49 protein-coding genes and 1 pseudogene are annotated in these 48178 nt (G+C 66.4%); 22 read left to right on the top strand and 28 right to left on the bottom strand.

What is annotated here, in order from left to right; genetic code table 11:
* From LQR33_RS14015 to LQR33_RS14005, 3 genes are all read left to right on the top strand, one after another.
* Window positions 1–362, top strand: a 362-nt coding sequence (locus tag LQR33_RS14015; RefSeq protein WP_231469431.1) for a hypothetical protein, incomplete at its 5' end; no start/stop codon positions are given.
* A 31-nt stretch (window positions 363–393) separates the two neighbouring features.
* Entirely contained in the window at window positions 394–1125 is a 732-nt protein-coding gene (gene ompR, locus LQR33_RS14010; protein ID WP_021474929.1) for an osmolarity response regulator transcription factor OmpR, read from the top strand.
* Window positions 1126–1128: 3 nt separating this feature from the next.
* Window positions 1129–2475 (top strand): ATP-binding protein, encoded by a 1347-nt coding sequence (locus tag LQR33_RS14005; protein ID WP_166438722.1) that lies wholly within the window; start codon window positions 1129–1131, stop codon window positions 2473–2475.
* Here LQR33_RS14005 and LQR33_RS14000 read toward each other — a convergent pair.
* Window positions 2435–2851, bottom strand: coding sequence for a hypothetical protein (locus LQR33_RS14000; RefSeq protein WP_221667345.1), 417 nt, complete (start codon window positions 2849–2851; stop codon window positions 2435–2437). The genes LQR33_RS14005 and LQR33_RS14000 overlap by 41 nt on opposite strands.
* A 98-nt stretch (window positions 2852–2949) precedes the next feature.
* Between LQR33_RS14000 and LQR33_RS13995 the strand changes: the two genes are divergently transcribed.
* Window positions 2950–3813: a LysR family transcriptional regulator gene (locus LQR33_RS13995; protein ID WP_231469429.1), complete on the top strand. Its 864-nt coding sequence runs from the start codon at window positions 2950–2952 to the stop codon at window positions 3811–3813.
* On the opposite strand, the gene LQR33_RS13990 is transcribed toward LQR33_RS13995, so the two are convergent.
* The 4 genes from LQR33_RS13990 to LQR33_RS13975 all read right to left on the bottom strand — a co-directional run bounded on the left by LQR33_RS13990 (window position 3810) and on the right by LQR33_RS13975 (window position 6717).
* A complete protein-coding gene (locus LQR33_RS13990) occupies window positions 3810–4673 on the bottom strand; it encodes a DMT family transporter (RefSeq protein WP_231469426.1) in 864 nt (287 codons plus the stop codon). The genes LQR33_RS13995 and LQR33_RS13990 overlap by 4 nt on opposite strands.
* Complete coding sequence (locus tag LQR33_RS13985; protein ID WP_231469423.1) at window positions 4670–5545, bottom strand: methylated-DNA--[protein]-cysteine S-methyltransferase; 876 nt, start codon at window positions 5543–5545, stop codon at window positions 4670–4672. Before LQR33_RS13985 ends, LQR33_RS13990 begins: the two co-directional genes overlap by 4 nt.
* Before the next feature lies 1 nt (window position 5546).
* Complete coding sequence (locus LQR33_RS13980; protein ID WP_231469421.1) at window positions 5547–6026, bottom strand: DUF1203 domain-containing protein; 480 nt, start codon at window positions 6024–6026, stop codon at window positions 5547–5549.
* 88 nt (window positions 6027–6114) lie between these two features.
* Window positions 6115–6717 (bottom strand): CBS domain-containing protein, encoded by a 603-nt coding sequence (locus tag LQR33_RS13975; protein ID WP_021474936.1) that lies wholly within the window; start codon window positions 6715–6717, stop codon window positions 6115–6117.
* A 139-nt stretch (window positions 6718–6856) separates the two neighbouring features.
* Between LQR33_RS13975 and LQR33_RS13970 the strand changes: the two genes are divergently transcribed.
* On the top strand, window positions 6857–7588 hold the full coding sequence (locus LQR33_RS13970) for a chorismate--pyruvate lyase family protein (protein ID WP_231469418.1): 732 nt from the start codon (window positions 6857–6859) through the stop codon (window positions 7586–7588).
* The gene (locus tag LQR33_RS13965; protein WP_269212186.1) at window positions 7585–8355 is read left to right on the top strand and encodes a transporter substrate-binding domain-containing protein; all 771 of its coding nucleotides are present in this window, start codon (window positions 7585–7587) and stop codon (window positions 8353–8355) included. The genes LQR33_RS13970 and LQR33_RS13965 overlap by 4 nt, the downstream gene beginning before the upstream one ends.
* 81 nt (window positions 8356–8436) lie before the next feature.
* On the opposite strand, the gene waaA is transcribed toward LQR33_RS13965, so the two are convergent.
* Both waaA and waaC read right to left on the bottom strand, forming a co-directional pair.
* The gene (waaA, locus tag LQR33_RS13960; RefSeq protein ID WP_231469416.1) at window positions 8437–9699 is read right to left on the bottom strand and encodes a lipid IV(A) 3-deoxy-D-manno-octulosonic acid transferase; all 1263 of its coding nucleotides are present in this window, start codon (window positions 9697–9699) and stop codon (window positions 8437–8439) included.
* Window positions 9696–10655, bottom strand: a complete 960-nt coding sequence (waaC, locus tag LQR33_RS13955; RefSeq protein ID WP_231469433.1) for a lipopolysaccharide heptosyltransferase I — start codon at window positions 10653–10655, stop codon at window positions 9696–9698. The genes waaA and waaC overlap by 4 nt, the downstream gene beginning before the upstream one ends.
* Before the next feature lie 508 nt (window positions 10656–11163).
* Between waaC and LQR33_RS13950 the strand changes: the two genes are divergently transcribed.
* The 3 genes from LQR33_RS13950 (at window position 11164) to LQR33_RS13940 (ending at window position 13513) form a co-directional block, all read left to right on the top strand.
* Window positions 11164–11922, top strand: coding sequence for a glycosyltransferase family 2 protein (locus tag LQR33_RS13950; RefSeq protein ID WP_231469414.1), 759 nt, complete (start codon window positions 11164–11166; stop codon window positions 11920–11922).
* Window positions 11923–12032: 110 nt separating this feature from the next.
* Window positions 12033–12479: a GNAT family N-acetyltransferase gene (locus LQR33_RS13945; protein WP_231469412.1), complete on the top strand. Its 447-nt coding sequence runs from the start codon at window positions 12033–12035 to the stop codon at window positions 12477–12479.
* 38 nt (window positions 12480–12517) lie between these two features.
* The gene (locus tag LQR33_RS13940; protein WP_231469410.1) at window positions 12518–13513 is read left to right on the top strand and encodes a S66 family peptidase; all 996 of its coding nucleotides are present in this window, start codon (window positions 12518–12520) and stop codon (window positions 13511–13513) included.
* Between the two features lie 6 nt (window positions 13514–13519).
* Here LQR33_RS13940 and aac(6') read toward each other — a convergent pair whose 3' ends face one another.
* From aac(6') to LQR33_RS13915, 5 genes are all read right to left on the bottom strand, one after another.
* Window positions 13520–13960 carry an aminoglycoside 6'-N-acetyltransferase gene (gene aac(6') / locus LQR33_RS13935; RefSeq protein ID WP_221667336.1) on the bottom strand — a complete coding sequence of 147 codons (441 nt, stop codon included), beginning with the start codon at window positions 13958–13960 and terminating at the stop codon, window positions 13520–13522.
* Window positions 13957–15267 (bottom strand): hemolysin family protein, encoded by a 1311-nt coding sequence (locus tag LQR33_RS13930; protein ID WP_221667335.1) that lies wholly within the window; start codon window positions 15265–15267, stop codon window positions 13957–13959. Before LQR33_RS13930 ends, aac(6') begins: the two co-directional genes overlap by 4 nt.
* A gap of 78 nt (window positions 15268–15345) precedes the next feature.
* The gene (locus LQR33_RS13925) at window positions 15346–16068 is read right to left on the bottom strand and encodes a uracil-DNA glycosylase (RefSeq protein WP_231469408.1); all 723 of its coding nucleotides are present in this window, start codon (window positions 16066–16068) and stop codon (window positions 15346–15348) included.
* Between the two features lie 145 nt (window positions 16069–16213).
* A complete protein-coding gene (locus LQR33_RS13920; protein WP_166438707.1) occupies window positions 16214–16540 on the bottom strand; it encodes a rhodanese-like domain-containing protein in 327 nt (108 codons plus the stop codon).
* Between the two features lie 2 nt (window positions 16541–16542).
* On the bottom strand, window positions 16543–17202 hold the full coding sequence (locus LQR33_RS13915) for a protein-L-isoaspartate O-methyltransferase family protein (protein ID WP_104945754.1): 660 nt from the start codon (window positions 17200–17202) through the stop codon (window positions 16543–16545).
* Window positions 17203–17624: 422 nt separating this feature from the next.
* On the opposite strand from LQR33_RS13915, the pseudogene thiC reads away from it, so the two are divergent.
* From thiC to LQR33_RS13900, 3 genes and pseudogenes are all read left to right on the top strand, one after another.
* Window positions 17625–19442 (top strand): annotated as a pseudogene (thiC, locus tag LQR33_RS13910) (phosphomethylpyrimidine synthase ThiC); the annotation flags it as partial.
* A gap of 99 nt (window positions 19443–19541) precedes the next feature.
* Entirely contained in the window at window positions 19542–20270 is a 729-nt protein-coding gene (locus LQR33_RS13905) for a sporulation protein (RefSeq protein WP_231469406.1), read from the top strand.
* Window positions 20271–20373: 103 nt separating this feature from the next.
* Window positions 20374–20613, top strand: a complete 240-nt coding sequence (locus tag LQR33_RS13900) for a DUF2789 domain-containing protein (RefSeq protein WP_166438704.1) — start codon at window positions 20374–20376, stop codon at window positions 20611–20613.
* 76 nt (window positions 20614–20689) lie between these two features.
* Here the strand turns inward: LQR33_RS13900 and LQR33_RS13895 are convergent, their stop codons facing one another.
* The 3 genes from LQR33_RS13895 to LQR33_RS13885 are packed head-to-tail and all read right to left on the bottom strand — an operon-like array spanning window position 20690 to window position 22794.
* Window positions 20690–21025, bottom strand: coding sequence for a gamma-glutamylcyclotransferase family protein (locus LQR33_RS13895; protein WP_231469404.1), 336 nt, complete (start codon window positions 21023–21025; stop codon window positions 20690–20692).
* A gap of 16 nt (window positions 21026–21041) precedes the next feature.
* On the bottom strand, window positions 21042–21728 hold the full coding sequence (locus LQR33_RS13890) for a M24 family metallopeptidase (RefSeq protein WP_166438702.1): 687 nt from the start codon (window positions 21726–21728) through the stop codon (window positions 21042–21044).
* A 19-nt stretch (window positions 21729–21747) separates the two neighbouring features.
* Window positions 21748–22794: an FAD-binding oxidoreductase gene (locus tag LQR33_RS13885; protein WP_231469402.1), complete on the bottom strand. Its 1047-nt coding sequence runs from the start codon at window positions 22792–22794 to the stop codon at window positions 21748–21750.
* A 113-nt stretch (window positions 22795–22907) separates the two neighbouring features.
* Between LQR33_RS13885 and pdxR the strand changes: the two genes are divergently transcribed.
* Complete coding sequence (gene pdxR / locus LQR33_RS13880) at window positions 22908–24383, top strand: MocR-like pyridoxine biosynthesis transcription factor PdxR (protein ID WP_231176575.1); 1476 nt, start codon at window positions 22908–22910, stop codon at window positions 24381–24383.
* Window positions 24384–24434: 51 nt separating this feature from the next.
* Window positions 24435–25574, top strand: coding sequence for a GGDEF domain-containing protein (locus LQR33_RS13875; RefSeq protein WP_221667331.1), 1140 nt, complete (start codon window positions 24435–24437; stop codon window positions 25572–25574).
* Here LQR33_RS13875 and LQR33_RS13870 read toward each other — a convergent pair.
* The 3 genes from LQR33_RS13870 to LQR33_RS13860 all read right to left on the bottom strand — a co-directional run bounded on the left by LQR33_RS13870 (window position 25571) and on the right by LQR33_RS13860 (window position 27724).
* A complete protein-coding gene (locus tag LQR33_RS13870) occupies window positions 25571–26695 on the bottom strand; it encodes a GGDEF domain-containing protein (protein WP_221665499.1) in 1125 nt (374 codons plus the stop codon). The genes LQR33_RS13875 and LQR33_RS13870 overlap by 4 nt on opposite strands.
* A gap of 67 nt (window positions 26696–26762) precedes the next feature.
* Complete coding sequence (locus LQR33_RS13865; protein WP_231469399.1) at window positions 26763–27332, bottom strand: PTS sugar transporter subunit IIA; 570 nt, start codon at window positions 27330–27332, stop codon at window positions 26763–26765.
* Between the two features lie 98 nt (window positions 27333–27430).
* Window positions 27431–27724 carry a hypothetical protein gene (locus LQR33_RS13860; RefSeq protein WP_166438696.1) on the bottom strand — a complete coding sequence of 98 codons (294 nt, stop codon included), beginning with the start codon at window positions 27722–27724 and terminating at the stop codon, window positions 27431–27433.
* 151 nt (window positions 27725–27875) lie between these two features.
* Here LQR33_RS13860 and LQR33_RS13855 point away from each other — a divergent pair, with 151 nt between their 5' ends.
* Window positions 27876–28235, top strand: coding sequence for an EthD family reductase (locus LQR33_RS13855; protein WP_166438695.1), 360 nt, complete (start codon window positions 27876–27878; stop codon window positions 28233–28235).
* 56 nt (window positions 28236–28291) lie between these two features.
* On the opposite strand, the gene LQR33_RS13850 is transcribed toward LQR33_RS13855, so the two are convergent.
* Complete coding sequence (locus LQR33_RS13850) at window positions 28292–29500, bottom strand: winged helix-turn-helix domain-containing protein (RefSeq protein WP_231469396.1); 1209 nt, start codon at window positions 29498–29500, stop codon at window positions 28292–28294.
* A gap of 130 nt (window positions 29501–29630) precedes the next feature.
* On the opposite strand from LQR33_RS13850, the gene LQR33_RS13845 reads away from it, so the two are divergent.
* Both LQR33_RS13845 and LQR33_RS13840 read left to right on the top strand, forming a co-directional pair.
* Window positions 29631–30002, top strand: a complete 372-nt coding sequence (locus LQR33_RS13845; protein ID WP_166438693.1) for a VOC family protein — start codon at window positions 29631–29633, stop codon at window positions 30000–30002.
* A 188-nt stretch (window positions 30003–30190) separates the two neighbouring features.
* Window positions 30191–30598: an ester cyclase gene (locus LQR33_RS13840; protein ID WP_166438692.1), complete on the top strand. Its 408-nt coding sequence runs from the start codon at window positions 30191–30193 to the stop codon at window positions 30596–30598.
* Between the two features lie 10 nt (window positions 30599–30608).
* Here LQR33_RS13840 and LQR33_RS13835 read toward each other — a convergent pair whose 3' ends face one another.
* The 3 genes from LQR33_RS13835 to LQR33_RS13825 all read right to left on the bottom strand — a co-directional run bounded on the left by LQR33_RS13835 (window position 30609) and on the right by LQR33_RS13825 (window position 33574).
* The gene (locus tag LQR33_RS13835) at window positions 30609–31376 is read right to left on the bottom strand and encodes a substrate-binding periplasmic protein (protein WP_231469393.1); all 768 of its coding nucleotides are present in this window, start codon (window positions 31374–31376) and stop codon (window positions 30609–30611) included.
* 109 nt (window positions 31377–31485) lie between these two features.
* A complete protein-coding gene (gene pyk, locus LQR33_RS13830; RefSeq protein ID WP_021474961.1) occupies window positions 31486–32892 on the bottom strand; it encodes a pyruvate kinase in 1407 nt (468 codons plus the stop codon).
* 325 nt (window positions 32893–33217) lie between these two features.
* On the bottom strand, window positions 33218–33574 hold the full coding sequence (locus LQR33_RS13825; RefSeq protein WP_221665502.1) for a hypothetical protein: 357 nt from the start codon (window positions 33572–33574) through the stop codon (window positions 33218–33220).
* 63 nt (window positions 33575–33637) lie between these two features.
* On the opposite strand from LQR33_RS13825, the gene glpK reads away from it, so the two are divergent.
* The 5 genes from glpK to LQR33_RS13800 all read left to right on the top strand — a co-directional run bounded on the left by glpK (window position 33638) and on the right by LQR33_RS13800 (window position 39979).
* Complete coding sequence (gene glpK / locus LQR33_RS13820) at window positions 33638–35140, top strand: glycerol kinase GlpK (RefSeq protein ID WP_231176586.1); 1503 nt, start codon at window positions 33638–33640, stop codon at window positions 35138–35140.
* Between the two features lie 108 nt (window positions 35141–35248).
* Window positions 35249–35956, top strand: a complete 708-nt coding sequence (locus LQR33_RS13815; RefSeq protein WP_231469390.1) for an MIP/aquaporin family protein — start codon at window positions 35249–35251, stop codon at window positions 35954–35956.
* A gap of 194 nt (window positions 35957–36150) precedes the next feature.
* Complete coding sequence (gene glpT, locus LQR33_RS13810; protein WP_221665504.1) at window positions 36151–37494, top strand: glycerol-3-phosphate transporter; 1344 nt, start codon at window positions 36151–36153, stop codon at window positions 37492–37494.
* A 170-nt stretch (window positions 37495–37664) separates the two neighbouring features.
* Window positions 37665–39176 (top strand): glycerol-3-phosphate dehydrogenase, encoded by a 1512-nt coding sequence (glpD, locus tag LQR33_RS13805; RefSeq protein WP_166438687.1) that lies wholly within the window; start codon window positions 37665–37667, stop codon window positions 39174–39176.
* A gap of 146 nt (window positions 39177–39322) precedes the next feature.
* A complete protein-coding gene (locus tag LQR33_RS13800) occupies window positions 39323–39979 on the top strand; it encodes a B3/B4 domain-containing protein (protein WP_166438686.1) in 657 nt (218 codons plus the stop codon).
* 3 nt (window positions 39980–39982) lie between these two features.
* Here the strand turns inward: LQR33_RS13800 and LQR33_RS13795 are convergent, their stop codons facing one another.
* The 6 genes from LQR33_RS13795 to LQR33_RS13770 form a co-directional block, all read right to left on the bottom strand.
* Window positions 39983–41605 (bottom strand): methyl-accepting chemotaxis protein, encoded by a 1623-nt coding sequence (locus LQR33_RS13795; protein WP_231469388.1) that lies wholly within the window; start codon window positions 41603–41605, stop codon window positions 39983–39985.
* A 130-nt stretch (window positions 41606–41735) separates the two neighbouring features.
* Window positions 41736–42905, bottom strand: a complete 1170-nt coding sequence (locus tag LQR33_RS13790) for a sugar efflux transporter (RefSeq protein ID WP_021477236.1) — start codon at window positions 42903–42905, stop codon at window positions 41736–41738.
* Between the two features lie 13 nt (window positions 42906–42918).
* Window positions 42919–44826: a Gfo/Idh/MocA family protein gene (locus LQR33_RS13785; RefSeq protein ID WP_231176594.1), complete on the bottom strand. Its 1908-nt coding sequence runs from the start codon at window positions 44824–44826 to the stop codon at window positions 42919–42921.
* Window positions 44820–45746, bottom strand: a complete 927-nt coding sequence (locus LQR33_RS13780; RefSeq protein WP_231176597.1) for a glycosyltransferase — start codon at window positions 45744–45746, stop codon at window positions 44820–44822. The genes LQR33_RS13785 and LQR33_RS13780 overlap by 7 nt, the downstream gene beginning before the upstream one ends.
* A 79-nt stretch (window positions 45747–45825) precedes the next feature.
* On the bottom strand, window positions 45826–46950 hold the full coding sequence (locus LQR33_RS13775; protein ID WP_231469385.1) for an ABC transporter ATP-binding protein: 1125 nt from the start codon (window positions 46948–46950) through the stop codon (window positions 45826–45828).
* A gap of 1 nt (window position 46951) precedes the next feature.
* Window positions 46952–48178, bottom strand: a 1227-nt coding sequence (locus LQR33_RS13770) for a glycoside hydrolase family 3 N-terminal domain-containing protein (protein ID WP_231469382.1), incomplete at its 5' end; no start/stop codon positions are given.

Genomic DNA, 48178 nt, shown 5'->3' with positions numbered 1-48178 from the left:
GCCAGCAGGCCGCCCAGCGCCAGCATGATCAGATATCGCTTCATGTCGATATTCTATCCTGTCTGTTGACCGCGCTGCCATCGCCGCTCAAAGCGGCGAAACGCAAGCCCGGCAAGGCATCGGATGGGGATCAGCGTCGCAGCGATCCGTTTTCCGGAAGGGGCGGATTCGGCCAGCGTCATGAAAATACTGCATATTTCCCGCTTGAAACGGCTTCCGCGCCGGCCATTTGTTCCAGCTTAAGCGCAAGCATTTGCGCGGACGTCAATGGGGACGTCACAATTGTTAACGACTGTATCGCGACGTGGCGGCTTAACATCTGTAAAAAACAAGGCGTCCCAGCCTGCGCCATGCCGCGCTAAGCTGGCAGCCGGAACACTGAAGGAACAGCATATGGAACATAATAAAATCCTGGTCGTCGACGACGACGCCAAGCTGCGCGAACTGCTGACCCGCTACCTGACCCAGCAGGGCTATATCGTGGAAACGCTGCCCGATCCCAAGGATCTGGATCGCAAGCTGGCGCGCAACCGCCCCGACCTGATCGTGCTGGACGTGATGATGCCGGGCGAGGACGGGCTGGCGGTGGTGCGCCGGCTGCGCGCCCAGGGCGAATCGCTGCCGGTGATCATGCTGACCGCCCGCGGCGAGGACATCGACCGCATCCTGGGCCTGGAAATGGGCGCCGACGACTACCTGCCCAAACCCTTCAATCCGCGCGAGTTGACCGCCCGCATCCAGTCGGTGCTGCGCCGCCATCACACCACGCCGGCTCTGGCGGCGCTGCACGACGCCGACGACGTGGTGGAATTCGGCGAGTTCGTGCTCAACCTCGGCCAGCGCGAGCTGCGCCGCGGCGGCCAGCCGGTGTCGCTGACCAGCGCCGAATTCGCGGTGCTGTCGGTGCTGGTCAGCCATCCGCGCCGCCCGCTGACCCGCGAACAGCTGATGGAGCTGGCGCTGGGCAAGGGCAACGGCGAATCGCTGGACCGCAGCATCGACGTGCACATCTCCCGCCTGCGCAAGGCGCTGGAAAACGGCGAGACCGACAGCCAGCTGCGCTACATCCAGACGGTGTGGGGCTATGGCTACGTGTTCGTGCCGGACGGATCGCCCAGGGAGTAGGTCTTGTTACGCAAGCTGTTAGGCTCGTTGTTCTTCCGGCTGGCACTGCTGGTGGTCACCGTGGTGATCACCACCCAGCTGTTCACCATCTGGCTGGCCAACAATGAGCGTCACAAGCTGCTGGAGCGGCAGCTGTACATCCAGGTGCTGGACACGCTGTCCTTTCTCGAAGACTCGATGACCGGCATGGTGGAGGAAGAGCGGCAGGCTTTCCTCGACAACTACAACCGCCCCGGGCTGCCCAGCCTGCTGCCGTTCAACGCCGACCGCGGCCAGCAGTTCAGCGAGGATCTGCCCAAGATCGGCGCGATGCTGGCGCAGCGGCTATCGCATGACCTGAACGAGCCGGTGCAGGCCCATTACGCGCGCCGAGCCGACCACAGCGAACTGTGGGTGCACGTGCACGTGCTGGACCAGCCGTATTGGCTGGTGATCCCCTTCGGCCGCTACCGCGACCGGATGGTCAGCCCGATGCTGCAGGCCTCATTGCTGGCGGCGCTGTTCGCCACGCTGCTGGCGTCCTTGCTGGCTTGGCGCATCACGCGGCCGATCAGCCAGGTGGTGCAGGCCAGCCGCCAGCTGGCCAGCGGCTCGATGCCGCAGGCGATTCCGGAAACCGGCCCGCGCGAGATGCAGCTCTTGGCGCACAACTTCAACGGCATGGCCCAGGCGCTGGACAACGCCGCGCGCGAGCGCCGGCTGATGCTGGCCGGCCTGTCGCACGACCTGCGCACGCCGCTGACCCGGCTGAAGCTGACGCTGGAAATGCAGGAAGCCAGCACCGACCAGCACGACATGCTGTCCGACATCGACGAGCTGTCGCGCATCGTCCGCCAGTTCATCGATTTCGCCCGCGCCGAGGAAACCAGCCGGCTGGAGCCCGTGGCGCTGGCCGATCTGGCCGCCAGCGTGGTGGCGCGCTTCCGCCGCGAGAACATGGACGCGCGGCTGGACATCCGCGACGAGATCGAACTGAAGGCCGACGCGCTGGCGTTGGAGCGGCTGTTGAGCAATCTGCTGGAGAACGCCCGCCGCTACGGCCGCCCGCCGGTGGTCATCCGGCTGGAGAAAGCCGCCGGCGACGCCATGCTCAGCGTGATCGACCACGGCGACGGCATTCCCGCCGCGCTGCGCGAAACCGCGCTGGCGCCGTTCGAGCGGCTGGCCGAGCACCGCGGCACCGACGGCGGCAGCGGCCTCGGCCTCGCCATCGTCTCGCGGGTGGCCAAGCAGCACGGCGGCGCGCTGGAGCTGACCGACGAGGACGGCGCCTTCAAGGTGGCCATCCGCCTGCCGCTGGGCGAGACGCTCAGCGAAAGCGCAGCATCATCCACAAGCCAGCCAGGCTGAGGCCCAGCCCGGCCAGCCTGCCCGGCGACAGGTTCTCGCGGAACAGCCAGTAGCCTATCGGCAGCAGCAAGGCGGTGCTCAGCACATTGGAGCTGAGCGCCGCGTAGCCCAGGTTCCAGCCGGCGCGGTAGGCCAGCAGGAAACCCATCTCGATGCCCAGTATCCCCAGCGCCACGCCCAGGCTGCTCCAGTTCAGCGCCGACATCCCGCGCTGCCCCGCCGGCAGCCACCACATGCCCGCCAGGCACAGCGACATCGCCAGGCCGTAGCTGACCGCCAGCGAAAAGAACGGGTTCACGGCCTGCGGCAGCTGCTTGATCGACAGGTGGTAAACGACTGAGCCCGCCACGGCCAGCAATAGTGCGACGAAAAACATTTCCTTCTCCCGGCAACGGATATCGACTGTCCGATGCTAAACAAGCGCTGGCGTTATCGGTAGACTGCAAAAATCGCCAATCGCTATAAGCAAACCATATGACTGCCGACATCGACACCGCGCTGCTGCGCGCGCTGGCCGCGGTGGCCCGCCATGGCAGCATCAACCGCGCCGCCGCGGAACTGGGCCGCAGCCAGCCCGCGCTGAGCCTGCAATTGCGCAAGCTGGAGTCCCATTGCGGACAAACGCTGCTGCGGCGCTCCACCCGCGGCGTGGCGCTGACGCCGGCCGGACAGACGCTGCTGCCCTACGCCGAGCGCATCGTCAGCCTGGCCGAGCAGATGGTGCCGGCCGCGCCGGCCGCCGCGCCGCGGCTTTGCCGGGTCGGCCTGATAGAAGACGTGGTCAGCCAGCATCTGCCGCGGGTGCTGGCCGACTTCGCCGCCACCCATCCCGGGCTGAAGCTGGAAGCGAAAGTCGCGCCGGGACGCGAGCTGAGCGCCGCCTATCGCCGGGAAGAGCTGGATCTTCTGATCGCCAATCCGCGCCTGTGCGGACTAGCGCAGGCGCCGGCCTGGGCGATGGAGTGCGCGCTGCCGTGGCTGGCGGCCGGCGGCGTCTGCCCCGAGGAGGACGAGCTGCCGCTGGTGCTGTTCGCCGCGCCGTGCAGCTGGCGCGACGCGATGCTGCAGGCGCTGCAATTGGCCGGCCGCCGCCACCGGGTCGTGTTCGAGAGCTCCAGCCTGCTGGCGGTGCAAGCGGCGCTGGAAGCGGGACTGGGCGTCGGCGCGCTGCTGCCGGATGTCGCCAGCGGCAAGCTGCGTCCCTTGCCGCCGGACAGCCTGCCCGCCTTGCCGCCGGTGCCGCTGGCCTTGTACCGGCGCGCTGATCGCGCCGGCGATCCGGACCTGGAAACGCTGAGCCGGCTGTTTTTCCGCGAACTGAGCCGGCTGTCCGCCTAGCGCCGCGCGTTCAGCGCCAATACCCCGGCCAGGATCAAAGCCGCGCCCAGCAGCATCGCGGCGCCGATGGTTTCGCCGAGGAACAGCGCCCCCCACAGCACGCCGAACGCCGGCACCAAGTAAGTGACGCCGCTGGCGCGGGTTGCGCCCAGCCGGTTGATCAGCCGATAAAAAATCAGATACGCCAGCGCGGTGCAAAACACCGCCAACAGCGCCAGGGCGATCCAGGCTTGCGGCGGCGGCGGGCTCGCCGGCCAATCGCGCCACGCCAGCGGCAGCATCAGCAGCGCGCCGCTGGCCAGGCCGCCGCAGGCGGTCACCAGGGGCGGCATGCCGGGCAGCCAGCGCCTGGCCATATGCCCGGCCCAGCCGTAGCTGGCGGTAGCGCCCAGCATCGCCAATACCGGCGCCAGCGAGCGGACCTCGAAACGCGCGCCGTGGCCGGCCAGCAAGGCCAACACCCCGGCCAAGCCCAAAGCCAGGCCCGCCGCCCGCCGCGAAGACAGCCGCTCGCCGGCCAGCGGCCACGCCCACAGCGCGGTCATCAGCGGCGTGGTGGCGTTCAACACCGAGGCCATGCCCGCCGACAACGACAGCTGGGCCCAGGCGATCAGGCTGAACGGAAACGCTGTGAAAAACACGCCGACCACGGCGATGGGCAGCCAGTTGCCGCGCCACAGCGGCCATTGCCCGCGCCACAACAGCAGCGGCAGCAACAGGCAGGCGGCTAGGCCGACCCGCAGCGCGATCAATGGCAGCGGGCCGAAAGCCGGCGCGGCGACGCGCATGAACAGGAAAGAGCCGCCCCACAGCGCCGCCAACAGCGCGAGCAAGGCGAACTCCCGCTTTTGCCCGCTCAAGCCGTCGCCTCTTCGCGGCTGAGCCGCGCGCTCTCCCAGCCTATCAGGTCCAACTTGCGTTCCTCGCCCCAGCGGTAGCCGCCCAGCGCGCCCTCGGCGCGGATCACCCGGTGGCAGGGAATCAGCCAGGCCACCGGATTGGCGCCCACCGCGTTGCCCACCGCGCGCGCCGCGCCCGGCCGCCCCATTTTTTCCGCCAATTGGCCGTAACTGAGCAAGCCGCCGTAGGGAACGGCCAGCAACGCCCGCCATACCTGGATCTGGAAATTGCTGCCCTGCACCCGCAACGCCAGCGGCGAGCCATCCGCCTCGGACAAGGGATCGAACAAGCGGCCGCACAACGCGCGCGCATGGCCAGGGAGATGGCGCAGCGCGGCGCGGGGCCATTGCGCGCGCAGCCAGGCCTCCGCCTCGTCGTCATCCGCCAGAAACTGCAGCGCGCACACGCCGCGCGCAGTCTGCGCCAACAGGACCGGACCGAAGCGACTGGGCTCGACGCTCCAGACGATGTCCAGGCCGGCTCCGCCTTGCTGGTATTCGCCGGGCGTCATCGCCTCCAGCGTGACGAACAGATCGTGCAGCCGGCTGCTGCCGGACAGTCCCAACTCATGGGACAGCGGCAGCAGCGGCGCGCCGGCCGCCAGCCGCGCCTTGGCCGCCTCGCAAGTCAGTTGCTGGATGAAGCGCTTGGGGCTGACGCCGGCCCAGCGGCTGAACAGCCGCTGCAGCCGCGATTCCGACAAACAGAGCGCGGCGGCCACATCGGCCAGCTGCGGCTGCTCGCCGGCATGGGCGACCAGGTAGCGGATGGCGTCGCGGACGCGGGCGTAATCGCGGCCGGCTTCCTCATCGGCGTGCAAAAGGGCGTCCATTTCACTCGCTCCGGTTCAGCCGCAGCGCGTAGCAGCCATGTGCGGGAAAGCGCAGCATCGCGAACGCGATCTCTGGCCGCGCCTCCCAGCGCGCCAGCGTCGCCTCAGCCTCGCGCGTCGGCAGCAAGGCGGCTTCCAGCAGGGTTTGTTCGCCGTCGTAGGCCCGCAACGCCACGCTTTCGCCGAGATAAGCGCCTTCGCCGGCGCGGCTCAGCAGCGATGACAACCCCGGCAAGGGCTCCTGCTGCGGCTCCGCGGCCAGGAAAACCGGACCGTATTCGCGGTAGGGCCCAATCTGGCGGAAGGGGCTGTAGCCCGCCAGAATCAGCGTTTCGCCCGCACGAGCGCGGCGCAGCGCGTCGCGGAACGGTTCGCCGCCGGCGGCCGGCCGCCGCCGCACCGGCTGGCCGAGGGCGTCGACGCCTTCGCGCCGCGCCCGTTCGACGAAAACCGGGTCCAGGGTTTCCAGTTGCCAGGCCATGCCGCTCTCCTTCGTATCATTGCGATGTCCGAAGTCTATGGCGGCGCGCGCCCGGCGGCGACCCGATTCTTGCCGTCCGCGCAAAGCGTCAGCCGGCGTGCAGCAGCGAGTACTGGATTTCCGACAGCGCCTGCGGCACGCGGATGAAGGACAGCGGCTGTCCCAGCAAACGCGCCATGTGCGAGGTGGAGAACAAGCCACACAGCTCGTGGTGGCCGTTGGACGGATTCACTTCCACCACCAGCGCGTGCTGGCGGCCCAAATGCTGCATGGTGGCGACCAGCTGGCCGACATTAGCTATGGCCACGTCGGCCAGGCTCAACGCGTCCAGCCGCCCGCGCGGCGTCATCACGTCGGATACCTGGATATCGGCGTAGTGCTTGCCGTGTTCCTTCATGCATTGAATGGGCCGCTCGCCCAGCAGGTCGACGGCGGTGACCAGGCCTAGCAGGCTGCCGTCGTCGTCATGGACGAATAGCAGGCGGATGCCGTGGCTGACCATGCGCTGATGGGCTTCGCGCAGATCGGCGTCGGCGCGTATGCCTATCGGATTGACCAGCTTCAGGTCGGTCATCACGCTCAACGCCGGACTATCCACGCCTATCGGCGGATGGGGCCGCTGGTCCAGTCTCACCAGGTCGGTGGTGCGCGGCAGAGTCAGAGTGGGCAAGGGAGAAAAATCTTTAGCCATGACGGCTCCTCGCAGGGCGACTCGAAAAGGCGAAAACGGGCCGGCCCGCCCAGTGCGGTCGACCCTGTTTTCAACTTAGCGGAACTTTGCGTTTACTATTGGCCTCATTAGTATGTTTGTTCTACTTTTGTAAAAATCTATGAAGCATAACGCCACCCACCAAACCCATGCCGTAAGATTTCGCCAACGGACGCTGGCCTGGATGCTGCCCGCCGCGCTGCTGATGGCCGGCCAGGCCCGCGCCGAAGCCTGGTCCTATCCCGGCTGGCAAGACGGCGCCGAGACCCGCGTCAAGGCGCAGGCGCTGCTGCAGACGCTGAACGCCACCCTGCTGAGCAATCCCAGCGCCACCCGCACGCTGCAGCAATGGTGCGGCGAGCACAAACTGGCCGCCGAGGCCCGCATCCGCGCGCTGCGCGACACCGCCACCCGCAAGCCGGCCGACGCCGAGATCCGCCGCCAGTTGAAGGTGGGCGCCGACGAAGCCATCGGCTACCGCCGGGTGCAGCTGGCCTGCGGCGACCGCGTGCTGTCCGAAGCCGACAACTGGTACGTGCCGGCGCGGCTCACCGCCGAGATGAACCGCCTGCTGGACACCACCGACACGCCGTTCGGGGCCGCGGTCAAGGCGCTGGACTTCACCCGCCGCACCGAAAGCGCGAAGCTGTTGTGGTCGCCGCTGCCGCAAGGCTGGGAAACCCGCCCGCTGCCGGCCGCCGACGCCAAGCGCGGCCTGGACATCCCGGAACAAGTGCTGCAGCACCGCGCCGTGCTGTACAAGGACGGCAATACCCCGTTCAGCCTGGTGGTGGAAACCTATCGCCGCGACCTGTTCGCCTTCCCCCTGAACCCGCGCGAAGGCAGCCGATGAAAGCCCCAACCATCGCTGCCGCCTGCCTGGCGGCGCTGCTGCTGAGCCCGGCCGCCCAGGCCGACCGGCTGGATGACATCCTCGCTCGCGGCGAGCTGCGCGTAGGCACCACCGGCGACTATCTGCCGTTCACTCGGCTGGACTCCGCCAGCGGCCAATACCGCGGCCTGGACATAGACATGGCCGCGGATTTGGCGCGTTCGCTGGGCGTGAAGCTGCAACTGGTGGCCACCAGTTGGCCGACGCTGATGCGCGACCAGCGCGACGGCAAGTTCGACATCGCGATGAGCGGCATCTCCATCAGCCTGGAGCGGCAGAAACAGGCGCTGTATTCCGCCGCCTACCTGAACGACGGCAAGACGCCGATCGCCCGCTGCGACAATGCGGCCCGCTTCCAGACCCTGGAACAGCTGAACCGCAAGCAAACGCGGCTGGTGGTCAATCCGGGCGGCACCAACGAGCGCTTCGCCCGCCAACGCCTGCCGGATGCCGATTTGACGGTTTTCCCCGACAATAACCGCATTTTCCAGCAGATCATCGACGGCAAGGCCGATGCGATGGTCACCGACGCGGTGGAAACCCGTTACCAGCAGAAGCTGCATCCGGAATTGTGCGCCATCCATCCGGACAAGCCGTTCGATTTCTCGCAGAAAGCCTACCTGCTGCCCAACGACTGGCGCTGGAAAGCCTGGGTCGATCAATGGCTGAGCCAGCGGATGCAGGACGGCGGCTTCGCCAGGCTGTCCGCCACATGGCTGGGACAATGACGCCAGCCATGAAAAAAACCGCCCGGCAGGGCGGTTTTTCATTTTTAGGCCGCGCGGCCCGGAAAAGGCTTTGAACGGCCGTCAGGAAGACAGCGCCTGGCGGATCAGCGCCAACATCCGTTCGCTGGCGCCGCGGTGGGCGTCGCGAAAGCGCGCCGCGCCCTGGCGCATCGCCTCGCCGGCGGCCGGATCGTCCATCAGCGACAAGGCCGTCGACACCAGCTCGGCCGCGTCGCCCACCTGGCGGCCCGCGCCGGCGGCCAGCGAATCTGCGGCGGCCTGCTGGAAATTGAACACCGACGGGCCGAACAGCGCCGGTACGCCCATCTGGGCCGGCTCGATCAGATTGTGGCAGCCGTAAGGCAGCAGGCTGCCGCCGATGAAGGCGACGTCGCACGCTCCCAGGTAGCCGAACATCTCGCCCATGCTGTCGCCCAACCATACCCGGGCATCGGCGGCGATGGCGGCGCCGTCGCTGCGGCGCTGTGGCTTCAGGCCGCGCTCGGCGGCCAATCTTTCCACCTCGTCCCATCGTTCCGGATGGCGGGGAACCATCACCAACAGCGCGTCGCCGACCGCGTCGCCGGCGGCCATCCAGGCGTCCAGGATCAGCGCTTCCTCGCCGTCGCGGGTGCTCGCGCACAGCAGCGTCGGCCGCCCGCCGACCCGCGCGCGGAAGTCGGCGGCCAGATGACGTTGCGCTTCCGGCACCTCGATATCATATTTGCTGCTGCCGCAGACTGAAACATTCCGCGCGCCCAACTTCGTCAAACGCTCGCCATCTTCCACCGTCTGCGCGGCAACAGCGGTCAATTTCGCCAAAGCCGGCGAAATCAGGCCGGCGATCTTGCGATAGCCGTTCAGCGATTTTTCCGACAATCTGGCATTGGCCAGCAGCAAAGGCACCCGCTGCGCCGCCGCCGCGTGGATCAGATTGGGCCAGATCTCGGTTTCCATCAGCACGCCGCAACGCGGCCGGTAGGCGCGCAGAAAATCGGCGGCGGCCTGTGGATAATCGTAGGGCAGGTAGCGGATCTCGGCGTCCGGGTACAACTGCTCGGCGGTGGCGCGGCCGGTCGGCGTCATCTGGGTCAGCAACAGCGGCGCGTCCGGCCATTCGCGGCGTAGCGCGGCCACCAGCGGCTGCGCTGCACGCGTCTCGCCTACCGACACCGCGTGGATCCAGATCGCGCCCATCGCCTTGGGCGACAGCGCCTGGCCGAAACGCTCGTCCCAGTGCTCCAGGTAAGCCGGCGCCTTGCGCGCCCGCTTCCTCAGATAGCGCCGCACCAGCGGCGTCAGCGCGCGCCACAGGCCGTTGTACAGCGCCAGCTGCCAGCTCATGTCCAATCCCGCCGCGATTGCAGCGCCGCCAGCACCTCATCCACAGTGGGACACTGGCCGATATTGCCCAGATTGGTCGCCCACGGCGTTTCCACCACCCCGGTCTGCTGCGGATCGGTATCGGTGTAGATGGCGGCCACCGGCACGTTCAGCGCGTTGGCCAGGTGCACCAGGCCGGTGTCCACGCCTATCACCGCGCTGGCGTGGCCCAGCAGCCCGGCGGCTTCGCCCAGGCTCATCTTGGGTGCCACCACCGCGGCCGGCAGCTGCGCGGCCAGGCGTTCGGCGCGCGCCTTTTCCTTGTCGCTGCCCCAGGGCAGCACCGTCACCATGTCGTGATGGGCCGACAGCGCGGTTCCCAACGCCACCCAACGCGCTTCCGGCCATTCCTTGGAGGCGCGGCTGGTCGCGTGCAGCAGCACCGCGTAGCGGCCGCTGAGCATCCAGCTGGGCCGCTCGCCGGGCCGGACGCCGAACAACGGCTGGCCTTCCGGCGCGTAGCCGAAGCTAAGGCCGAATAGCAGCCGGTTGCGCGCGATCGCCGCCAGCTTGCGCGAAACCTTGTGCTTCTTGTCGTAGAACAGGCTGGCCAAGGCCTCGCGCGCGCTGCTCCAGTCCAGCCCGGCCAACGGCGCGCGCGCCCAGCGGGCGGGAATCGCGCTCTTGAGCAAGCCCTGGCTGTCCAGCACCAGGTCGAAGCGCGCGTCGCGCAGCTTTTGCTTCAAAGCCTTCAGTTCGCGCCAGGCGGCAGGCTGCCACAAGCGCCGGCGCCAACTGCGCCAGCTCAGCGTCAGCACCTCGTCCACCTGCGGGTGCAAGCGGGCGATGTCGGCGAAGCTTTCCTCGGTCAGCCAGCTCAAGCGGATATTCGGGTAATGCGTTTTCAGCTCGGTGATGGCCGGCCAAGTGTGGATAAGGTCGCCCATCGACGAGGTGCGCACAATCAGCACATTCATCATGGCGCGCATTGTACCCGAGCGGGGCTGTGGTTAACCACGTAAAATCCCTCGTGACGGGATGTGGATAAGAGGCTGTGAATAAGTCCGGCCGGATTTATCCACAATCTGCCCTGCCATTGCCCTATACAATAATCCCATGCCTATCAACAGGGCAAACCTATGAAGCAAAGGCATTTTTAGCAATTGTCCACAGCAAAGTGCCACCTTCAGCAGTTTCATCATTTTATAGTTGCGTTAATGAAAAACCGCTGAGGTAGGCCAACTTGAATGCAAAAAAAGTCGTGCACAAGCCAGTCTGCAAAACTGGATCAACAACTGTGGACAACCATGAGTCTGCAGAAACCGCTAAAGTTATCCACAACTGCTCACCCGATTGCGAGCACGGCTGACAACAGCTTTTGGATAGAATCAATGTATTGAAAATAAACGGATAAATGTACTTATCCACAAGAAGAAGCAACCTTCTACCAGTTTCATCACTTTATAAATGGGAATACATGAAAAGATGCGAGTAGCTGTCAGCGCGGTGCTAATCACCAAGAATGCAGGCAAACAATTGGAACAATGTCTGCAGAAATTGAGCTTTGTGGACGAGATCGTGGTTGTGGATTCCGGCAGCAGCGATAGCACATTGGCAATAGCCTCCGCCTATCAGGCTAAAGTTATCCACCAGGAATGGCTGGGATTCGGTCCGCAGAAGCAATTCGCGGTCAGCCAAGCCAGCCACAACTGGGTGCTGTGCCTGGATGCGGACGAATACCTGTCCGAAGAATTGTCCTTGTCTATCAATAAGATGCTGGAAAATCCACAGGCCGCCGCCTATCGTTTCCCGCGCTGCAACCGTTTCATGGGACGTTTCCTGAAACACGGCGAGGGTTATCCGGACTGGTCGCTGCGCTTGTTCGATCGCCGCCGCGCGCGCTGGTCCGATGACGCGGTGCACGAGTACGTGATCTGCGACGGTCCTGTGGAAAAGCTGGATGGCGACTTGATGCACGAGTCCGGCGAGGACATCGCGCTCTATTTATCCAAGCAGAACAGCTATACCTCGCTGCAGGCGGAACAGCTGTACAAGCGCGGCAAGAAGGTGGGCGCCGGCAAGCTGCTGTTCAGCCCGTTGCTGCGCTTCTTCAAGTTCTATTTTGTCCGCCGCGGCTTCCTGGATGGTTTGCCGGGCCTGGTGCACATTTCGATCGGCTGCTTCAACAGCTATATCAAGTACGCGAAGCTGATCGAACTCCGCCGGCTGAACAAGAACGGCTGACAAGCTTCTGAACGACGGGCGGCTGGCGCGGGCTGGTTCGCCGCGCGAAATGACATTTGGTTTGCCTGCCGGATTCCCTTAGGATGGGGTTTTGCTTCGGAACCGACCACATGAACCCCATTCTCATCCGCACCATGACGGAAGCCGATATCGGCGCGGTGGCGCGCCTGTGCGGCGACCTCGACTATCCGACCACGCCCGAGCAGCTGGCGTCCCGCTACGCCACGGCGCGGGACGCCATCAACAACGAGATTTGGGTAGCGGAACGGGAGGGCGAGGTGGTCGGCTGGATCCACGGCCATGGCGGCCATCTGCTGCAAGCGGACAGCTATGTCGAAATCGGCGGCATCGTCGTCGATCCTGGCTGCCGCGGCCTGGGCATAGGCCGGCTGCTGCTGGAAGCTTGTGAAAGGTGGGCGCATGAACGCGGCTATCCGCGCATCCGGCTGCGCTCCGGCATCCACCGCACCTGGGCCCACGCCTTCTACCACCGCATCGGCTACCAGCAGAAAAGCACCGGTATCACCTTCGCGCTCGATCTGCCGCGGCGGGATTGAGCGCGGCAGACCCATCCGCACGCTTCGAGACCACATCCATGCCTATCCGCTTTCCCGCGCCGCTCCAGCCCGGCGACGCTATCGCCGTCACCGCTTTTTCCTCCGGGGTCCATCCGCAGCTGCACGGCCGGCTGGACGACGCGCTGAACGAGCTGCGCGCGCGCGGCTACCGTGTGGAGGAGGGCGAATGCTTGCGCGACGAGAAACACGACGCCAGCGCGCCCGCCGCGGCGCGGTTGGCCGAATTGCGGCGTTTCCTGTTCGACCCCGGCATCCGCGCCATCCTGCCGCCCTGGGGCGGCGAGCGGGCGATCGAGCTGCTGCCGGGCCTGGATTTCGCCGCGCTGGCCGAGCTGCCGCCGAAGTGGGTGGCCGGCTTCTCCGACGTGTCCACGCTGATGGCGCCGCTGACGCTGCGCGCCGGCTGGGCGACGCTGCACGGCCCCAACTTGATGGATCTGCCCTTGAAGGATCGGGCATTCGGCAACGAGGCGCTGCTGGCGGCGCTGGAAACCGGCCTGCCGCCGGCGCAGGCGCAGCATGGCCGCTACTGGCGCTGGGACGAGCCGGGCCGGCAGTTCGCCAACCGGGTGCGGCTGCTGGGCGGCGGGAGCGGGAAAATGGAGGGCAGATTGATCGGCGGCTGCCTGGACGTGCTGGCGCCGCTGCAGGGCACGCCGTATTTCGATTTGGACGCGTTCAAGGCGGAGCCGGCCATCTTGTATCTGGAAAACTGCGAACTCGGGCCCTGTGGCGTTTTAAGGGCCCTGGCGGGCCTGCGGCTGTCCGGCGCGCTGGATGGCCTCGCCGGGCTGGTATTGGGCCGCAGCAGCGGCCCTGACGCGGCCGACGGCGATGCTTTGAGCTATGAGGGGGCGTTGCGCGCAGCGTTGGACGGTTTGCCGTATCCGGTGGCGGTGGATGCCGACATCGGCCACGTGCCGCCGCAATGGAGCCTGCTCAACGGCGCCTGGGCGACGCTGGAGGTGTTCGGGGAGGGGGAGGCCAGGCTGGAGCAGCGCGCGGCGCGCTGAGGACGTTTACAGCGCCATCCGGTAGAACACCACGCGCTCGGTTTCCTCGAAGCCCAGGCCCAGGTGCGCTTGCTGCGAGACCAGATTGTCGAGGCCGGTGTCGGAGGCCAGCTCGGCGCAGCCGCGGCGGATGGCCCAATCCTTGGCCGCAGCCAGCAGCAGGGCCGCCATGCCGGCGCGCCTATGCTCCGGCGCCACGTACAGGCCTTCGACGAAGGCCACCGGCGAGCTGGAGGCGCCGTTGACGTAATCGACGCGCAGCGCGAGCTCGATCAGGCCGACGGCGTCTCCGTGGCCGTCGAGCGCGATAAAGGCGGCGCAGCGGCGGACATCGGCGCTCTGGGCGTCGATTTCCTCCTGGTGTCTATCTAGCGGGCAGTGCGGCCACAGCGCGGCGCGCAGGGCCTGCCAGGCGTTGGGACGGGAGGCGGCGGGGACGACGTTCATATCGACTCGAACTCCGGCTGCGGCAGGTGATGGCGCTGCACCAGGATCTTATCCACCCGGGTGCGGTCCATGTCCACCACCTCGAAGCTGAAGCCGTTCCATTCGAAGCGGTCGGTGACGCTGGGCACGCGGCCCAGCTGGTGCAGGATCACCCCGGCCAGGGTGTGGATGTTGCCGCCGGCCTCGCCGGGCAATTGAGCCTCCAGCTCGAAGAACTCGCGGAAATGCTCCAGCGACACCATGCCGTCCACCAGCCAGCTGCCATCCTCTCTCTGCACGATCTCGTCGCTTTCGCCGCCAATGGCTGGAAGGTCGCCGACGATGGCTTCCATCACGTTGTTGATCGACACCAAGCCCTCCAGCTCGCCGTATTCGTCCACCACTAGCGCGCTGTGGCTGCGAGCCTGCTTGAACTGCTCCAGCAATTGCATCAGCGAGCAGGTGGACGGCACGTACAACGGCGGCGACAGCTCGGCGGCGAAGTCCAGCGGCTCGCCGCGCAGCAGGCGGTCCAGCAGGGTCTTGGCGTTGAGCACGCCTATCACCTGGTCGGTGTCGCCGCGGCAGACCGGAAAATGGCTGAATGGATAGGCCAGCAACAGCTCGCGATTGCGTTCCGGTCCGTCTTCCAGGTCCAGGATCACCACGTCCTTGCGCGGCGTCATCACCGCCGACGCCTTGCGGTTGTCCAGGCGGAAGATGTTTTCCACCAGTTCCTGCTCGGCGCGGTCGAACACGCCTTCGTCGGCGCCCTGTTCCATCAGCGTGCGGATCTCGTCTTCGGTGATCGACGGCTCGTCGCTCTTCTTGGCTCCCAAGAGGCGCAGCAGGCCGTCGGTGACGCGGCTGAACACCTGCACCAGCGGCGCGCTCGCGCGCGACAGCAGCAGCATCGGCCGCGCCAGCGCCATCGCCACCCGTTCCGGGTTCAACAGCGCCAGCCGCTTGGGCACCAGCTCGCCCAGGATCAGCGACAGCGTGGTGATGAACAGCACCATCAGCGCCACCGACAGCGGTTTGCTGTACGGCGCCAGCAGCGGCACGTCCAGCAGCGCGCTGCGGAGATGCTCGGACAGCGCCGCTTCGCCGTAGACGCCGGACAGGATGCTGATCGAGGTGATGCCGATCTGGATGGTGGATAGGAAGCGGGTGGGTTCGGAAGCCAGCGCCAGCGCGGCGCGGGCACCCTTATGGCCGTCTTCGGCCTTTTGCTGCAGCCGGACTTTGCGCGAGGAGACGATGGCGATTTCGGCCATCGCGAACACGGCGTTCAACAGGATCAGGCCCAGCAGCAGCAGGATTTCCACGATGAGAGCAGGGGAGTGGAGGAGCTACTAGCTTAGGGCAAGCGGCCCGCCGCGCAAAGCGGCGCGGCGGAGCCGTTGTCAGAACAGGGCGTTCTGCGCGGGAGCCGCTTCCCATCGCACCGGCTGGCGGCCGCAGGCGATCAGCCAAGCGTTGACCTGAGAAAAGTGGCGGCAGCCGTGGAAGCCGCGGCTGGCGGACAAAGGCGACGGGTGGGCGGCGGTCAGCACCAGGTGGCGGCCGGCGTCGATGCGCTCGGCCTTGGTCTGCGCCCAATTGCCCCACAGCAGGAACACGCAGCCGGGGTTGTCGCGGTTGACGGCGTCGATCAGCGCGTCGCTGACCGTCTGCCAGCCGAACTTGCCGTGGCTGCCGGCCTTGTCCCGTTCGACGGTGAGAACGCTGTTGAGCAGCAGCACGCCCTGTTGCGCCCAGTGGCTGAGATCGCCGCAGGCGGGCATGCCGTGGCCGAGGTCGGCCGCCAGCTCCTTGTAGATGTTGCGCAAGCTGGGCGGCACGCGCATGCCGGCCGGCACCGAGAACGACAGGCCCATCGCCTCGCCGTCGCCGTGGTAGGGGTCCTGGCCCAGGATCACCACCTTGACGTCGGCCGGCGCGGCGAAGGTCAGCGCGTTGAATACCTGGGGCGGGGGCGGAAACAGCGTCTTGCCGTCGCCTTGCTGCAGGACTAGCTGGCGGTCGATTTCGGCCAGACGGGCGGCGATGGCGGGCTGGCCCAGCACCTTTTCCCAGGCGGGGTGGACGCGGGCGAGGGCGGGAGCGAGGTAGGTCAGAGAAGACATATCGGGTTCTTTGCTATGGATCGCCAGGCGGTTAACGTGGCTTGGAAAGATGGCTGCGCGATTCGTTCCAAAACAAAACACCGCCCGGGGGCGGTGTTTGCAGGGCGCGTCGCGTCAGAGGGGCGACGAACCGTCCAGTCCAGCATCAATACCGGGCGACGGCCGGGTCCACCTGGGTCGACCAGGCGTCGATGCCGCCCTGCAGATTGATCACGTTCTCGAAGCCGGCGTTCAGCAGGAACAGCGCCACCTGGGCGCTGCGCATGCCGTGGTGGCAGATGGCGACGATGGGCGCATCGTCCGGCAGCTCGCTCATCCGGATCGGGATCAGATTCATCGGGATGTGCACGCTGCCTTCGATGCGCGCCAGCTGGTATTCCCAGCCTTCGCGCACGTCCAGCAGCACCGGGCGCGCGGCCTGCGGGTCGGCTAGCTGCGCCGCCAGCGCCGGAGCGGTGATTTCGCGCAGCATGATCAGAAGCTGAAACGGGCGGGTTCAACCGCCTCGAATTTCTTCAGCCGCTCGACACAGGTCTCGAACAGCGCGGTTTCGCGGAAGCTGGTGTCGGTTTCGCGCTCGATCAGCTTGCAAGCCATCACCGGCAGATCGCCGGCCACCAGGATCAGGCGGCCGCCGACGGCCAGCTGGTCCTTCAGTTCTTGCGGCACCACCGGCAGCGAGCCGCCGACGACGATCACGTCGTAAGGCGCTTGCTCGGCCAGGCCCAGCACGCCGTCGCCCTCGACCAGGGTGGCGTTGGCGATGCCGGCTTTCTTCAGGTTGGCGGCCGCGCGTTCCTTCTGCGCCGGATCGATTTCCACGCTCACCACCTGCTTGCCCATCTTGGCCAGCAGCGCGGTCAGGTAGCCGCTGCCGGTGCCGATTTCCAGGATCTTGTCGCTAGGCTGGATGGCGGCGTCCTGCACTAGGCGCGCTTCCATCTTGGGCTGCAGCATCTTGCTGCCGTTGGGCAGCGGCAGTTCGGTGTCGACAAAGGCCAGCTGGCGCTGATTGTCGGCGACGAAGTCCTCGCGTTTCACGTGAAACAGCAGATCCAGCACATTGGTATCCAGAACATCCCATGGGCGAATCTGCTGTTCGACCATGTTGAAACGGGTTTTTTCGAAATCCATCAACTTAAACTCCGGAGGGCTGGGAGTCCGCTCCGCCCATGGAGGACAGCGTCGGCGGCAAGGACTCGAGTCATGACGATAACTTGCGATTATCCCATATTTGCCTTACCTTCACACGGCATCGCTAGGGGTCCTGCGCCTGGCGTTCGGCGCAGATGGCTAGCAAAGTGTAGGCCATGGCGCCGGATGATGGAGCGCGGGTGAGAAATACCCTTGGAACCTGACCCGGATAATACCGGCGTAGGGAAGCGTCACCTGCCATATAGGCCCATTCGGGCCCGCAGCCGGCCATGCCGGACCGCTCCTTGCGCCGCTTCATCGCTTTTGGAGAAGCCCGCCCGATGAACGCGCCCGTGAACAAGCAGATGGTGGTGGACGCCGCCGCCATCCAGCCTTTGCCCAACTCCCGCAAGATCCACGTCGAGGGCAGCCGCCCGGATATTCAAGTGCCGATGCGCGAGATCCGCCAGGCCGACACGCCGACCCAGTTCGGTGGCGAAAAGAATCCGCCCATCTTCGTCTACGACACCAGCGGTCCGTACAGCGATCCGGCCGCGCAGATCGACATCCAGAGCGGCCTCGCGCCCTTGCGCGCCGCCTGGATCGCCGAGCGCGGCGATTGCGAGCAGCTTGCCGGCCTGTCCAGCGAATACGGCCGCGCCCGAGAGGCCGATCCCAAGCTCGCCGAGCTGCGCTTCAACCTGCAGCGCAAGCCACGCCGCGCCAAGGCCGGCCGCAACGTCAGCCAGATGCACTACGCGCGCCGGGGCATCGTCACGCCGGAGATGGAGTTCGTCGCCATCCGCGAGAACCTGAACCGCCGCGCCTATGTGGAATCGCTGAAGGCCGCCGGCAACCAGCGCCTGCAGGACCTGATGACGCGCCAGCACAAGGGCCACAGCTTCGGCGCCAATCTGCCGGAGGAGATCACCCCGGAATTCGTGCGCCAGGAAGTGGCCGCAGGCCGCGCCATCATCCCGGCCAACATCAACCACCCGGAATCCGAGCCCATGATCATCGGCCGCAACTTCCTGGTGAAGATCAACGGCAATATCGGCAATAGCGCTGTAACGTCGTCGATTAGCGAGGAAGTGGACAAGATGACTTGGGGCACGCGCTGGGGCGCGGACACCATCATGGACCTGTCCACCGGCAAGAACATCCACGAAACGCGCGAGTGGATTTTGCGCAACAGTCCGGTGCCGATCGGCACCGTGCCCATCTACCAGGCGCTGGAAAAGGTGAATGGCAAGGCCGAGGACCTGAGCTGGGAAATCTTCAAGGACACGCTGATCGAGCAGGCCGAGCAGGGCGTCGACTACTTCACCATCCACGCCGGCGTGCGCCTGGCCTACGTGCCGATGACCGCCGGACGGATGACCGGCATCGTGTCGCGCGGCGGCTCCATCATGGCCAAGTGGTGTCTGGCGCATCACCGCGAGAATTTCCTCTACACCCACTTTGAAGATATCTGCGAAATCATGAAGGCCTACGACGTGGCCTTCAGCCTGGGCGACGGCCTGCGTCCGGGCAGCGCCTGGGACGCCAACGACGAAGCGCAGCTGTCGGAGCTGAAAACGCTGGGCGAGCTGACCGAGATCGCCTGGAGGCACGAGGTGCAGGTGATGATAGAAGGCCCGGGACACGTGCCGATGCAGCTGATCAAGGAGAATATGGACAAGGAGCTGGAATGGTGCCGCGAAGCGCCGTTCTACACGCTGGGGCCGCTGACCACCGACATCGCGCCCGGCTACGACCACATCACCTCGGCCATCGGCGCCGCGCAGATCGGCTGGTACGGCACCGCGATGCTGTGCTACGTGACGCAGAAGGAACATCTGGGCCTGCCGAACAAGAACGACGTCAAGGAAGGCATCATCACCTACAAGCTGGCGGCGCACGCGGCGGATCTGGCCAAGGGCCATCCCGGCGCGCAGATCCGCGACAACGCGCTGTCCAAGGCGCGCTTCGAATTCCGCTGGGAAGACCAGTTCAATTTGGGGTTGGACCCCGACAAGGCGCGCGATTTTCACGACGAGACGCTGCCGAAAGACAGCGCCAAGGTCGCGCACTTCTGCTCGATGTGCGGTCCGCACTTCTGCAGCATGAAGATCACCCAGGACGTGCGCGAATACGCGGCTAGCCAGGGCATAGGCGAGCAGGACGCGCTGCAGCAGGGCATGCGGGAAAAGTCGATCGAATTCGTCAAAGGCGGCGGCAAGCTATATGACAAAGTCTGATTGATGGGTGTGTTTTGGTATTTTTTGCGATTTTAAAGGCATAAAATGTCTGCGGGCCGGCTAATTAGCCGGCCCGTTTTTCATTTGGATCGCCCATACATGCTGAAATCGTTTTTTTCCGTCGCGGAGACCGGCGGCGCTACCGTGGCCACCCGTCTGTCGAATCCGCGCCTGAAATCCGGCGAAACGCTGCGCGGAGAGGTGAGGGTCTGCGGTGGAGCGGTCGACCAGCGCATCGCCAAAATAGAACTGCTGCTGCTGGCTGAAGCCGCAGGCGAGCGGGGCGGGGAAACCCTGCTGCTGGCCAGCCTGCCGGTCAGCGGCCCGTGCCGGATTCCGGCCGGCTGCGAATGGCGCTTGCCGTTTCTGCTGCCGTTGCCGGAGGCGACGCCGGTCAATTGCCACCCGGCCCTGGGAGGCGAGCCGCTGGTGTGGGTCCATACCGATCTGGCCTTGGACCAGGCGCGGGACGCCGGCGACAGCGACCGGCTGCAGGTGCTGCCGCCGCCGCGCATGGACGCCTTGTTGCAGGCGTTTTCCCGGCTGGGCTGGGAGTTGGCGGGCGCTGGGGTGGAAGCCGGCATCGCCTATGTCGGCGGCGTCGCCGGCTCGCTGGGCTGCTATCAGGAATTGGAGCTGAGGCCGCGCGATGCCGGCTGGAACTGGCGCGAGATCCGGCTGACCCTGGTTCCCGACAGCCATGGAGTTGTCCATGTATGGATAGAAATCGCCGGCGATGGCCGCGACTATTGCCTGAGCCTGAGAATGGAGCCGGGTTGGGAGGCGGTGGACTGGACGGCGGAGATTCGCGCCAGGCTGGGCTTGTAAGCGCGGAAAACCGGCCGATGGGGCTGATTAGGCGTTCGCCGTGGGACAGAGGCGGCGGAGGCGGTCTAGCATGAGGAGGTGGAGCCACCTTAGGGAGTCGATGATGGACACCAGCAATCATTTGTTGCCCGGACTGTTTCGCCAGCTGGGCTTGCCGGACGAGCCCGCCGACATCCGGGCCTTCATCTCCAGCCACCCGCTGCCGCCGCGCGTCGCCTTGGCCGAGGCGCCGTTCTGGACGCCGGCCCAGGCCGCTTTCTTGCGCCAGGCTTTGGAGTGCGACGCCGAGTGGAGCGAGGCGGCAGATGAGCTGTCGGTATTGCTGCAGCAGGGCGAAGCCTAGGGCTTGTGGATAAATCTGAGAACGAGAGGGGACTGTGGATAAGCCGCCTCTCGTCGCCCTACCTGATCCGCTGCGGCTATTCGGCGGCGACGTAGACCCAGGCGCGCTCGCCGTTGTCGAGCCGGGCCTCGATGCGGCGGTAATCGGCCGCCTCGTAGCGGTCGGCCTGCGCCAGTTCCGCGTCGCTGATGTCGAACACCGCGCCGGGCACCCGGTTTGCCGCTTGTCCGCTATAGCGGACGATGGGGTGGACATTCTTGCCGCTGGCGGCCACCACGGCGGGATCGACAATGGACAGCCAGTCGAGGCGGTAGCCGGGCAATGCGGCGGTGCGGCCGGCGAGCAGGTGGCCGAAGGCGGCCAATTGCACCGCGTCCTGCCGCAGCGTGCCGTAGGAAAACAGTTTAGGCATATCAAGCTCCCGTTGTTTATCGAGTGAAGTGGCCATCCTCCAGCAGCAGGTCTTCGAAGAATGCGCCGTAGGGTTCGGATGGGTGGCGGATGTGGATTTCGAGCACCCATAGCAGCTCGCTCGGCGCGTGGTCGAAGTCGGCCAGCGCGCCCTTGTGGATGGCCGCGTGGGGAAAATCCGCCAGCCGGTGGCCGGACAGGTCCAGATTCAGTTCCCAGCCGCGGCGGCGCGCGCAGTCTTCGGCGTAGTGGTACAGCTCGCGCCCGCTGCTGCGCTCTTCCAGCCATTTTGCCCGCACTTCATGAAAGATCGCGCGGGCATCGGCGGCGCAGCGCGCTCGTTCCGGATCGGCGCCGGTGACGAAGGTGTCGCCGCCGTCGCCTTCCCATTGCTTCCATACCGGGCCGATGTCGACGAAGAAGATGTCGTCGTCGCCCAGCCGGGTATCCGGTTCCGACGCCGCGCCGAAGGTTTTCAGCGTGTTGCGGCCGAAGCGCACATAGACGTCGTGCCAGCCGCGCAACATGCCGGCTTCGGCCAGCACGTCGCGTGCCATTTCCACCGCGTCCTCTTCCAGCATGCCGGGGCTAACGTTGGCGGCGATGTCGCGGACCGCTTTCAGCGTGCGGCGGCGCACGTCCAGCATCGCATCGCGGTCGAAGGCGGCGCCGACGGCTTCTTGCTGCAGACAGGTTTGTTCCATGCTTGTGTTCCTTGTCGGGTTAGGGATGTTTGCTTAATTGCAGACCGTCCAGCGCGGCGGCGAGCACGATCTGGCAGGCCAGTCGGTGGCGGGGATGCGCGCCGTCCAGCGAGGACAGCAGCCGTTGCTCCTTGCGCCCGGGCGGGGGCAGCCGGTCCAGCCAGTCTGGGTGGACGGCGACGCGGCAGGCGCCGCAGGACGCTTCGCCGCCGCACACCGGCAATACCAGTTCGGCCGCCGCCAGCGTGTCGACTAGGCGTCCGCCGGAAGCGGCCGCCAGGCTCTGCCAACCATTGTCCGGCTGCCGCCAGCGCACCGTCAGTTCCCCGGTTTCGGCGGGGGCGGCGGTCAGGGCGGGGATGAAGGCGTCGGCGTGGAAGCATTCGGCCGGCAGCGCGCAGCGCTCGGTCAACAAGCGGCGCGCGTCGTCCACCATCGCCGGCGCGCCGCAAGCGTAAACCCGGGCGCCGTCCAGGTTGGGATGGTCGGCGGCGGCGGCGTACTGCGCGCGGCCGCGACGGCCTCGCCAATCCGGCGGCGCGTCGCTCAGCACCGGCGTGAAGCGGAAAGAATGGCGGCGCGCGGCCAGTTCTGCCAATTCGTCGGACAGGTACAGTTCTTCGGGGCGGCAGCCGCCCCAGTACAGGGAGATGGCCGGCCAGTCGCCTCCTTCCGCGTCCAGCGCGGCTAGCATCGCGTACAGCGGCGCGATGCCGGTGCCGGTGGCTAGCATCAACACCTGTTCGCCCGGCGCCGCGGCGCGCCATGTGCAATCGCCGTAGGGGCCGGACAATTGCAGGCTTTGTCCAGGCAGGGCCTCGCGGCGCAGCCACTCCGAGCAGCGGCCGCCGTCGCGCAGCCGGATATGGGCTTCCAGGCCGCCGTCCGCGCGCGGCGCGCAGGCCAGCGAATAGCTGCGTGCGGTTCCGTCCTGCAGGCGCAGACTGAAATATTGTCCGGCTGCGATCGGCATCCCGCGGCCGTCGCCGGGCCGCAGATCCAGCCGCAGCGTTTGCGGCCCCAGCGGCTGGATGCCCGCCAGCGTGTAGGAATAGAGTTCGCCCATTCGGCCTCCCATCTTGGTCCGTCATGTGAATGGGCTTATGCTAGCCAGCCATTGGACCGGTAAAAACATCCAGTTTTTATAAAATAAACTGGTCCAGAAGCGGGAGCATGCCGATGTTGAGACCCTGGCCCTTTCTGTTGAGCGTGGCGCGCGACGGCGCCCTACCATTGCATTTGCAGATCGTGCGGCAGATCGCCGACGCGGTGCAGCGCGGACGCCTGGCGCCCGGCTCCGCGCTGCCCGGCAGCCGCGAGCTGGCGGAGCGGCTGGCGATCAACCGCAAGACGGTAGTGCTGGCCTACGAGGAGCTGGCGGCCCAGGGCTGGGTCAGCGCCGAGGGCCGGCGCGGCACTTTCGTCGCCGCTTCGCTGCCGCCCCCGCTGCGGGAACCGGTGGCTGGAGAGGCCTTGCCGCCGGCGGACTGGGAGGATGCGGCAGCGGACGGCGACCTGATCGACTTTTCTGAAAACGTGCCGGATTCGCGGCTGATCCCCTTCGACGCGCTGGGGCGCGCCTACCGCCGCGCGCTGATCGCCACCGCCCGCTCCGGCCGGCTGGCCTATGGCGATCCGCGCGGCGAGATCGGCCTGCGCCGCGCGCTGCTGCGCATGCTGACGATGGAGCGCGGCCTGACCGCGACGCTGGACAATCTCTGCCTGGCGCGCGGCAGCCTGATGGGCATCTACCTGGCCGGCAAGGCGCTGCTGAAACCGGGCGACGCGGTAGCGTTGGACCGCCTCAGCTATCCGTCGGCGCGCAACGCCTTCCGCTCGCAGGGCGCGCAGTGCCTGGACGTGGCCTGCGACGGCCACGGCATGCTGCCGGATGCGCTGGAAGACTTGTGCCGCGGCCATCCGGTGAAGGCGGTGTATCTGACCCCCCACCACCAGTTTCCCACCACCTTAATGATGCCGGCCGAGCGCCGGCTGCAACTGTTGGCTTTGGCCGAGCGCTACGATTTCCACATCATCGAGGACGATTACGACCACGAGTTCCACTTCGATCACCGACCGATGCCGCCGCTGGCCAGCCTGCCCGGCGGCCGGCGCGTGGTCTACGTCGGCTCGCTGTCCAAGGTGCTGGCGCCGGGATTGAGGGTGGGTTACGTGGTGGCGTCGGCGGAGCTGATCGCGCGCTGCGTCGACAACATCCTGCTGATAGACCGGCAGGGCAATCCGGTGACCGAGCAGGCGGTGGCCGAGCTGATGGACCACGGCGAGCTGAAGCGCCATTTGCGCCGCGCCTGGCGGGTGTACCGGGAGCGGCGGCAAACGCTGGCTGAGGCGCTGGACCGAGAGTTGGCCGGCCTCGCCGAATTCGAGCTGCCGGCCGGCGGCCTGGCCGTCTGGCTGCGGTTCGACCCCCGGCTGGACATGGACCGGCTGGTGGCCGACGCCCGCCGGCACGGCGTGAAGATTCTGCCCGGCAGCCATTTCACCGGCGACGGCAGTCCGGAGCCCGGCCTCCGCCTGTGCTACGCCGACCTGGAGGGCGCTAGGCTGCGGCAGGGCGTGGCGCGGCTGGCACGGGCCCTGCGTGGACAGATGGCCAGTTTCGCCGCGGAAAAGGTAGTTGCCGGGATTGAATAGCGCCAAACCGGCATATAGCTTTAAGGTGATACCGTCGTCCTGGGGAACGGGATGAAACAAACCGATCAGACCCTGCTGGAACAGCTGCGCATCACCGAGTTCGAAATCGAGCAGCGCAAACATCTGTTCGCCCTGGAGCCGCGCGACGAAATGCTGCTGCACGCCGCGGGCACGCTGGTGGAGTCGCATCTGGAAGAACTGGTGACCCGTTTCTACGAGCTGCAAACCAGCACGCCGGAGATCGCGCTGCTGATCGGCGACGCCGACACCCTGCAGCGGCTGCGCGCGGCGCAGCGCCGCTACGTAGTAGACCTGTTCAGCGGCATTTACGACCTGGAATACGTCAATATCCGCCTGCGCATCGGCCTGGTGCACAAGCGCATCGGCGTGGAGCCCAAGCTTTACTTGGCGGCGGTGGATTCGCTGAAGTTCCTGCTGGCGGAAAAGCTCACCGAGCTGATACCGGAGTCCGAGGTGCGGCAGCATACGCTGCTGGCGCTGGACAAGCTGATGATGTTCGACGTGGCGCTGGTGTTCGAAACCTATATCCGCAGCCTGGTGGCCGAGATCGAAACCTCGCGCAATAAGTCGGAGCAGTACGCGCGCGCGCTGGAGGAAAAGGTGGCGACGCGCACCCGCCAGCTGGAGGAGCTATCGCGCACGGATCCCTTGACCGGCCTGCTCAACCGCCGTTATCTGGACGAGACGCTGACCCGGGTGCTGCGCAGCGCCCAGCGCCGCTACGAAAAGGTGGCGCTGGTATACCTGGACGTGGACGATTTCAAGCTGCTCAACGACAGCGAGGGCCACCAGCGCGGCGACGAGGTGTTGCGCATGCTGGGCGAGGTCATCGGCCGCATCACCCGCCTTGAGGACAGTTGCTTCCGCTACGGTGGCGACGAATTCTGCATCGTGCTGCCCAATTGCGACCGCAAGCAGGCCGAGGAAGTTTTTCTCGTCCGCCTGAGTGACGAACTGGCCGCGGCCCTGCCCGGCTTGACCTTGAGCACGGGCTGCGCGGAAACCGGGCCCGATGATTTCGTGCTGCCGGAAGAGCTGCTGGGCAAGGCTGACCAGCGCATGTACGAGATGAAGCAGCGTCACCGGATGGATCTGGCAGCCGGGCCCAGCGCTCCGGCGGACAAGGCCGGCGAAAAAGCCAGCGAGGAGCAGCCCGTCGTCGGCCGCTAGAGCCGGCGCACTTGGTCGCGCCCCGATTGCTTGGCCAGATACAAGGCTTGGTCGGCTTTCTGCTGGGCGTCGGCGAAGTCCTGTTGCCGGCAATGCCATTCATGCACGCCGGCGGAGAACGCGCAGCGCAGCTCCGGTTGCTTGGGCAGCGGCGCCAGCTGGCGGAAGGCCTGCAGCAGCCGCTCCGTCGCCAGCATCCCGTCCTCGATGTCCGCGTCCGGCATCAGCAGGCAGAACTCCTCGCCGCCATAGCGGATCAGCATATCGTTGTCGCGGATGCCGCCCCGCAGCACGGCGGCCAGCACCTGCAGCACCGCGTCGCCGGCCTGGTGGCCGTAGCGGTCGTTGACCGATTTGAAATGGTCGATGTCCAGCATCACCACGCAGACGCGCTCCACCGATGCCTCCAGCGTGCGCAGCCAGTATTGCAGCGCGCGGCGGTTGCCGGCGCCGGTCAGCGGATCGAAGTTGGCCGCGTCCTCCAGCCGGTTGTGCTGGCGCTGCAGCACGATGTTGAGAAAGCCGACCGCGCCACATACCTGGGCGGCGGCGGCGAACGCCAGCGCCAGCTGGTGCAGCTGGTCTAGGCTGTCGGGCGCGGCGGAGGTTTGCAGCCTGAGGTAGAAATCGCTGGCGTCGCGCCAGACGAACAGCAGCGCGCCCAACAGGAACAACAGCGCGGTGGGGCTGAAGCGGTTGCGGCTGACCAGCCGCTCGGCGCGTTGGTACAGCCAGGCCGCGGCCAGGTAGAGCAGCGGAATCTCGGCGCTTTCCAGCACCAGCATCAGCGGGCGGTAGGGCAACAGCTTGTCCAGCGTGGAAACCAGGCCGACGGCCAGCCATAGCCAGTTGGGTGGCTTCAATCCGGTGACGCGGGCAATGATGGTCAGTTGCAGCGCGATGCCGGCGTTGCTCATGCCGCTGCCCAGCGCCAGCCGCAGCATCTCCCCCTTGCCGGGTTCGACATAGCCTTCCACCAGCATGCCGACGGCCAGCAGCAGCGAGGCCTGCAGCCAGCGGCGCCGCGCCCGGATGAGGTCGGAGCGCACGCTGTGCTGCCAGGTGATGAGACCGATGCTGGCGACCGCCAGCGAAACCATGATCAGCAGGGAATTGGACATGCGGGCCTGTTGCGTAGAAATGGAGCCATCGTCTCATCCTAGCAAAGGCGTTTTTCCGCTGTCACGGTCAGAAGCGGGCCGTCACCTTGCGGCGCACGCTGTAATCGGGCCGCAGGCTGGCTTCGGCGTCGAGGAAATAGCGGTTGCTGTCCAGCATGAAATGAGGATCGTTGCTGGGTTCGGGGTCGGACCAGCGCTGGAACAGGCTGTCGACTTGGTCTGGGAGGCGGCAGGCGGCCAGCTCGGCGCGGAATGGGCGCTCGCCGAAGACACGGGCGATCTCCGCCAGCAGTTGCAGATGGGGGGCGCGGGTGTCGCGCGGCAGCAGCAAGACCAGCAGGCTGTGCACCGGCTCTCCGTCCAGGGCGTCGAAATCCAGCCCGCGCTTCAGGCCGAGGAACAGCGCGCGCACGTCGGCCAGGCCGGCGATGCGCGCGTGCGGCAGCGCCAGGCCGTGGCCCAGCGCCGTGCTGCCGGTTTCCTCACGCTGCTGCAGCGCCGCTTGCAGCGCCGGCGCGTTCAGCGCGTGGCGCTGGCCCAACTGGCGGGCGGCGTATTCGAACAGCTGGCGTTTATTCGATATGTCGACGTCCAGCAGGATGTCGCTGCCGTGACAGATGTCGGCCAGGGTTTGCATGGACCTTCTCCTGTGTGGTGGATGCAGGCTCATGCTAGGTCGGCGTGTCTAAATTGAATCTAAATAAACGGCGGCCGGACATCAAAATCTCGTTAACGCTATTCTTTCTTCGGCAGGATGGCTCCCTTGAGCGCCGATGCTTGTTCCTTTAGCTTGTCCACCTGCTGTTTCACCTCCGGATTCTGGGCGGCGGCCGAGGCGGCCAGCTTGGCCGCGCCGATCGCGGCGCTGGCTTGGTCCTTCAGCTGGCCGAGCGGCGCGCTGGCGTTGTCCACGCCCTGGTGCACGCTGCCGATGGCGGCCGATGCGGCCTGTTGCAGCTGAGTGGTCTGTTGCTGGTTGCAGCCGGCGAGCAGCAGCGCGCTGCCGGCGGCGAGCATCACGATACGCATGGTTTTGTCCTAAGCGGTGAAAGATGCTGTTAAAGAGCGGGATAAGGCGGCGCAAGTTCCATTTTGTCGGACAGCCAGTCATGAATGACATTGGCAATGCGGGAGTTTGGGTTTAAGTTGAGGTCTCCCCTTTACCGCCACGGAGTTCCAGATGATCACCGTCAGCGTCATTTATCCCCAGCGCGCCGGCGCGCGTTTCGATTTCGATTATTACCTGCGGCAGCATATGCCCATGGTGCAGCAATTATTGGGCGCCACCTTGAAAGGGGTACGGGTGGACCGCGGCCTGTCCGGCACCGAAGCAGGCAGCGCGCCGGGCTATGTGGCTCAGGCCTTGCTGCTGTGCGAGTCGGTGGAGGCTTTCCAGCAGGCCTTTGGTCCGGTGGCGGCGCGCATCATGGGCGACATCCCCAATTACACGGATATCCAGCCCGATTTCCAGTTCAGCGAAGTGGCGCTGTGGGACGAGCGCCAGCCCGGCGTCAGCGGCTGGTACGCCAACGCGCAATAGGCGCTAGCAACCTGTTCTGAAGTCTCGCCGACGCGCAGTGGGCATTGAACAGGTTCTCAGGCCAGGATGCGCGCGGCCAGGTCCCCCGGCGCCTGGCCGATGGCCAGCCGCGGCGCGCCGTGCCAGGCGGCCATCCGGCAGAGCGCGGCGGACAGGTCGTCGGCCAGCCGCTGGCTGACTCGCGCGCCCGGCTCCAGATGCAGCGACTTGACCTCGAACACGCCTTCCTTGCGATGGGCCTTGGCGTCCAGCCGGCCCACCAGCTTGCCGCGGTTGAGGATGGGCAGGGTGAAGTAGCCGTAGCGGCGCTTGGATGCCGGCGTGTAGCACTCGATCTTGTAATCGAAATCGAACAGCTCCAGCGCGCGCTTGCGGTCCCACACCAGCGGGTCGAATGGCGACAGGATGGCGGTGTTGCCGCTGTTGAGCCTGTCCGCCGCGGCCAGCTCCAGCTCGGCGGCCAGGCTGGCGTGGACGAAGGCGTCGTGGCTCCAGCCTTCCACTTTCACCGGGATCAGCTCGCCCTTGTCGGCCAGGCCGTGCAGCAGCTCGCCGTACGGCGCGCGCTTCAACCGGTAGTAGTCGGCCGCCCAGCCGGGCTTGACCACGCCCAGCGCGCGGCAGCTGTTGCGCACCATGTCCAGCTGCGCGTCTTCCGGCGACGGCAGGTCGCGCGCGTCGTCCCAGTCGGGCAATACCCGCTCGGCCAGATCGTAGACGCGCTGGAACCCGCGCCGCTCCTTCACCATCAGCCGTCCCAGCGTGAACATCACTTCCAGGTGGCGCTTTTCCGGCTTCCAGTCCCACCAGCCGTTGCCCTTGCCGCCCTTGCGCTCGAAATCGGCCGAGCGCGCCGGGCCGTGGGCGCGGATGTGCTCGACGATGGCGTCGATGTCGGCGCGGTGTTGGTCCAGCCAGCGCTGCGAGTATTTCCAGCCCATGCTTTCGGCGTTCAGCATCCGGTGGCGCAGCAGCCGGTAGTCTTCCGTCGGCACGAAACAGGCTTCGTGCGCCCAGTATTCGAACAGCGCGCCCTCGGCCAGCAACTGGTCCAGCCAGGCTGGTTCGTAGGCGCCGATGCGGCTGTACAGCACCAGGTAGGGGCTGCGGGCGACCACGCTGATGGTGTCGATCTGCAGCAGCGCCATGCGGCGGATGGCGGCCAGCGCGTCCGTCTTGGCCGCCTTGCGGCGCGGCGCGGCGAGCAGGCCCTGGGCGGCCAGTTGCAGGTGGCGGGCGTGTTGCAGCGACAGATGGAGGGTCATGGCCGAACCGGTAAGCGATGGGAAAAACGACTATACCAGCGGCGGCCATGGTCATGGAATGCCGAAGGCATGACAAGCCGGCGCGCTTGTGGCAGGGTGGACAGTCCGTTTCCCACCCGGGGCAATGGCCATGATCAGCCATATCGACCACATCGTCCTGACCGTGCGCGACATCGAGGCGGCGGCGGCGTTTTATCAGCGCGCGCTGAAGCTGGAGGCGGTGACCTTCGGCAACGGCCGCCGCGCGCTGCGTTTCGGCAACCAGAAGATCAATCTGCAGTCTTTGGGCCAGGAGACCCGCAATCATGCGGCGATCGGCTCCGGCGATCTGTGCCTGATCGCCGCCACCCCCCTGCCCGGGGTGATCGAGCACCTGAAGCGCGAGGGCGTGGCCATCGTCGAGGGGCCGATCACCCGCAGCGGCGCGATGGGCCCCATCACCTCGGTGTATTTCAACGATCCGGACGGCAATCTGGTGGAAGTCAGCAGCTACAGCTTTTGACTCTCCGGACGGAAGGCCGCGCAGATGGCGGAAGTGGACAGGAACGATGTTGAATGGTTTGGATACTGTCTTTTTTATGTTATTGAAATGAAATGGTACTTGTCGTTTAATTCAACGTCATTGCCGGATGGCCGGCGATTCAACCCGGACGCCGGACGAGTGCCGGCGCCCATTCCCAGGGCGATTTCATGGACAGCAGCAAGGCAGTGATTCAACGTTTCAACCGCGAGGTGATAGAGAACCGCGACATGGGGGCATTCGCCGAATTGGTGGCGCCCGACTTCGTCAATCACTCGGCCCCGCCCGGCGTCCCCTCGGGGCCGGATGGTTTCGCCGGCTTCTTCACCGGCATGCTGCACCCGGCCTTGTCTGACATCCGCGTTCACATCCATGAACAGATCGAGGAAAACGGCAAGGTGGTGACGCGCAAGACCATAGAAGCCACCCACACCGGCGCTTTCTTCGGCCAGGCCGCCAGCGGCAAGCGCATCGCGATTTCCGCGATGGACATCGTGGTGGTGCGCGACGGCAAGTATTCCGAGCATTGGAGCTGCGCCGACCTTTACGGCGCGCTGGCCCAGATCCGCGGCGCCTGAGGCGGCGCGCTCAATCGCCGCCGCGGGCGCTGAGGAAATCCCGCACCAGCTTGTCGTAGCTGCCGTCCTTGCGCATGCCCTCCAGCGCCAGGTCGAAGCGGGTCAGCAGCGCCTGCTGCTGCGAATGCTTGTTGATGGCGAGGTAGGAGTGGTTGGCCGACAACGCTTCCGCCGACAGCGCGAAGCCGTGGTGGCCGCCTTCCCGCAACGCCAGCTCCAGCGGCTCGTTTATGCCCAGTACCACGTCCAGCCGGCCCATCTTCAGCCGCTGCAGGTTTTGCTGGTCGCTGTCGCCGTCGAAGGCGGCGAACTTGCCGTCCTTGCGGGCCTGGTCGAACGCGTCGCCGTAGCTCCAACCGGCCATCACCCCCACTCTTTTGCCGTTCAGATCCTCCAGCCGGCGGTAGGGCTGGCCGCCGGCGCGGGGATAAGCCATCACCACCCGTTCGGTGAACAGCGGCTGGCTGAAGTCGAACAGTTTTTCCCGGCTGGCGGTCTTGATGATGCCTCCGGCGGCGGCGTTGCCGCTGCGCAATTCCTGCAGCGCCATGCGCCAGGAGACAGCGCGCAGGGTGACGGCGATGCCGGCGCGATCGCAGGCCTTGGCGACCAGCAGCGGGTAGAGCCCGGCCGCGCCCTGCTTGCCTGCGTACATCAACGGCGGGTTGCTGGCGTCGAAATCGACGATCAGGCCGGGCGGCTCGCCGGCGCGGCTGGCGAGGCAGGCCGCCAGCAACAGCAGCGACGCGAGCGCCTTGCGGAAAAACGTCGGCCGCATCGGGACAGGCTCTTGGAGGTGGTCACTGTTGCAGCATAGTACCTGCGGCGGGCGGGCAAGAAAAAACGGAACCCGAAGGTTCCGTTGTCGCTGCCATGCCGGCCGAGTCTTACGGATAGACGATGCGCAAGAGATTGGTGGAGCCCGGGGTGCCGAAGGGCACGCCGGCGATGATCACCATCGGCTTGCCCTGCTCGGCCAGGCTGAGTTTGGTCGCGCAGAAGGTGGTCTTCACCACCATGTCTTCCAGGTTTTCGGCGTCCGGACCGTGATAGGCGACTACGCCCCACACCAGCGTCAGCCGGCGCGCGGTTTCCAGCTTGGGCGAAATGCCCAGGATGGGGGTGGACGGGCGTTCGCGCGCCAGCGACAGACAGCTGGCGCCGCTGGTGGTGAAGGCGACGGCCACGGTGACCGGCAGCAGGGTGCTGACCTTGCGCACGCAGGCGGCGATGGCGTCGGTGCGGTCCGGCTCGTCGGCGGCGCTGTAGTCCAGCGCCATCACCTTGCGGTAGTCGGGCGCGCTTTCCACGCGGCGGATGATGCGGTCCATGATCTGCACCGCTTCCAGCGGATACTGGCCGGCGGCGGTCTCGGCCGACAGCATCACCGCGTCCGCGCCTTCGTAGACCGCGGTGGCCACATCGTTGGCTTCGGCGCGGGTAGGCGTCGGCGCGGTGATCATCGATTCCAGCATTTGGGTGGCGACGATCACCGGGCGGCCCAGGTGGCGGCAGTGGTGGACGATGCGGCGCTGCGCCACCGGCACGTCTTCCGGCGGCAGTTCCACGCCCAGGTCGCCGCGCGCCACCATCACGCCGTCGGCCAGCGTGGCGATGGCTTCCAGATCGTCCACCGCCGACGGTTTCTCGATCTTGGCGACGATGCCGGCGCGTTTGCCGATGATGCCGCGCAGTTCCTTGACGTCGGCCGCGGTCTGGACGAAGGACATCGCCACCCAGTCGGCGCCTTCTTCCAGCGCGAACTCGGCGTCCTTGCGGTCCTTGTCGGTGATGGCCGACAGCGGCAGCACGGTGTTGGGCAGGTTGAAGCCCTTGTTGCTGGACAGCTCGCCGCCGACGGCGACGCGGGTGACGATGCGGCGCGGATGCATTTCCGTCACCTCGAACGCCAGCTTGCCGTCGTTGACCAGGATGCGGTGGCCGGGCTCCAGCGCTTCGAACGCCTCCGGATGCGGCAGAGTGGCGCGCTCGGCGCCGCCGTCGGTCTCGTCCAGCGTGAATTCGTAGCGGTCGCCGGTTTTCACCGTGGCCGGCTGCGGAAACTTGCCGATGCGCAGCTTGGGGCCCTGCAGGTCCACCAGCACGCCGATCGGGCGGTCCAGCGCTTTCTCCGCGGCGCGGATGGCCGCCAGGCGGGCGCGATGGTCGTCATGGCTGCCGTGGCTCATATTGAGCCGGAAGATGTTGACCCCGGAACGGGCCAGTTCCAGGATTTTTTCCGGAGTGCTGGACGAGGGGCCGAGCGTGGCGAGTATTTTGGTGTTGCGAAGCATGACAGTCCTTTGCGGCCCATGCGGCCGAGTAGCTTGGAACCATGGCGTAATTCTTGCGGCGGGCGGTTGCCGGACGGGGCGCCGCGTCGCGTATCCGGTTGCGGCGATGATGCCATATCGCCGTTTTCGCTTTCTTGCGCTGGGTCGAATGCCCGGCGTTTCGCGCCGCGCGGCCCGTTGTGGAACCGGAGCCGGCCTTGTTGTTTATGCTGCCATATCTGCGTTGTAGCGGCAGGATTACGTGTTTGCGGCCATTTGTTGGCGAAACAACGTTTTGCGACGATGGTCTGATCGAAGCGTCCGCTTTTTAGTTTCGGTTATTTTCTTATTTTTTCGTTTTCAAGCAAGCAGCTGTAGCGCATGCAAATGCTTGTTGCAGTGCGAAATAGGCGCTTTTTACATCCATTTGTCCTGAAGCCAGGCCTGTTCTCGCCGCGCGGGCGGGCATGGCGCGCTGTTTTTCCGGAACGGGGGCGTGGAAATAAGCGCATGTGAAAATGTAGCGCGGAGCTACATCTTTCAGTGTGTTGATATTAAAGGACTTATTCTGTATTTCGCTGACGGCGATCTCTGGTTGCAGCGCGGAAAATGTATTTTTTTTTACCGGAAGATTGACAAGGTTCTGTTCGGGCCTAGAATTGTCCGCAAATAAAACGAACGTCATAAGCAAAAAAACAAACATTCGCGCAACGTCGACACCCAGGCATGTCCACCATGCCGCCTTACCGGCAAACAGGAGAAAGTCATGACCGATCAGTACGTGCTGGCCCTGGACCAGGGCACCACCAGTTCCCGCGCCATCCTATTCAACCGCGGCGGCGACATCGTGTCGCTGGCGCAGAAGGAATTCCGCCAAATCTATCCGCAGCCGGGCTGGGTCGAGCATGACCCGCAGGAAATCTGGGGCGGCCAGGTGGGCGTGGCCGCGGAAGCGGTGGCCAAGGCCGGCATCGACGGCCGCAGCATCGCCGCCATCGGCATCACCAACCAGCGCGAAACCACCATCGTCTGGGACCGCGAAACCGGCCAGCCGGTGTACAACGCCATCGTCTGGCAAGACCGCCGCACCGCCGAGTTCTGCGATGAGCTGAAATCGCGCGGCCTGGGCGAACTGATCCGTTCCAAGACCGGCCTGCTGGTCGACGCCTATTTCTCCGGCAGCAAGATCAAGTGGATCCTGGACAACGTGCCGGGCGCGCGCGACCGCGCCCGCGAAGGCAAGCTGGCCTTCGGCACCGTCGACAGCTGGCTGATCTGGAACTTCACCCACGGCAAGGTGCACGTGACCGACGTGTCCAACGCCTCGCGCACCATGCTGTACAACATCCACACCCTGGAATGGGACGCCGAGCTCTTGGACATCATGGGCATCCCGGCCAGCATGCTGCCGGAAGTGAAAAGCTCGTGCGAAGTGTACGGCCACACCCACGCCGCCCATCTGGGCCGCGAAATCCCGATCGCCGGCGTGGCCGGCGACCAGCAGGCCGCGCTGTTCGGCCAGCAGTGCACCACGCCGGGCATGGTGAAGAACACCTACGGCACCGGCTGCTTCATGATGCTGAACACCGGCGACAAGCCGATCGAATCCAAGAACAATCTGCTGACCACCATCGCCTGGTCCGTGGACGGCAAGGTGCAGTACGCGCTGGAAGGCTCGATCTTCATCGGCGGCGCGGTGGTGAAATGGCTGCGCGACGGCCTGGGCATCATCCGCCACTCGGCCGACGTCGGCCCGCTGGCCCAGGAAGTGAAGGACAGCGACGGCGTCTACCTGGTGCCGGCTTTCGCCGGTCTGGGCGCGCCGCACTGGAACGCCAGCGCCCGCGGCACCATCGTCGGCGCCACGCTGGGCACCAAGGCCGCCCACATCGCCCGCGCCGCGCTGGACAGCATCGCCTACCAGACCCGCGACGTGCTGAAGGCGATGGAAGCCGACGCCGGCATGAGCATCGCCGAGCTGCGCGTCGACGGCGGCGCCACCGTCAACGAGCTGCTGATGCAGTTCCAGTCCGACATCCTGGCCGTGAACGTGGTGCGTCCCAAGATCACCGAAACCACCGCGCTGGGCGCCGCTTACCTGGCCGGCCTGGCCGTCGGCTACTGGGAGAGCGTGGACGACATCCAGGGCCAATGGCAGCTGGACCGCCGCTTCCAGCCGGCGATGCCGGCCAGCGAAGTGGCCGCCAACGTCAAGGGCTGGCAGCGCGCGGTCAACGCCGCCAAGGTGTGGGCCGACGATCAGGACTGACGGCGCGGGGGCCGGCGCAAGCCGCTGCCGGCCGCTCGCTAGTGATGACGGCATGACCCGCCGCGCCAAGCGGCGGGCAACTCAAGATAAAGTTGGAAAGAGACAATCATGAATCCTTTGATGGGCGAATTCATCGGCACCGCCTTGCTGGTGCTGCTGGGCAACGGCGTGGTGGCCAACGTGCTGCTGAAAAACACCAAGGGCCACAACAGCGGCCTGATCGTGGTGGCTTTCGGCTGGGCGATGGCGGTGTTCGTCGGCGTGTTCAGCGTGGCGGCGATCAGCGGCGCCCACCTGAATCCGGCGGTTTCTGTGGCGCTGGCGGTGGCCGGCAAGTTCCCGTGGGAAAAAGTGCCGGGCTACGTCGCCGCGCAGATGCTGGGCGGCATGGCCGGCGCCGGCCTGATGTGGCTGATCTACCGCAAGCACTACGAAACCACCGACTGCGCCGACACCAAGCTGGCCACTTTCTGCACCGGTCCGGCCATCCGCAGCCTGCCGGGCAACCTGATGTCCGAGATTGTCGCCACCTTCGTGCTGGTGTTCGCCATCCTGTCTATGGTAGCGCCCAAGATGTCGCTGGGCGCGATCGACGCGCTGCCGGTCGCGCTGCTGGTGTTGGGCATCGGCGTGTCGCTGGGCGGCACCACCGGCTACGCGATGAGCCCGGCGCGCGACCTGGCGCCGCGCATCATGCACGCCATCCTGCCCATCCCCGGCAAGCGCGACAGCGACTGGGGCTACGCCTGGGTGCCGGTGGTCGGTTCGCTGATCGGCGGCGCGCTGGCGGCGCTGGCTTTCACGTTGCCGCTTTGATGTTTTAGCTGTTTCGACGCCGCCGTGTCCGCACGGCGGCGTTTTCATAAGCCAGCGCAAGACTGGCCCAAGCGGGACCGCCGCCGACAGAGCGCGCGGCCCGCCGGAGCGATCCGCCCCACGGGCGACGCCTTATGGTTTCGCCCGGGATGGTGGATGGCTGTTGTCCGCACCTCAACTCGGAAAGAAGTCCCATGATCAGTCTGTTCAAACCCGCGCCACACCTTCCTCCGCTGCCCGACGCGCAGCAGCACGGCCTGTACCGCCGGCTGCGCTGGCAGATCTTTCTCGGCATCTTCATCGGCTACGCCGGCTACTATCTGGTCCGCAAGAACTTCTCGCTGGCGATGCCCTATCTGGTGGAGCAGGGCTTCTCGCGCGGCGACCTCGGCTTCGCGATGTCGGGCGTCGCCATCGCCTACGGCTTGTCCAAGTTCCTGATGGGCGCGGTGTCAGACCGCTCCAACCCGCGCGTGTTCCTGTCCGCCGGCCTGGTGCTGTCCGCCGCCGTCTTCCTGCTGATGGGCTTCGCGCCGTGGGCCACTTCCAGCGTCGGCGTCATGTTCGTGCTGCTGTTCCTCAACGGCTGGTTCCAGGGCATGGGCTGGCCGGCTTGCGGCCGCACCATGGTGCATTGGTGGTCGCAGAAGGAGCGCGGCGGCGTGGTGTCGATCTGGAACTGCGCGCACAACGTCGGCGGCGGCCTGATCGGCCCGCTGTTCATCCTGGGCATGGGCTGGTTCAACGACTGGCGCGCCGCTTTCTACGTGCCGGCCGCCGCCGCGATCGGCGTCGCCGTCTTCGCCTGGCTGACCATGCGCGACACGCCGCAGTCTTGCGGCCTGCCGCCGGTGGAGGCCTATCGGAACGACTATCCGGAAGACTACAGCGACACGCATGAACAGGAACTGACCGCGCGCGAAATCTTCAAGAAATACATCCTGCCCAACAAGCTGCTGTGGTACATCGCGCTGGCCAACGTCTTCATCTACCTGCTGCGCTACGGCGTGCTGGACTGGGCGCCGACCTATCTGAAGGAGGTCAAGCACTTCTCGGTCGACAAGTCGTCGTGGGCCTATTTCCTCTACGAGTGGGCCGGCATTCCCGGCACGCTGCTGTGCGGCTGGATGTCGGACAAGCTGTTCCGCGGCAACCGCGGCGCCACCGGCGTGTTCTTCATGGCGCTGGTGACCCTGGCCACCGTCGTCTACTGGCTGAACCCGGCCGGCAACCCGACCGTGGACATGCTGGCGCTGATCGCCATCGGCTTCCTGATCTACGGCCCGGTGATGCTGGTGGGCCTGCACGCGCTGGAGCTGGCGCCGAAGAAGGCCGCCGGCACCGCCGCCGGCTTCACCGGCCTGTTCGGCTACCTGGGCGGCTCGGTGGCCGCCAACGCCGCGGTGGGCTACACCGTCGACCATTTCGGCTGGGACGGCGGCTTCGCGCTGCTGATCGGCTCCTGCGTCGCCGCCATCGTGCTGCTGGCGCTGACCACCTGGCATGGCCATCAACAGGGCAAGCTGGCCTCGGCTTGAGCGTGATGGGCGCGGCTGGCGACGCGTCGGCCGCGCAAAAGCCCATTCGCGTACATAAAACGCGCAAAATAAAACGTAAAACGAAAATCTTGTGTTGTATTAAGGTTCGTTATTAATTATTCTGGGTAGTAAAGCTGGCAAGGCCAGTCCGGACTTTAGCGAGGTATGCGGTGGAAACTTACGATCTGGTAATCATAGGCGGCGGCATCAACGGCGCGGGCATCGCGCGCGACGCCGCCGGGCGCGGCCTGTCGGTGCTGCTGTGCGAGAAGGACGACCTGGCCTCGCACACGTCGTCGGCCAGCACCAAGCTGATCCACGGAGGCCTGCGCTACCTGGAATATTACGAGTTCGGCCTGGTGCGCAAGGCGCTGCAGGAGCGCGAGGTGCTGCTGAAGGCCGCGCCGCACATCATCTGGCCGCTGCGCTTCGTGATGCCGCACGCGCGCGACCAGCGCCCGGAATGGATGATCCGCGCCGGCCTGTTCCTGTACGACCATCTGGCGAAGCGCGAAGTGCTGCCGGGCTCGGAAACCATCAGCTTCGCCAGGCACCCGTCGGGCGCGCCGCTGAAGGACGCCTTCAAGCGCGGCTTCGTCTATTCCGACGGCTGGGTGCAGGACGCGCGGCTGGTGGTGCTGAACGCAATGGACGCCGCCGAGCATGGCGCGAAAATCCATGTCCGCACCGCCTGCGTCGCCGCCCGCCGCGATGGCGAGCACTGGCTGGCCACGCTGGAGCGCGAGGACGGCAGCCGCTTCGAGGTCCGCGCCCGCGCGCTGGTCAACGCCGCCGGGCCGTGGGTGCAGAGCCTGATCGAAGACAAGCTGGCGATGCCGTCCAGCAAGTCCATCCGCCTGGTCAAGGGCAGCCACATCGTAGTGAAGAAGATCTTCGACCACCCGTTCGCCTACATCTTCCAGAACCCGGACAAGCGCATCATCTTCGCCATTCCGTACGAGAAGGATTTCACGCTGATCGGCACCACCGACGTCGAATACCATGGCGACCCGGCCCAGGTGGCGATAGACGGCGACGAGATCAATTACCTGTGCCAGATGAGCAACCGCTACTTCCACAGCCAGATCACGCCCGACGACGTGCTGTCCACCTATTCCGGCGTGCGCCCACTGCTGGACGACGCGTCCGACAACGCCTCCAGCGTCACCCGCGACTACGCGCTGGAGATGGACCTGAAGGGCGCGCCGCTGTTGTCGGTGTTCGGCGGCAAGATCACCACCTTCCGCAAGCTGGCGGAAGAGGCGGTGGACAAGATCGCGCCGCTGCTCGGCTGCGGCCAGGCCACCTGGACCGCCGGCGCGCCGCTGCCGGGCGGCGACATGCCGGGCGCCGATTTCGGCCGCTTCCTGCAAGGCCTGCGCCAGCGCCATCCGTGGCTGCCGGAAGCGCTCGCCGAGCGCTGGGCGCGCGCTTACGGCACCCGCGTTTCCAAGCTGATCGGCAAGGCGGACAGCCTGGCCGGCCTGGGCAAGGAAGTGCTGCCGGGCCTGTACGAAGCCGAACTGGCCTATCTAGCCGACGCCGAATGGGCGACCCGCAGCGAGGACATCCTGTGGCGACGCTCCAAGCTCAAGCTGCACCTGCCGGCCGACGCCGCCGAGGTGGTGGACGCCTGGCTGGCCGCGCGCGCGCAGCCGCCGCGCGAGGCGCTGAGCGCCTGAGCGGTTTTCCCGATCTACAATACAGCCCGGTTCGCCGGGCTGTTTCGTTTCCGGCGCCGGCGCGCTAATGCCTCATTAAAAGCTTTCGTTTCACGACCTTGGCGGCATTGGCTAGCATGGTGCGGATGTCGATGAAGGGAGCGAAGATGCGCATTGCCTTGAGTGAGGCCCTGCTGGGCCGGATGCCGGAAATGGAAGTCAGCGGGCTGCTGGCGCTGGACCTTGACGCGGCCGGCTTGCCGGAAGCGGAGCTGGCTTTGCCGGCGCATGAGGCCGATCTGGACGCGCTATTGCTGCGCTGGAAGGAAATCTACCGCGCGCTGCCGGGCGACAAGAAGGCGCGCTGTTCGCTGGAGTATCTGGCGAAAGCGGCGCAAAAGGGCAAGCTGCGCCGCATCCTGCCGTTGGTGGACCTGTACAACCAGGCTTCCCTGTTGAGCCTGGCGCCGTTTGGCGGCGAGGACATCGACAAGCTGGACGGCGAGCTGATGCTGGATCTGGCGCGCGGCGACGAAGCTTTCCTGCCCCTGGGCCGCGCCGACGCTGAGCGCGCGTTGCCGGGCGAGGCGGCGTGGCTGAACGGCGGGCGCGAGGTGGTGTGCCGCTGCCTGAACTGGCTGGAGTCCGACCGTTTCAAGCTGACCGAGTCCAGCCGCAACGCGGTGTTCGTCAGCGAGCGGCCGGATGCCGGTTTCCCGTCCGGCGAAGCCGGCATGGATTGGCTGGAGCGGCGGCTGGCGCCGCATGCCGGCCGGCTGCTGCGGTTCCGGCTGAACGCCGCCAATCCGTTTTTCTCGGCCTGACCCTCACAGGCGGAACTTGCCCACCATGTCCTGCATGTGCGTGGACAGCCCGTTCAGGCTCACCACCGCGCCGTGCAGCTCGCCGGCGGCCAGAGTATTGTCGGCCACCATCTGCGACACCGTTTCGAAGCTGCCGGCGATGCTGTTGCACACGGTTTTCTGTTCCGCGATGGCGTCGCGGATCTGCACCACCCCGCCGCTGGCCTCCTGCACGCTGTCGTTGGCGGCCTGCAGGTTGGACATCACCGTTTCCATGGTGCCGCGGCTCTGCCGGGTGGCGTCCAGGCCGCTTTGCACCGTCGATCCCACTGATTGCGCGTTCTGGCTCAGCTGTTCCGTCACCAGCTTGATCTCGCTGGCCGCCTTGGCCGAGTTTTCCGCCAGCTTGCGCACTTCGTCGGCCACCACCGCGAAGCCGCGGCCCATCTCGCCGGCGCGCGCGGCCTCGATCGCCGCGTTCAGCGCCAGCAGATTGGTCTGCTCGGCGATGTCGCGGATCTGGCTGGTCAAATGGCCGATGGCCTGGGTGCTGTCGCGGAAGGCCTGCGAGGCGGTGTCGACCTGGCCCATCACTGTGTCTATGGTTTCCGCCTGGCGGCGCAGCCGCGCCACTTCTTCCAGCCCCTCGCGCGTCTTCTGCGCGCTGTTGTGCGAATCCTCGCTGATGCGCGAGGTCTGATCGGCGATGGTGTCTATGCTGGTGGCCATCTGTTCCAGCGAGGCGGCATTGCTGGCGATGGCGTCGTTCTGCGTTTCGGCGCCGCTGGCCAGCGCGCGGGCGGAGCGGCCCAGCTCCTGGCTGGTGTCGCCCACCTGCCTGGCGGCCTGGATCAGCTCGCTTATCAGCGCGCCCAGATGGATGCGCACCGTTTCGCTGCAGGCGGCGATGCGGCCGATCTCATCCATTCGCCCAGGCTGGAACGGCCGGGTGAAGTCGCCGTCGGCCAGCCGGGTCAGGTCGGCGACCACCTGGCGGGCGCGGCGGATGATGGTGGAGTTGACGTAATACAGGAAGAAGCCCAGCCCCAGCGCGGTGCCGATGGCCATCGCGACCCCCACCCGCCACAGCGCGGCGTTGGCGCTGGCTTCCGCGTCGGCGGCGTCGGCCTTGGCGCGCTTGGCCAGCAGGTCGCTGGCCTGGGTCAGCAGGTCGGTCGGCGGGCGGTCCATGCCGGCCACCTGTTTGTCTCCGACCTTGGCGTCGCCGCCAGACTGTTTGAACGCCTCCAGGCCGCGGCGGTAGTCTTCGCCCATTTTCTGGTGGGCGGAGACGAATTGCTGCAGCAATTGCTGAGCCTGGGGATCCGATACCGATGCCGCCAGCGCGGCGCCCTCGTCGTGGACCTGGCCTTCCTTCTTCTCGAAATTGCCCCAGTACTTGGCCAGCTTGGCTGGATCCTGGCCGCGCAACAGCGTGTCCTTCCACTCCTGAACCTGCTTCTTGAAGTCCACTTGCATGGTCAGCACCTGCCGCACGCTCTGCTGGTCGGCCGCCACCTGGTCGCGGAAAGTGCGGATGCCGCCCCATAGCTGGTACAGGGAAAACAGCGATGCGCACAGCAGGATGGAGACCACTAGGCCGACGATGGCGGCCAACTGTCCGGCCAGAGAGGTTTGGCGCTCCATGAGAAGCTCCCGACAAGAATGATTCTGTTCTAGTTGTAGGGCAGATTGTGCATAACTAGGAAAGAATACTTAGCGGAGCCTGATTGTGGATAACTTGTCTTGTCGGCGATGGTTGTGGGTAAGTGGCAGGTCACTTCAATTGCGCGGCCAGCGCGCCGGCCGCGCGCGTCCTTTCCCAACGCAGCCAGAGAAACAGCAGGCAAGCCAGCGCGCAGGCGACGGAACATAGGGCGAGCGACGCGCGGTAGCCCCAGATCGCGGCGATGCCGCCGCCCAGCAGCGCGCCTAGCGCCATGCCGGCGGATATCGCGTTGGAGTACAGCGTGGACGCGTAGCCCAGACGCTCCCGGGCCAATTGCTGGCACAGCTGGAGCCCCGCGGTGGCGCTCAAGGCGATGCAGGCGGCAGGCAGCCATTGAAGCAGCAGAATGAGCTGCCAGGCATCCACCATGACGAATACGATGTAATAGCCGGCGCCCAGCATGGCGGCGGCCAGCAGCTGTTTTTCAGGCGGCCAGCGGCGGCTGATCTTGCCGGACAGCATCATCAAAGGAATCTCTATCGCGGCGGTCAACCCGAACAGCACCCCTGGCAGCCATGCGGGCGCATGCGGCTGCAGAGCCAGGTGGAGCGGCATCTGGATGATGTAATTATTGATTGCGACATAGAGCACCCCGATGCCGGCGGCCACCAGCCACATCGCTTTGCCGGGTTTGTCGTCGATCGCGGCCGCAGCGGGCGCGGCTTGCGGTTTATCGCTGGCGGGAAGCCGATAACTGGCCAGCCAGATCAGGCCATAGATGGCGATCAAGAGCGCGAATGCGGCCTGGTAGCCAAGGGCGGCGGCGATGCCGAATGAAAGAGGGGGGCCGATCACCCAGGCCAGGGACACCATGGCGCGCATGGAGCCCAGCATGCCCGCGCTGTTGCCCGACGATCGCGACGCCGCCAGCGCAAACAGTTGCGGCGCGGCAATCGAGGTCAGGCTGACCAGGCTCAGGCTGGCCAAGGCCAGCCAGACCTTGTCGCGGAGCGTGGCGAAAGCGAGGAAGGCCAGCATGCCTGCCAGCGCGGATAGACGGATCAACCGTTGCCGCGGCCGGCCGTCGTCGGAGCGTGCGCCTACCCAGTGCGACGTCAGCATGGCGCAGCCGATGGACAGCGCCATATACACGCCGACGAAGCCGGGGCTGGCCCCCAGCTCGCGCACGAAGAAAGAGCTTTGCAGGGGGTTGAACAGCGCGGTGCTCATGCCTGTGAGGAAAATGCTGGCGAGCAAGGAGGAGTCGCGGAAGGTCATGGATGGCGTCCCATCAGTGGAATAAGGCCTGAGCCGGGGCGGGCAAAGCGTAGAGCAGGGCGGCGAAGCGGAATGAGTGCGCCGGCTGCCAGTCCGCATGATGCGTCGGCAGCCGGGCCAGCCAGCTCAACTGCCTGAGGGCCGCTTCCGGGTCTGGTCGCAGCGCGGCGGCCAGCCATGCCTCTGGCACGATGAACTCGGCCATGCCGCGCAGCGAAGCATGGGCCTGGATCGCGTCGGCTTCGCCGCGCCGGATGCGCATCTCGATGCGGGGGCCATTCGACCAATGCAGGTCGAGGCGGATATCGTCCCGCTGGTTTGAGCCGAATCGCAGTTCGACCGGCGCGTCGGGCCAGTCGGCGAGCAGGCCGCACAGGGCCAAGGCGTCAGCCAGCCGATCCGCTGGCGCCGCGGTAGTCCATTCCCATCGCAGCGTTTCCAACTGCTTGGGAGGCAGCGATTGCCGGAGCGCGCCGCGAACATCGGCGCGATAACCGGCGGGAAGGCCGCTTTTCAGCCAGGGGCTCGAAAGATCGGGCCGCGGGCCGTTCCGCAGCAGCAGCTGGGCGAAGCGGGAGGGGGGCAGGTAAGCGGGCAGGCCGGCCGCCAGCGTCTCCTCCAGTCGCCGGGGCAGTTCGGAGTCGTTGCCGGCGGCGTATAGGCAGGCGGGTGCGGCCGGCATTGCCGGGAGCGTGTCCAGATGGATGCCCGCTATCGTTTTGGACGCCGGCAGCGCGGCTTCTGGCGTGCCTTGCTCTTGCCGCCACGCGATGAGCGGAGGCGCGCCGAGAGCGGCGCGGGCCGCCGCCATCCAGGGCGGGGCGGACAAGGGTTGGAACGACGCGTCCAGCTGCGCGGATCCGCCGTTGGATATGCGCTCGCACAGCTCGGTGGCATGGATCGCCAGTTCGCCGCCGCATAGCAACGGGGAATGATTGCGGATCGCCAGGCAAAGGTTGGCGATACCCATGCATTGATCCATTTCCATGCCGTAATCGTGGATAAAGCCCGCGCCGCGCTCAGGCGCGATGGTGCGGGTCTCCACGTGTTGGCCGTCGCCCAGGGGCCGGCGGTGGGAAAGGCGCAGAGGGGAAAAATAATCCCAGCAGTCTTCCAGCGCCAAGCTGCCCTCATCGCCATGAATGGCGATGCTCCTGTCCGCGGTGTCGCATACGATGCCGCAGGTGAGATGGCCGGTGACGCCATTGGCGAAATCCAGCACGCTGGTGGTGAAGTCGGGCGAGGAGCCGGGGGGGAGCGGCGCCCCCGCAACCCGCTTGTCGGGGATCGCCGTCCGGGTGAGGCTATCCACCGATTTGACCGGGCCGAACCAGGCCAGCGCGATGGACAGCGAATAGGCGCTGTGCTCGGCGGTGCAACCGGTTTCGAATTCGTTGGCGTAGGGCCAGCCCACGCCCAGCGGGTTGATCCAGCGCTCCGGCCTGGCCAAGTCGACGCGGAAATCATGCATGGACAGATGCAGGAAACGGGGACGGCCGATCGCGCCTTGTTCCAGCAGCTGCGCCGCCAGCGTCACCGCAGGACTGAGCAGGCAGGACGGCGCGGCGCCGAGCAGAACCCCGTGGAGCTGGGCGACCCGCTGCAAGGTTCTGGCCTGTTCGCCGGTCATCGCCAGCGGTTTTTCGCTGTATAGGTGCTTGCCGGATCGCAGAATGCGCAGATTGGCGTCGAAATGCTGTTGCGGCGGGGTCAGGTTGACGACGATATCGATGTCGGGATCCGCCAGCAGGGCGTCAAAAGACGGATAGGCGCGGGCATGGAAATGCGCCGCCCAGCGCGAGGCGCGCTGTTCATCGGTATCGTAGCCGCCGCATATCGAGAACAGGGCGCGGTGGTTGAATGCCGCCATCGCGTAGTAATAGGCCATGTAGCCGCAGCCGAGAATGGCGACTTTCAGCATAGCGCGCTTTCCACCGGCGCCGCGCGGGCTGGGCGCGGCAGGTAAGCGTTGACGTCCAGCGGCTTGCTGTTGGCCGCCAGGCAGTCCAGGTATGCGAGCAGCTGAGGTTGCGGATAACGCGCGGCCAGGCGGCGCAGCGTGTCGGCGACGCGCTGTTCGCGTTGCGCATTGGAGGCCACCTCCTCCTGGTGCGGGAGATGAATGGATCGGCATTCGCGATCCAGCGTCCAGTGCGAATCCGGGCTGTTGAACAGGCGAATGGCGAGGTCGAAATCCTCGCCGCCCCACTGGCGGAAATCATCGTCGAAGCCGCCCGCTTCATGAAAATGCGCGCGCTCCAGCGAGACATGGCAGGTCCAGAACACATCGAACGGCACCGGCCAGACGGAAAGATCGTCGCCATGGCGCAGATAGCGCCCCTCGCGCACATCGGCCACCCGCATGGCGCGCAATGCGGCGATGGATGCTTCTACACGCCCTGGATCGACGCGGCTGGGCCAGTCGGGATCGGGGCTGGGGCCGCCCCACTCGGTGTGCAGGGTCTGCGCCATATAGCCGTAGACGTAGCCAATCACGATTTGACGGGGCCGCGCGGCATGGCGGCGGCAATGCGCGGCCAGTCCCGTTTCCGCCAATAGCACGCCGGAGTCCAGAAATAGAATGATGTCGCCGTTTGCCGCCGCGACGCCTTGATTGCGCGCGGTGGCGGCGCGGAAGCCCTGGTCGGGTTGCCATAGGTATTGCAGGGACAGCGCGGAGGCGAAACGGGAGGCGACTTGTTCGGTGTCGTCGGATGAGCCGTCGTCGCAGACGATCACTTCGAACTGGCGGCGCGGCAGGGTTTGTCGTTCCAGAGCGCGAAGCGAGGCGGCCAGCAGCGCCGAGCAATTGTAGGTGGGAATGACGATCGAAATTTTCATGATGGCCGGAAGGTATATTTCGATAAGGCCGGTTTCGCGGTGACGACTCGGAAACCGGCGGCGCGTGCAGCGAAGCGAGTCAGCTTGTGGCCGTTTCTTGCGACCTTTCCTGGATGGGCAGCGGGTCACGCCGCGCCAGCGCCAGCCCGTCGCCGCCGAACAGGTGGCAATGGCGCGGGTCCGGGGCCAGGAAGCGGCGCTCGCCGGGACGCGGCTCGGCTTCGTGGCCGGGCAGCTTCAGCGCGATGGTCTCGCCTTCGCCTTCGTGGCGCAGATAGACGATTTGCTGGTCGCCCAGGTGCTCCACCAGCTGCACCGTCGCCGGCAGGCCGGATTCGGCGAAGTACAGGTGCTCGGCGCGCACGCCCAGCGCCAGCGGGCCGTCCCCGGCGTCGGCCAGCGGCAAGGTAAGGCGAAATGCGCCCGGCAGCTCCAGCTCCACGCCGGCGGCGTGCTGGTCCAGCGCCCGCGCCGGGATGAAGTTCATTTTCGGCGAGCCGAGGAAGCCGGCGACGAAGCGGTTGGCCGGGCGGTTGTACAGCTCCAGCGGCGTGCCCACCTGCTCGATGCGGCCGGCGTTGAACACCGCGATGCGGTGGCCCATGGTCATCGCCTCCACCTGGTCGTGGGTGACGTAGATCATGGTGCTGCCCAGCTCCTGGTGCAGCCGGGCCAGCTCGATGCGCATCTGCACCCTGAGCGCGGCGTCCAGATTGGACAGCGGCTCGTCGAACAGGAACACGCCGGGTTTCCTGACGATGGCGCGGCCGATGGCGACGCGTTGGCGCTGGCCGCCGGACAGGGCCTTGGGCTTGCGCTCCAGCAGGTGCTCGATCTGCAGCGTCTGCGCGGCGCGGCGCACGGCGGCGTCGATCTCGGCCTTGCTGTTGCCGGCCAGCTTCAGGCTGAAGGCCATGTTGTCGCGCACCGTCATGTGCGGATACAGCGCGTAGCTCTGGAACACCATCGCCAGGCCGCGTTTGGCCGGCTCGATGTCGTTGGAGAGCTTGTCGTCTATCCACAATTCGCCGGCGCTGATGTCCTCCAGGCCGGCGATCATCCGCATCATCGTCGATTTGCCGCAGCCGGACGGGCCGACGAAAACCATGAATTCGCCGTCGCGGATGTCCAGGCTGACATCGTGGATCACGGCATTGCCGTCGTCGTACACCTTGCGGATGTTCTTCAGCGAGAGTCGGGACATCTCATTGCTCCTGATGGGGTTGGCCCAGGTCCACCGGCAGCCGGCCGGCGGCGGCGATCTCGCCGGCCAGGCAGCGGCTGGCCGCGAAGAGCGCGGCGTCGGCGAAGCCGTAGCTGATCAAGGCCGGCGCGGCGATATCGGCGGCGGCGTAGGGGTTCCATAATGCCAGATGCAAGTCCGGCCTCCATTCCTGTTGCTCGCGCCGGCCGTAGCGCTCGCGGGTGGTCGAGGCCAGCACCGTGAACAGGCCGTCCTGCGGCAGCGTCGACCAGGCCAGCGAGGCGCGCTCCTTGAAGCGGACGACCTCCAGCGCGTGGCGCCGGGATAGCGCGGCGATCAGCGCGTCCGCCGCCAGGCCTTCCTCGGACACGCCGTCGGACGGCGCCTGGTCCTGCACCACCAGCCGCAGCCGCTGGCCGGCCGGCAGCGTCGGGATCTCGCCATGAGCGGTCAGCGCGCGGGTCCAGGCGTCGGCGAACAGCGCCTCGTCGGCCGCGCGCTGTTGGGCGGCGTAGTCGTAATCGGAAACGCTGGGATAGCGGCGGATCAGCGCGTCAACCCGCGCGGCGGCTTCGGCCAGGCGCGCTTCGGCCAAGTCGCCGCTGCGCAAGGCGGCGCACAGCGCGTCGAAGCTGGCTTCCATCTCGTCGGCGAACTGCAGTACCAGCGCCAGGTCGGCCCCGGCTTTCAGCGTCTGAACCGCGCCGGCCGGCTGGCCCCAGCGCTCGCGTATCGCTTTCATGTTCAGCGCGTCGGTGATGGCCACGCCACGGTAGCCCAGCTCGCGCCGCAGCAGGCCGGTGAGGATGGCCGGCGACAGCGTGGCCGGCCACTCGGCGTCCAGCGCCGGAAAACGGATGTGGGCGCTCATCAGCGCCGGCGCGTGGGCGGACAGCGCCTTGAACGGCGCCAGCTCGTAGTCGCGCAGCTCGGCCTGCGGTTTGTCCACCACCGGCAGGTCGAGATGGGAGTCGGTGTGGGTGTCGCCGTGGCCGGGGAAATGCTTGACGCAGCAGGCGACGCCCTCGGCCAGATGGCCGTCCATCCAGGCGCGGGCCAGGGCGGCGGCGCGCGCCGGATCGGCGCCGAACGAGCGCTCGCCTATCACCGGATTGGCCGGATTGTTGTTCAGGTCCAGCACCGGCGCGAAGTTCCAGTTGACGCCCAGGCTCTTGAGGCCGCGCGCCACCGCGCCGCCGACCTGGCGCGCCAGCGCCTCGTCGCCGAC

This window comes from Chromobacterium piscinae (assembly GCF_021129175.1).
Classification (GTDB): Bacteria; Pseudomonadota; Gammaproteobacteria; order Burkholderiales; family Chromobacteriaceae; genus Chromobacterium; species Chromobacterium piscinae.
This window is presented reverse-complemented; position numbering and strand designations above follow the sequence as displayed.

What these genes read in the sequence shown, in the direction of transcription:
- ompR (WP_021474929.1), top strand. Translation starts at nt 394, where the DNA reads ATGGAACATAATAAAATCCTGGTCGTCGACGACGACGCCAAGCTGCGC.
- LQR33_RS14000 (WP_221667345.1), bottom strand. Translation starts at nt 2,851, where the DNA reads ATGTTTTTCGTCGCACTATTGCTGGCCGTGGCGGGCTCAGTCGTTTAC.
- LQR33_RS13995 (WP_231469429.1), top strand. Translation starts at nt 2,950, where the DNA reads ATGACTGCCGACATCGACACCGCGCTGCTGCGCGCGCTGGCCGCGGTG.
- LQR33_RS13985 (WP_231469423.1), bottom strand. Translation starts at nt 5,545, where the DNA reads ATGGACGCCCTTTTGCACGCCGATGAGGAAGCCGGCCGCGATTACGCC.
- LQR33_RS13980 (WP_231469421.1), bottom strand. Translation starts at nt 6,026, where the DNA reads ATGGCCTGGCAACTGGAAACCCTGGACCCGGTTTTCGTCGAACGGGCG.
- LQR33_RS13975 (WP_021474936.1), bottom strand. Translation starts at nt 6,717, where the DNA reads ATGGCTAAAGATTTTTCTCCCTTGCCCACTCTGACTCTGCCGCGCACC.
- LQR33_RS13970 (WP_231469418.1), top strand. Translation starts at nt 6,857, where the DNA reads ATGAAGCATAACGCCACCCACCAAACCCATGCCGTAAGATTTCGCCAA.
- LQR33_RS13965 (WP_269212186.1), top strand. Translation starts at nt 7,585, where the DNA reads ATGAAAGCCCCAACCATCGCTGCCGCCTGCCTGGCGGCGCTGCTGCTG.
- waaA (WP_231469416.1), bottom strand. Translation starts at nt 9,699, where the DNA reads ATGAGCTGGCAGCTGGCGCTGTACAACGGCCTGTGGCGCGCGCTGACG.
- waaC (WP_231469433.1), bottom strand. Translation starts at nt 10,655, where the DNA reads ATGAATGTGCTGATTGTGCGCACCTCGTCGATGGGCGACCTTATCCAC.
- LQR33_RS13950 (WP_231469414.1), top strand. Translation starts at nt 11,164, where the DNA reads ATGCGAGTAGCTGTCAGCGCGGTGCTAATCACCAAGAATGCAGGCAAA.
- LQR33_RS13945 (WP_231469412.1), top strand. Translation starts at nt 12,033, where the DNA reads ATGAACCCCATTCTCATCCGCACCATGACGGAAGCCGATATCGGCGCG.
- LQR33_RS13940 (WP_231469410.1), top strand. Translation starts at nt 12,518, where the DNA reads ATGCCTATCCGCTTTCCCGCGCCGCTCCAGCCCGGCGACGCTATCGCC.
- LQR33_RS13925 (WP_231469408.1), bottom strand. Translation starts at nt 16,068, where the DNA reads ATGTCTTCTCTGACCTACCTCGCTCCCGCCCTCGCCCGCGTCCACCCC.
- LQR33_RS13920 (WP_166438707.1), bottom strand. Translation starts at nt 16,540, where the DNA reads ATGCTGCGCGAAATCACCGCTCCGGCGCTGGCGGCGCAGCTAGCCGAC.
- LQR33_RS13915 (WP_104945754.1), bottom strand. Translation starts at nt 17,202, where the DNA reads ATGGATTTCGAAAAAACCCGTTTCAACATGGTCGAACAGCAGATTCGC.
- LQR33_RS13905 (WP_231469406.1), top strand. Translation starts at nt 19,542, where the DNA reads ATGCTGAAATCGTTTTTTTCCGTCGCGGAGACCGGCGGCGCTACCGTG.
- LQR33_RS13900 (WP_166438704.1), top strand. Translation starts at nt 20,374, where the DNA reads ATGGACACCAGCAATCATTTGTTGCCCGGACTGTTTCGCCAGCTGGGC.
- LQR33_RS13895 (WP_231469404.1), bottom strand. Translation starts at nt 21,025, where the DNA reads ATGCCTAAACTGTTTTCCTACGGCACGCTGCGGCAGGACGCGGTGCAA.
- LQR33_RS13890 (WP_166438702.1), bottom strand. Translation starts at nt 21,728, where the DNA reads ATGGAACAAACCTGTCTGCAGCAAGAAGCCGTCGGCGCCGCCTTCGAC.
- LQR33_RS13885 (WP_231469402.1), bottom strand. Translation starts at nt 22,794, where the DNA reads ATGGGCGAACTCTATTCCTACACGCTGGCGGGCATCCAGCCGCTGGGG.
- pdxR (WP_231176575.1), top strand. Translation starts at nt 22,908, where the DNA reads ATGTTGAGACCCTGGCCCTTTCTGTTGAGCGTGGCGCGCGACGGCGCC.
- LQR33_RS13875 (WP_221667331.1), top strand. Translation starts at nt 24,435, where the DNA reads ATGAAACAAACCGATCAGACCCTGCTGGAACAGCTGCGCATCACCGAG.
- LQR33_RS13870 (WP_221665499.1), bottom strand. Translation starts at nt 26,695, where the DNA reads ATGTCCAATTCCCTGCTGATCATGGTTTCGCTGGCGGTCGCCAGCATC.
- LQR33_RS13865 (WP_231469399.1), bottom strand. Translation starts at nt 27,332, where the DNA reads ATGCAAACCCTGGCCGACATCTGTCACGGCAGCGACATCCTGCTGGAC.
- LQR33_RS13860 (WP_166438696.1), bottom strand. Translation starts at nt 27,724, where the DNA reads ATGCGTATCGTGATGCTCGCCGCCGGCAGCGCGCTGCTGCTCGCCGGC.
- LQR33_RS13855 (WP_166438695.1), top strand. Translation starts at nt 27,876, where the DNA reads ATGATCACCGTCAGCGTCATTTATCCCCAGCGCGCCGGCGCGCGTTTC.
- LQR33_RS13850 (WP_231469396.1), bottom strand. Translation starts at nt 29,500, where the DNA reads ATGACCCTCCATCTGTCGCTGCAACACGCCCGCCACCTGCAACTGGCC.
- LQR33_RS13845 (WP_166438693.1), top strand. Translation starts at nt 29,631, where the DNA reads ATGATCAGCCATATCGACCACATCGTCCTGACCGTGCGCGACATCGAG.
- LQR33_RS13840 (WP_166438692.1), top strand. Translation starts at nt 30,191, where the DNA reads ATGGACAGCAGCAAGGCAGTGATTCAACGTTTCAACCGCGAGGTGATA.
- LQR33_RS13835 (WP_231469393.1), bottom strand. Translation starts at nt 31,376, where the DNA reads ATGCGGCCGACGTTTTTCCGCAAGGCGCTCGCGTCGCTGCTGTTGCTG.
- pyk (WP_021474961.1), bottom strand. Translation starts at nt 32,892, where the DNA reads ATGCTTCGCAACACCAAAATACTCGCCACGCTCGGCCCCTCGTCCAGC.
- LQR33_RS13825 (WP_221665502.1), bottom strand. Translation starts at nt 33,574, where the DNA reads ATGTTTGTTTTTTTGCTTATGACGTTCGTTTTATTTGCGGACAATTCT.
- glpK (WP_231176586.1), top strand. Translation starts at nt 33,638, where the DNA reads ATGACCGATCAGTACGTGCTGGCCCTGGACCAGGGCACCACCAGTTCC.
- LQR33_RS13815 (WP_231469390.1), top strand. Translation starts at nt 35,249, where the DNA reads ATGAATCCTTTGATGGGCGAATTCATCGGCACCGCCTTGCTGGTGCTG.
- glpT (WP_221665504.1), top strand. Translation starts at nt 36,151, where the DNA reads ATGATCAGTCTGTTCAAACCCGCGCCACACCTTCCTCCGCTGCCCGAC.
- LQR33_RS13800 (WP_166438686.1), top strand. Translation starts at nt 39,323, where the DNA reads ATGCGCATTGCCTTGAGTGAGGCCCTGCTGGGCCGGATGCCGGAAATG.
- LQR33_RS13795 (WP_231469388.1), bottom strand. Translation starts at nt 41,605, where the DNA reads ATGGAGCGCCAAACCTCTCTGGCCGGACAGTTGGCCGCCATCGTCGGC.
- LQR33_RS13790 (WP_021477236.1), bottom strand. Translation starts at nt 42,905, where the DNA reads ATGACCTTCCGCGACTCCTCCTTGCTCGCCAGCATTTTCCTCACAGGC.
- LQR33_RS13785 (WP_231176594.1), bottom strand. Translation starts at nt 44,826, where the DNA reads ATGCTGAAAGTCGCCATTCTCGGCTGCGGCTACATGGCCTATTACTAC.
- LQR33_RS13780 (WP_231176597.1), bottom strand. Translation starts at nt 45,746, where the DNA reads ATGAAAATTTCGATCGTCATTCCCACCTACAATTGCTCGGCGCTGCTG.
- LQR33_RS13775 (WP_231469385.1), bottom strand. Translation starts at nt 46,950, where the DNA reads ATGTCCCGACTCTCGCTGAAGAACATCCGCAAGGTGTACGACGACGGC.